Raw genomic sequence first — 47,960 nt, 5'->3', positions numbered from 1 at the left:
GGGATGGCCACCCCCTTGGGGCGGCCGGTCGAGCCCGAGGTGTAGATGACGTACGCCTGGTCGCCGCCTCGGGCCCGTCCTGGTCCGATCTCACCGGTAGCGACCGCGTCGCGGCACGCTCATGGCCACAGGTTGTCGCGATCCACCGAGGAAGGCCGGCCGGCCGGTTCCAGCTCGACCGTGGCTGTCCGCACAGCGGCGGGACGAGCAGGGGGAATTCCTTTGAGCGCTACTTGTCGTGAGCGCGGCGGATGAACCACGACACCAAAAGCCTGCGTAAGGAGCTTGCAGCGGTCCGCCCGGCGATCTCGGGATAAACGGCGCGCGATTGTGGATCAAGCCCGGAGCTGGCGGGTGATGGAGGGGTCGGTGATGGCGGTGTCGTTCGCCAGCAGGAAAGCCTTGCTGAGGATGAGCGCCAACCGGCCGTCCTCCTCGAATGGCAGGAACAGTCCGGGGTGGGGGTCGCGTGCGGAGACGATGCACAGGTAGGCGTCGTTGGGTTCCATCAGGATGTTCGCCGACCCCAGGTGGATCTTGTAGGTGCGTAGATCGCCTCGAACCACCAGGAAGCGGTCGGTCATGACGCACCGGTCCGCGATAGTCGTACGCCCGATCAACCGGGACAGCGCGTCGCGCCGGACCTGGGCGCTCTCGGCCAGGTCGCCGAAGCTGTAGGACTGCCAGTAGTCCCCGTGGCCGTTGGGGTCCAGGCCGGTGGAGGTGACGCCGACGGCCAGGTCGGCGTCTCGCAGTGCCTCCGACAGGATGAGCGGAGGAACCTCGGCCAGCGGGACCGGCGAGATGCCGGCGAGGAAACGGATGTCGCCGCTGACGCAGATGGAGACGGTGGTGCCGTAGCCGTCGCGTTCGTAGGAGTGCTCGTCCAGGTGGAAGTCCCAGGTGGCGGTCAGGCCGCCGGGCAGCTTTTTGGCGGTGGTGCACTCGCCGGACCCTCCGGCCGCGTCCCAGTGGCCCAGCGACATGCCGGTCCAGCCGCGATCGGTGAGCAGTGCCTTGGCCTGGCCGTACCGGAGCAGGTGGTTGGAGAACCGGCGTGAGTGGTCGCGCGTCTCCTCTTCGGCGGGGGTGAGCAGGTAGACCTCGCGGAAGGCCTGCTTGTACGGCTGGCGCAGCTCCTTGCCCTGCACCACCTCCCGCCAGGCCCGCACCTCCTCCACGGACGCGCGGGCCGGATGCCACAGCCGCACCGGCACGTCCGGCACGGTCAACCCCAGCTCGGCGCGCCACACACCGGGCGAGACCTCGAACTCCCAGATCAGCCGATCGGTGACCGGGTGACCCTCCAACTGCCGATACGGCGGAGCCGCCTCACCGGCGCATCCGGCTTCCAGCGCCCTGCTCAGGGTGGCCTGCTGCTGCGCGGTCTGCTTGGCCAGCTCGCGCAGCCGCTTGACCTCCTCGGGGTGCTCCCGTTTGACCGCCGCCGGGACCGCCTTCAGCTTCTTGTCCCCGTGCCACCACGACAGCTCGACCTTGCCGTCGGTTGAGATCACCGCCGTGTGCTCGCCGATGGCCTGCCGCACCCGCCCATCGGGTATCCGGAACGCCACCTCCAGCCGGTTGGCCAGGGCGGCCTCGATGCGCTTGAACATGCGGTCCAGCTGCTTGGGCACCCCGGCGTGCCGGGTGGCCTGGCGGGCGGCGCGCAGCGCGGAGATCGCCTCGGGCGTCGGGTGCTCCTGCACCGCGCGGGCGATCTCGAACAGCAGTCCCTGGGAGGGCAGGGTCTTGGCCTGGGTGGGCGCCACCGCGATCCCGCGCAGCAGCCTGTCCAGCAACTCGGGCAGCCAGGGCTCGTCCCGGAAGAGCGCCAGTCGTACGGCCCGGCCGAGGATCTCCTTCTCGCCGTCCTCGAACGCCTTCTCCGCCCGGTAGGGAATCTCGCCGGCGTGGATCGCCGCGACGCGGGCCTCGGCCGCCTCCAACGCCGTCCGGGCGAAGTCCAGGTAGCCGGGTTGGCCGCTGAGCCATTCGATCACGCCGGGCAGCGGGGCGGCATGGTCTGACCGTTCCCGCATCGCCTCGGCGAGCAGCGCCCGCCGCTCCACGTCCCAGCCGAGTAGCACTTCCATCTCGGCGACCGCGATCGGCCCGCGCTCCTCGGTGAGCCGGGCGCCCACTTCGGCGCCCATGCCCGCCAGCCCCGCCGCCACCAGCACGGAGAAGGGTTCGTACGGCCGTTTTCCGTCCGGCATCAGGAATCCGACCAGCTCGCGGGCCGCCACGGCCAGCCGCTGCTCGTCGACCACGTACCGTGCCGATATCGAACTGCCATCGCCGGCCCGGACCGACGCGCCCAGCCCGGTGCTCAGCTGGGAGACGTCAGGCCAGTATGTGGGGTCATTCGCGGTCCCGTTGATCAGATTGAGCAGGCGCTGCGCGAGGGGGGAGAGGTGCATGCCGATAGTTCCTGTCAGAGGTGGATCTGGCGGGTGATGGATGGGTCGGTGATGGTGGCGCAATCTATAGCAGCAGCGAATGACAAAACGTCGGTGGCGGCGGGCATACTGCACTCCACTCCGGCCGCACCGCCTCAGATCTTCGCACTGCCCATCCGCCCCGAACCGTGGCCGACGTGCGCTTGGCTCATTGGATCGGGGGCGGCGTGCCGGGTGCGCCGGCTGCGGCGTTGGCGTAGCGGCGGGCCAGGTGCGCGAAGGCGTCCTTGAGCTCGGCCGGGCCGACGACCTCGATGTCGGCGTCGAACCTGCCGATGGTGGCGGCCAGGCCAGGCCATGACCACGAGCCCAGGACGAGCCGGCAGCGGTCCGGGCCGAGTTCCTCGACGACTCCGTCGCGGGTGTAGCGGGACACGGCAGCGGCGGGCAGGTCGAGGATCACCTCGCCGCGGCAGGGCCAGTTGCCAGAGCCGTCGGAGCCTCGGAACCTGCCGGCCACGAAGGCGGCCACCTCACCTCCGGGCAGCTCGCGCGGGGTGAAGCGGGGTCCTGTGGGGATGCGCGGGGTGATCCGATCGGCACGGAAGGTGCGCCAGTCCTCACGGTCGAGGTCCCAGGCGACGAGGTACCAGCGCCCGCCCCAGGTGACGAGGTGATGGGGCTGCACCCGGCGCGGCGGGGTCTGCACGCCGTTGTCGTCTATCCCCGGTGGGGATGCGGAGGTGTAGTCGAAGCGCAGCACCTCGCGGGCGTGGACGGCGGCGCTGAGTGCCGCGAGCACGCTGCTGTCGACCTGTGGGGCCGGTTGGATCGCGGGCCGCTCGACGGCGGTGACCTGGAAGGTGTCGATCCGACGGCGCAGCCGTGCGGGCATGACCTGCCGGACGGTGTTCAGCGCACGCGCCGCGGCTTCCTCGATGCCGGCACCAGTGGTGGTGGCGATCTGGAGTGCGATGGCCAGAGCGACGGCCTGCTCATCGTCGAACAGCAACGGGGGCAACTCCGTGCCGGCGTCGAGCCGGTACCCACCGTCGGGCCCCTTGAAGGCCACTATGGGATAGCCGAGCTCGCGCAGGCGGTCGACATCACGGCGCACGGTGCGCGGGCTGATGTCCAGCCGCTCGGCCAGCAGCGCCCCCGGCCAGTCCCGGCGCGTCTGGAGCAACGAGAGCAACGACAGTAGTCGCGCTGAAGTCTTCGGCATGATCCCCATATTGCCCGGAGAAGCGGACACTCCCTGGCCGCTTCGCCTGTGACTGTTGTCGCGTGCCAGTCAACGACAACAACCCGAAGGACCCGAACGCCGTGACCGCCACCACCACGCCCCCCTCAACCCTCGACGCCGAGCGGGGCGACCTGCTCGCCGCGCTCGCGACCGCGCGATCCGCCCTGACCAACACCGTCCGCGGGCTCAGCGACGAGCAACTCGGCGAGCGCCCGACGGTCAGCGCGCTGTGCCTGGGCGGGCTGATCAAGCACGTCGCGTCCATCGAGGAAGGGTGGATGCGCTTCGTGGTCGAGGGTCCGTCGGCGATGCGCCACGACCTGCCCGACGGTGTCACCTGGGCCGACCTCGCGGCCGGTACCGCGCGCGAGGTCCCGCAGTGGGCGATCGACCACCAGAACGACTTCCGGATGCTGCCCGGCGAGACGTCGGCCGGGATCCTCGCGCGTTACGAGCAGGTCGCCGCCCGCAGCGAGGAGATCGTCGCCGCCGTCCCCGACCTGTCGGCGACGCACCCGATGCCGGAGGCACCCTGGAACGAGCCGGGAGCGGTGCGCAGCATGCGCCGGGTGCTGATGCACCTCATCGCCGAGACCGCCCAGCACGCCGGGCACGCCGACATCCTGCGCGAGACGCTCGACGGGCAGAGATCAACCTGATCGGTGACGGGGCCCCGCCGGATCGGGCATCGTCCTGACCGGTGTCATCCACCGGACCCAGTGGACCCCGGGCCGGGATTCACCACCCACTCGGGTCCTGCCTGAAATCGAAGGGAACGGCGTCACCGTGAAGATGCGCGAGCCGGGGCGGACCGGTATTCAGGTCAGCCCCTACCACCTGGGCACCATGATGTTCGGCCGGGTGGCCGACATCGACCAGACCGACCTGGTGCGCAGCGGCAAGATATGCATGATCGGCTTCTTTGACGCCCCGGTCTCGGAGATCGTCGAGGCACGGTGGGTCGCCGACCGGCGCAATCTGCAGCGCTTCCGCACCGGGCAGTCCCCGTACTCGATCGTCAACCGCGGCATCGAGTGCGAGGTCCTGCCCACCTGTGAGCGCTATGGCAGGCCCATCGCCGGTGTGGAGTCCGCCGGCGATGGGCCTGCTCACCGGCCGCTACCGCAAAGGTCGGCCCGAGGCGCGGAACGCGCGGATGAACCGGGTGCCCCGGCACCTGACCGACGAGCGCGCTGCGGCATGAGCCGATGACCGTTCTCGACACCCGGGCGCTCAACCGCGCGACGCTCGCCCGACAGTTGCTGCTCGATCACGCAGACGTGCCGGTCCTCGACGCCGTCGCGCACCTGTGCGGCCTGCAGGCGCAGGAACCGCAGGAACCGTTCGTCGGGCTCTGGGCGCGGCTGCGCGCGTTCGACCCGGCGGTGCTCTCGGATCTGCTGATCCGGCGGAGCGTGGTGCGGACCCACCTCATGCGCCGCACCGTCCACCTCCTCGCCGCCGGCGACGCCCTGGCCTGGCGGGCCCGCCACGACATCATGCTGCGCCAACGGGTACTCGGGAACTACCGCCGCGAGCTCGCCGGGGTAAACCTCGACGAGCTCGCGGCGGCAGGCCGGGCGGTGATGGCCGACGACGAACCCCGTTCGATGACCGAGCTCGCGCGGGCGCTGGCTGAGCGCTGGCCGGCGCCGGGACCGCGGGCGCTGGGCGAAATGCTGATCGCCGCCCTCGTCCCGGTGGCGCAGCTGCCGCCGCGCGGGGTGTGGCGCACGAGGGCGGGAGTGCGCAACGTCCTGCTCTCCTCCTGGCTGGGGCGCGAGATCGACCCGCCGGCCCCGAAGGGCTCCGATCCGGTCGGCGAAGCGCTGGTACGGCGCTATCTAGCCGCGTTCGGCCCCGCCGCCGCGGCCGACCTGCGCGCCTGGTGCGGCCTCGCCGGACTGCCGGCCGCGGTGGCCGCGATACGCGAGGAGCTGGTCACCTTCCGCGACGAGCGAGGCCGGGAGCTGCTGGACCTCCCCGACGCGCCGCGCCCCGACCCCGACACACCCGCCCCGGTGCGATTCCTGCCGGCGTTCGACAACGCGCTCCTCGGTTACCACGACCGCAGCCGGATCATCGACAACGCCCACCGCGGCCTGTCGGTCGCCGGCGCTCGCGTTGTCCTGGTCGACGGCCGGGTCGCCGCGACCTGGAGCGTCAAGGTCGGCACCGTGATCGTCACCCCGCTGCGCCGCTTCTCCCGAGCCGACCGCACCACCGTAGCCGAGCAGGGGCGGGCGCTGGCGTCGTTCCTCTCCGACAACGACAGCCAGCGCGTACAGATCGCCGCGTCTCCCCGCTGAGCGACACACCCGCGAGTTGCCTCCCCTGAGCACGGGTTCGGGTGGCGCGCTCCGGTTCACGCTGCCGAAGGGCCTGCACGGTCAGGCGCCTGTCCACGGCGGTAGGGGACCCACGCCGCCCCGCGCCTCAAGGTTCTCGTCGATCCCGGACCTGATCTGCCCCGGCCACGCCGACAGCGGCGGCGACGGCACCAAACGGCGATCAGGCCGGGCGCTCACCTCAGGCCGGCTCTGACCAGGGCGGATGCTCGACCACGGCCCCTGAATGCGGCGGATGAACCACGACGCCGAAAGTCGGCGATGTCCCGGTAGAGCACATCCGGACATCGCCGACCGCTCTGTGGCTTACAGCCGGTCGAGAAGCTCCTGCATCTGCTCGATCTCAGCCTGCTGGGCGCTCTCGATGGTTCTGGCGAGTTCCTTGGCCTTGGGATCGGCCCCGTCGCTCTGCTCGGTCTTGGCCATCGTGATCGCCCCCTTGTGATGGGCGATCATGAGTTCCGCGAACATCCGGTCGAACCGGGCGCCCTTTGCCTTCTGGAGCTTGACCATGTCCTCCTCGGTCATCATGCCGGGCATGACATGCCCGCCGTGACCCTCCTCCGGGGCGGGAGCCTTCCAGAGGGACAACCAGTCGGTCATGGTGGCGATCTCCGGTCCCTGCGCGGCCTCGATCTTCGCCGCCAATTCCTTCACCTCCGGGTCGGAGGCGCGCGTCTCGGCCAGCTTGGCCATCTCCACGGCCTGCTCGTGATGCGGGATCATCATCTGTGCGAAGGCGACGTCAACGTCGTTGAAGGAGGCTTCCGACTTCTGGCTCGCGGTGGTGGCGGGAGCGTGAGCACTGCTGGTCGTGCCGGTGTGGACGGTCATCGCGTCGTCCCCGCCTCCGCAGGCGGTGAGCAGCGCGAGGGCGCCGGCTCCCGCTGTGGCGGTCAGTGCGAACCTGCGAAGGGCGGAATGGTCGGCGAACATTTCCATGGTCTCTTTTCGGTCGGTCGTATCTGCATGTCGATCGTCGGCGGCCGGATTTTCGATGCCGTCCGCGGTGGAGATCGGCCTATAGCCGCAAAACCGAGAGACACGCCAGGCGTAGGGCCGTCCTGCGCGGGGGCGGGCGGGCGACGAGCGGCATCGGCGAGGCATCGGCCGTTCGGGCCTGCGAGATTCGCCGCGTCCACATGGACGCCATACCGATGAGGAGAAGGAGGAAGGAGGTGAGTACGGCCAGGCAGACGGAGCTCGGATCAGGGGTGAGGGGAGTGTCATCAAGCCTTGAGATCAGTTGCCCGGCCTGGGGCATCAGAGCGGGAAGGAGCATGGAGCGCGCCTCCGGCACTCCGTGCTCAGCGGTAGAGGCATGCTCGAAGGCGGCAGGCGTACCGCCGTGTCCCCGCTGATGGTCCAGATGCCCCAGCGTGTGCATCCCGGCGACGCCCAAAACCAGAGCGATCAGAAGAAGCCGGTGCGACATCCGCAACGCGAACCGGCGAGTTGAGCCGCCCATCGTCTTCCCCTCGCAGTCACGGTCTGGCCGGCCTTTCCGGGCATCCTACTATCTATGATAGTAGGATGATCCGGCGTAGGCATGCGGCAGGACGCCCTTACGGGGGGCGAACAACGGAGAGGTATGCGCATGCCCCGCATGCCCATGACGGGATCCGACACCGACGTCCGGCCTCGCCGTGCGCGCCGCCATGTACCCCGGGCGACGCCGACGTACCCTCGGGGAAGCCTGACCGGGACTCCGGCGGTGGAACCAGTGGGCCATTCCCTCCGATTGAAGATCTCTCGGATCCGGGCATGGTGTTGCCAAGGAGAACGACGTGATGTGCGGCCCGGAAGCGCCGCCGTGAGCCGAGCCTGCCGCTCGTCGGGCCTGGATACCGACGGTGCCCTTCACCCGGGATCGCGTTTCGCGGGGGAATTCACGATTGGCGATAGGAGGGGTTCGATCTCGGCGCCCTCCGAGATGAAGGAGAAAGGCCCATGACAGATCACATGGACACCCGGCACGGCGCCGGCAAGGAGCGCAGCACTGCGGTCCTCGATGTCAGCGGACTGCGGTGGGCCACGGAGCAGAACGTCGTCGCGGCCCGGCTCGGCCGCCGTCCGGGAGTGCTGGAGGTGGAGGTCAACCCGGTCGCCCAGACGGCGACCGTGGTGTTCGACCCGACCCGCACCTGTCTGGCCGAGCTGCGCACCTGGGTGATCGAATGCGGCTACCACTGCGCCGGTCAGTCAGTGCCCTCTCACATCTGTGATCCGATGACCGAGCCGGACCCGCCACCCTTCGACCACAAAGATCACCCTCCTACCTCCCACGGCACCACCACAGCGAAACAGCACGCACCCGGTCGCGACACCCGTGTGGACGACACAGCGCGGGCCGGGGCCGCCGGGCACGTGGATCATGGTGGGGTTGCGAGCGTGGCCGCTCCGCACGAGATGATGGGTCACGGCGGGATGTCGATGGCCGCGATGGTCGCCGACATGCGCAACCGGTTCCTGGTGGCGCTGCTGTTCTCCATTCCGATCGTGGTGTGGTCGCCGATCGGCACCGAAGTGCTCGGCCTGAACCTGCCGGTCCCGTTCGGGCTGCGCCAGGACGTGTGGGCGCTGCTGCTCAGCCTGCCGGTGATCTTCTACTCGTGCTGGATCTTCTTCACCGGGGCGGTGCGGGCGCTGCGCGCCGGCACCCTGGACATGATGGTGCTGGTCGCGGTGGCGGTCGGCGCGGGCTGGCTGTACTCGGTGATCGTTACCCTCACCGGCGGTGGTGAGGTGTTCTACGAGGCCGCCACCGTGCTGGCCGCCTTCGTGCTGCTGGGGCACTGGTTCGAGATGCGCGCCCGCGGCGGTGCCAACGACGCCGTCCGCGCCCTGCTCGACCTGGCCCCGCCCAAGGCGGTCGTCGTCCGCGACGGCGAACCGGTCGAGGTGCCCACCGCCGAGGTTCTCGAAGGCGACCTGCTGCTGGTCCGCCCCGGGGCGAAGATTCCGGTCGACGGGGTGGTCGAGGACGGCGAGAGCGAGGTGGACGAGTCCATGGTCACCGGCGAGAGCCTGCCGGTGCACAAGCAGCCGGGCTCCACGGTCATCGGCGCGACCATCAACCGCAACGGCACGCTGCGGATGCGCGCCACCAGGGTGGGCGCGGACACCGCCCTGGCGCAGATCGTCAAACTGGTGCAGCAGGCCCAGAACTCCAAGGCTCCTGGGCAACGGCTGGCCGACCGGGCGGCCTTCTGGCTGGTGCTGATGGCGCTGATCGGCGGTGCGCTGACCTTCGCCGCCTGGTTCCTGCTGGCCGGCCGGCCGTTCGGTGTGGCGATCCTGTTCGCCATCACCGTCGTGGTCATCACCTGCCCCGACGCGCTCGGCCTGGCCACCCCTACGGCGATCATGGTGGGTACGGGGCTCGGTGCCAAGCGGGGCGTGCTGTTCAAGAACGCGATCGCGCTGGAGACCTCCGCCCGCATCCAGGTGGTGGTGATGGACAAGACCGGCACCCTGACCAAGGGCGAACCAGAGGTCACCGACGTCATCACCGAGGGAATCGCCGCCGACGAGCTGCTGCGGTTGGTGGCCGCGGTGGAGCGGGAGTCCGAGCACCCGCTGGCCGAGGCGATCGTCGGCCACGCCGACGCGCGCGGCCTGGAGGCGTTGCGGGCCGGGCGGTTCGAGAACGTGCCCGGGCACGGTGCCGTCGCCGAGGTGGCCGGGCACCGGGTGGCGGTGGGTAACCGGCGCCTGCTGGAGCGCGAGGGCGTGGATCTCGGCAAGCTGGCGGCTCACCGGGAGCAGGTGGCCGCCGGCGGCCGTACCGCGGTCATGGTCGCGGTCGACGGCACGGCCGCCGCGGTGATCGGCATCGCCGACGCCCCCAGGGAGACTTCGGCGGCGGCGGTGGCCGCCCTGCACGAGCTCGGCGTCGAGGTGGTCATGCTCACCGGCGACAACACCGCCACCGCCGAGCGAATCGCACGGCAACTGGGGATCGACACCGTGATCGCCGAGGTGCTGCCCGGCGACAAGGCGGCCAAGGTGACCGAGCTACAGGCCGGTGGCCGTAAGGTCGCCATGGTCGGTGACGGTGTCAACGACGCCCCCGCGCTGGCCCAGGCCGACCTGGGTATCGCCATCGGTGCCGGCACCGACGTCGCCATCGAGACCGCCGACGTCGTGCTCATGCGCTCCGACCCCCTCGACGTGCCCGCCGCGCTGCTCATCGGCCGGGGCACGCTGCGTAAGATGCGGCAGAACCTCGGGTGGGCGATCGGCTACAACGCGATCGCCCTGCCCATCGCCGCGGGCGTGTTCGAGCCCGCCTTCGGCCTGATGCTGCGCCCCGAGATCGCCGCGCTGTCCATGTCCGGTTCCAGCGTCATCGTCGCCGTCAACGCCCTCGCCCTCAAGCGGCTGCGGCTGCCCTCACCCTCGGGCACGCGCCAGGGCGCGGAAGAACCTCAGACGGCCGAGCACATGTAGTGACCCCATCTGGGCCTGGCCGGTCGTCGGGCACGGGTGAAGGCCGAAGGCGCGCCGTGGTCAGGTTCGGGAGTCCGCCGTCGAGACGCGGGAGGACGATTGTGATCAGCGGGTCAGCGTGAGAAGCGGCCGAGCAGCAGCGCCAGGCGCCGCTCGTGGCCCTCGTGCCGGAGCCTGCCGCCACGCATGAGCGTCATCAGTCCGTGCAGGCCTCCCCAGAGGGTCTCGGTGAGCAGGCCCAGGTCGTCCTCCCCGGCCAGTGGTCGTATGGCCTCGCGTAGCTCGTCGAAGGCCGCGTGCAGGGCGGCCGGTGCTTCGGGGCTGGCGAACGGCAGGTCGACGGCATGCGTGAACATCGCGTCGTACAACGCGGGTCGCTGCTCGGCGAACGCGGCGTACGCGGCGCCGACGTCGGCGAGGGCCCGGCGAGGGTCGGTCGCCGACGTACGGGCCGCGCGCAGCTCGATGGCCAGGTCGGCGAAGCCTTCCACCGCGACCGCCGCCATGATGGCGTCCTTGCCCTTGAAGTGGCTGTAGAGCACCGGCTGGCTGTACTCGACCCGTTCGGCGAGGCGACGGGTCGTCACCGCCTCCCAGCCCTCGGCCTCGACCAGTTCCCGGGCCGCTGCGATGATCAACCGCTCCCGCTCTGCCCGCTCACGCTCCCGGCGCGTTTGAATCGACATGAGATGATTCTAGCATCACTAGCACTCCTATCAACGCTATGCTAGCGTCGATCGTGTTCCTAGCGCTGATAGCAGTCGGAGAAGATCATGCTTGCCCCCCTCGCCTATGGCCTGGCCGTCGTACTCAACCTCTTCGTCATCTTCATCGGTGTCCGGTTCCTCCTGGCGCCCCGGGCCGCGGCCGCCGGCTATGGCGTCCCCGCCAAGCACGACGGCGACGCCGCCTACCTGACCATCAAGGGACTGCGCGACGCCGGCTACGGCATCCTCGGCCTAGCCCTGCTCGCCTTCGCCGGTGCCCACGCCGAGGCCTGGTACATGCTGGTTGTCGCCCTCCTCCCGCTCGGTGACACCGTCATCGTCCTGCGCCACGGCGGTACCAAGGCCGCCGCCTTCGGTATCCACTTCGCCACCGCCGTGGTGGTGCTCATCAACGCCGCCTTGCTCTTCGCTCTCTGAAGATCAGAAACTGTCTTCGAACGGAAACGCTCGCCCCAGGCAAGGAGTCACACAGATGTCGCTGATCACGCCGGACTTCGACGAGTCCGTGATCGTCCGCTCCGCCAAGGCCGAAGTGATCGGCCAGGCCCCGACCACCATCCGGCTACTGGCCGACAGCAGCTCCACCGGTGGCGCGCTGTCCACCCAGCGGGTGACCCTGACCGACGGCGCCGACGGCGCCAAGCCGCACCACCACTCCAACTCGGCCGAGCTGTTCTACATGCTGGACGGCACCGCCCAACTGCTGTCCGGCGAGCAGGTCGTGACCGCCCAGCGCGGTGATCTGGTCATCGTGCCGCCCGGTGTCGCACACGCCTTCGCCGCCGCACCGGGACAGGACGCCGACATCCTCATCGTCATCACCCCCGGCGTCGAACGGTTCGAATACTTCCGCCATCTGGAGCGCATCGCCTACGGGAAGGTGCCGCCCGAAAGCCTGCTGGAGGTCCAGGAGCTCTACGACACCTACTTCCTCAACAGCACGACCTGGAACCAGGCCAGAGCCTGAAACCGCCGGTGAGCAACTGACGAGCTCAGGAAACGAGGGGCGACACGTCTTGGAACCGGCTTGCCGGTCACTGGGGGAGCCGGGGCACGCGTCTCCACCGCTGCGAACTTCTTCGAACGGGTCGCTGATGATGGGACCGGCCTCGCGAAGGCGGTTTCCGGCGTACTGGTGCTCATCGCGGTGAGCGGCATAGGCGGGCAGGACGTCGGCCTGCTCCATGGCGAGGATGCTGTGGGGGAACCCTCGAATCCAAGTGTCGAAAGAAGATCGGCGGTTGTGTCGATCCACGACATTCCCGTTCGACCTAGAAGTGAGAGGGTTCGAGAGAGGGGCCCGGACAACCCAGGGAGACAGAACAATGAAGTACATGCTGATTATGCGCGCCACCGACGAGGGCTTCGCGGGGATGGCGGACATCGACTTCGGCAAGATGCTCGAGACCATCGGCAGGTACAACGACGAGATGATCCGGGCCGGTGTGCTGGTCGCCGCGGAGGGACTCGACGACGCCGCCGAAGGAGTGGTCGTCGACTACTCCGCCGAGCCGCCCGTGGTCACCGACGGCCCGTACGGCGAGACCAAGGAGCTGTTCGGCGGGTTCTACATCCTCAATGTGGCGTCGAAGGAGGAGGCCGTCGAGTGGGCCAAGCGGTCACCGATGACCGGCCCGGGCTTCAAGACCGAGATCCGCCGGGTCACCACGATCGACGAGTTCCCACAGGACAACGAGTGGATCCAGAAGGAGCGGGCGTGGCGCGAAGCCACCGGTCAGCTCTGAGCGGATCGACAGGAGATGGCCGATCCCACCGGCCGTGAGGCCGTTGCCGCCGTCTGGCGGATCGAGTCCGCACGGATCGTCGGTGCGCTCGCGCGGTACACCGGCGACTTCGCGCTGGCCGAGGACCTCGCCCAGGAGGCGCTGGCCGAGGCACTCGTGACCTGGCCACGCGACGGCGTACCCCGCAACCCCGCGGGGTGGTTGCTCACCGTCGGCCGGCGCCGCGCGATCGACGCGTTCCGCCGGCGCGCCGCTCTTGACGAGAGGTACGCCGCCCTCGCCCACAACCTGAGCGAGGGTGATGCCGTCTCGGGGAGCGCGCCCGCCGATTCGGCCCGGGACGCCGAGGACGTGCTGTGGGATCCGGACCAGATCGATGACGACGTGCTCGCGTTGATGTTCATCTCCTGCCACCCCGTGCTGTCGCGGGAGGCGAGGGTAGCGCTCGCCCTGCGGGTGGTCGGCGGCCTGACGAGCGACGAGATCGCCAAGGCGTTTCTCGTTCCGGCCGCCACCGTGCAGGCCCGGATCACTCGGGCGAAGAAGACCCTCGGGGCGGCCCGGGTGCCGTTTAAGGTGCCGTCGGCCGAGGAGCGGACCGAGCGGCTCGGCTCGGTGCTCAGCGTGGTCTACCTGATCTTCACCGAAGGGTCCTCGGCCAGCTCCGGTGACGATCTGATCCGACTCGACCTCGCGAGCGAGGCACAGCGCCTCGCTCGGGTGCTGAGCCGCCTGGTGCCGGACGAGTCCGAGGTCCACGGCCTGCTGGCGCTGCTCGAGCTGACCGCGGCGCGCTTCCCCTCCCGCACCGGGCCGGACGGCGAGCCGGTGCTGCTGGAGCACCAGGACCGCCGCCGCTGGGACCGCGCCGCGATCCGCCGGGGGCGAGCCGCCCTGGCCCGCGCGGAGCGGGTCGGCCGGGGCCTGGGCGCCTACGGCTTGCAGGCGGCGATCGCCGAATGCCATGCCGTCGCTCCGTCGGTCGACGCGACGAACTGGGAGCGCATCGTGCTCATCTACGAGGCGCTTGGCCGGCTCGCGCCGTCACCGGTGGTCGACCTCAACCGGGCGGTGGCGGTCTCTATGGCCCAGGGACCGGCTGCAGCGCTGGCGATCGTGGACGAGCTGGTGGCCGCCGAGACGCTGTCGAACTCGCACCTGCTGCCGAGCGTTCGCGGGGAACTGCTCATCCGCCTGGGCCGCACCGGCGAGGCGCGCACCGAACTGGAGCTCGCCGTACGGCTGTGCGGCAACGAGCGCGAGCGGGCGGTGCTGGAGCGTAAACTCGCCGACCTCGGCTGACCGGCCCGGAAGCCCTTGGCACGGTCGCGAAACAGGCGGTGGAAGGCGTCGTGATGGCTCGCGGGGGGAAGCCTTCCAGACTGACCCACCGCGGCCGGCCGCGCGCTCGGGCGCCTGGCCGACCCCCTGCGGCCCCGGTGGACGAACCCGTTACCGTACCTGGTGGGGGCTGACTCCCGCTACGGTCAGGCCGAGTAGTCGGCCTGCCTCGGCGGCGGGATCCGGGTGGTGTTCCGTGGCCAGGGCGATGCCCTGGCGCATCAGGGTCGCGCAAAGGGTGCATGCCCCGGCCGGGATGTTGACGACTGCCGGCACCGGCCGGCTCCTCGGCCGGGCCCAACCTCCCGCCGGGGGTGTCGGGCTGTGATTTGATCTTGGCCGGCATCTCGGCTGGACCCGGATCCGAGCCGGTTTACTCCCCGGCAGGGCCGATCGGCGTCGCGGGCTTGCGGGGCAGGCGGGCACGTACCCAGTCGAAGATCGACGGGCCGCCCGCGAAGCACCACAGCGCCACAACCGGGTCGCAGACGGCGCAGCCGAAGGAGGAATGCTCGGCGAAGGGGAGGATGGGGTTCCCCTTGAGGTGGTGCAGGACGTCCCAGGCGGTGTGGAGCAGCCAGCCGATGCCGATCCAGGTCCAGCTCCTGAGCCCTCGGTAGGCGACATAGGTCATGACGACCGGCAGGACGAACTCCCAGTACCCGAGTCCGCCCCCGCTGAGGTAGGCGGCGCCCGCACCGCCGACCAGCACGGCGTTGACCTGGCGTCGATGCGGCTCGGGGATCAGGGATATGAGGGAAACGCAGATCAGCCCGATGACGATCGGCATGACGATGGACATGGGGTGTGGCAATCCGTTCTGAGGTAGGGGTGCTTCAGTTGACGCGGACCTGCCTGGTCCGCTCCGCCGCCTTGTCGAGGCGCCGCAGGGCCGGCAGTCCGCCGATCCCCGGCAGCCAGGTCAGGGCGGCGGCCATAGGGGCGAAACCGTCATACAGAACGACCTGTGCATGCATCAGCACTGCTCCTTCTTCGCCTGCGCGGATCTCGCAGCGCAAGGCTAGACCGGCCGTCCTCGGCTCCCCATGGGCTGAATCGACAATTTCCAACGGGTTCTCGCCATCCGGCCCCAGCTGTGAAGATGACCGCGTCAGAGGCTTCACCTGGCTGTTTGTGGTTGGCGGGTTCTCGCTTACGGTGTCCTCATGCACACGGTGGCGGTCCTGGCTCTGGACCATGTGGTGGCGGCCGACATGGCGACGCCGATCGAGGTGTTCGGACGTGCCCGGCTGGCGGACGGGCGCCGGCCGTACCGGGTCCTGGTCTGTGCCGCGACGCCGCAGGTGGCCGGCGACGCCTTCACGCTCATCGCCCCGCACGGCCTGGAGGCGCTGCGGGAGGCGGACACGATCGTCGTGCCGGGATGCTCCGAGCAGGCCACCCCGCCCGCTCGGGAGGTGCTCGACGCCATGCGCGCGGCCGCGGCCGCCGGCACCCGGATCGCCTCCATCTGCGCGGGGGCGTTCACCCTTGCCGCGGCTGGGCTGCTGGACGGACTGAGCGCGACCACGCACTGGGTGGCGGCTCGTCGGCTGGCCCAGATGTTCCCGCGGGTGGATGTGCAACCGGATGTTCTGTACGTTGACAACGGCCAGATCCTGACCTCGGCCGGGGCCGCCGCCGGCCTGGATCTGTGCCTGCACATCATCCGGCGGGATTTCGGCTCGGCGGTCGCCGCGGACTCGGCCCGGCTGTCGGTGATGCCCTTGGAACGGGAGGGCGGGCAGGCGCAGTTCATCATTCACGCCCAGCCGCCGGTTCCCCAGGGTTCGCTGCTGGAGCCGGTGCTGTCGTGGATCGAGGACAACCTCGCCCAGGAGGTGACGTTGGCGGAGATGTCCATGCGCAGCGGGATGAGCGAGAGGACCTTCAGCCGCCGCTTCCGCGAGCAGACGGGCACCACCCCGCTGCAGTGGCTGCTGCGAGCACGCGTACGGCGTGCGCAGTTCCTGCTGGAGACCACCGGCCACGGCGTCGAACGCATCGCCGCGCAGGCCGGTTTCGGCTCGGCCACCGCGTTCCGGGAGCGGTTCAAGCGCGTCGTCGGCGTCACGCCGCGGTCCTACCGCTCCTCTTTCCGGACGAACGCCTCCTGAGCTTCCGCCTCTGCGCCATAACCGGTGCAGGCGCCTGGTGTACGAGCAGGCCGGCGTGAGATGCCACGGCGAGGTCCTCACCGTGGCGCCTCACTGTCAGCGCAGGCGGGACTCGATGGCCTCGATGATCCGTGGACGCAGTTCCGCGGCGCGGATGACGGCGTCGACGGAGCCGACCTCGACCGCGCGCTGGATGTTGTGCACGCGGTCGAACTCCGCGGCCACCTCGCCGAGCTTCTCCGCACGGACCGACGAGCGGAACTCGTCGAGCTCCGCGGTCAGCGCGGCGCGGTCGGCGCCGGAGGCGGCCGTGACGCGGGCCTCCAGGTCCCGCACGCGCGGGTCGGCCGCGGTGCGGGCGTTGACGTCGCCGGAGAACACCACCGCGGCGGCGGGGGCGCCGCCGAGCACCGAGGCGAACGAGCCCTCCAGCGCGAGCACGGTCATGTTCGGGTTCAGCGCCTTCGAGAACACCACGAACGCGCCGCCGTGGTACCGCGAGATCACGCAGAACACGATGGGCCCGCGGAAGTTCACGATCGCGCGGCCGATCTCGGCGCCGTACTCCAGTTGCAGTTTCCGCATCGACTCCGGCGAGCCGTCGAAGCCCGACAGGTTCGCCAGCACCACCAGCGGCCGGTTGCCGCTGGCCGCGTTGATCGCCCGCGCGGCCTTCTTCGACGACTGCGGGAACAGTGTGCCCGCGGTGTAGGTGTCCGGGCCGTCGGTGGGCGGGAAGCCGCGCCGGGGCACCGCCCGTGACTCGATGCCGAGCAGGCACACCGGCATGCCGCCGAGATGCACGTCCTGCACCGCTGCGGTCTCCGCGTCGGCCATGCCCGCCCAGCGTTCCAGCACCGGGTGGTCCTGGTCGGAGAGCGCCCGCATCACGGTCCGGATGTCGAACGGCTTCTTGCGGTCCGGGTTGGCCTCGGCGGAGAAGATCTCGCCAACGGTGGTGAAGTCGCTGTCGACCAGGACATGCGGGAAGTCGGAGATGTCGCGGTCGACGGGGTCGGTCGTCTTCGCCCGCCGCGGCGCCTCCTCGCCGGGGGCGATGTACGTGTGGTCGTAGTGCGACATCAGCATGTCCCGCGCGGCGGCCAGGTTCGGCGCCCAGTAGTGCGCCTGCCCGTTCGGGCCCATCACCCGGTCGTAGCCGCCGATGCCGAAGTTGTCCTCGGCCGACACGCCACCGGAGAAGTCGAGCGACTGCTTGCCGGTGAGCACCATCGCCGAGTCCGGCGTCATCACCAGGATGCCCTTGGTGTGCATGAGCATCGTCGCCTCGGCGTTCCAGTACGGCTGCGCGCCGACGTTGATGCCCGCGACCACGATGTTGATCTCGCCGTCGTTCTGGGTGAACTCGACGATCCGCTTGAGCGCCGCGGCCACCCAGTCCATGTTCTCCGTGCCCGACTCCATGGAGATCCGGGCGCCGGCGGACAGCGCGTACCACTCCAGCGGCACCCGCATCCGCTCGGCCAGGTCCAGCGCGGCGACCACGCGGCGGCACTCCGGCTCCGACAGCGCGCCGAGCGACTTGGTCGGGTCGCCGAGCAGCACGACCCTGGTGAGGCCCTGCGGGTGCCGCCGGGTCGGCGTGCTGACCACGCCCGCGACGATCGCCGCGGTGTTGCGCCCCTTCGGCCGGTCGACCGGCACCAGCGCGTGGTCGTCACCGAGGTCGTGCTCGACGAAGTCGCCGAGCAGGCCGGTCAGCTCGTACGGGTACACCGTGTTGCGGCTGCTCGCGCGCAGCACCTTCTGCCGGTAGTCGTCGAGCGGCTCGACCAGCTCGTCCGACGGCTCGCCGATGGTCAGCTCGGTGCCGCCGGTGGCGTCGAAGGAGATGCGCACGGCGGTCTTGGCCAGCTCGCCGGTCTTCCGGTCGCGCTGCCGCGCGATGAACAGGATCTCCTCCAGCCCGGCGCCCGCGGTCGTCGGCAGCACGCGTCCGACGATCATCTCCAGCTCCGCGCGGGTGAGGTCGCTCGGCGGCCAGATGTAGACCACGATCCGGTTGGTGTTGAAGCGTTTCTTCGACGGTCGCCGCGACTGCGCGCGGCGGATCGAGTCGAGGCAGGTGGCGATGGTGTCCTCGGCCGTCGGCAGCGCGACCAGCCTGCCGTCGTGCTCGCGCAGCTCGGTCAGGTCACGTACCTGTGCGAACGCGACGAGGCGGTCGTCCGACGGGTTCTCCCGCGCCACGCACTGGAAGAGGTAGACCTCCTCGTCCGACGACGACAGCCGGGTGAGGTCGAACTTGCTCAGCCGCTCCAGCTGCATCCGCTGCGCGATGTACGGGTGCAGGCCGCGGATCAGCCGCTCCTCGGCCATCCCGGTGGTCGACGGGCGGAACGTGAAGTGGTGGTGCATCACCGCGCCGCCGCTGCCCGCGACGGTGGTGGTGAGTCTGCGGACCTGGTCCGGCAGCGGGTGCGCGCTGACGACCTTGTGTAGCGCGACCGCCATCGTCTCGGAGTCCTCCGGCTGATTCTCCCAGGCGAGATAGATGTCGGCGTCGATGGCGTCCTCGTCGCCCGCCAGCTCCGCGAGCCCGCGCAGCGCGTTGCCCAGCGCCTCGAAGCTCACCGCGGAGGAGACCACGCACGAGCCCGCGCGCTCGGCGACCACGAACGTGCAGCCCGCGACCTCGCTGGTGCGGACGCCGGTGAGACCCTTGTTGCCGTAGTACCGCCGGGTCAGCACTTCCAGCATGATCGCGTTGTCCAGGTCGTCGCGGACAAGCCGCTGGCCGAGCAGCCGCACCAGCGGCTCGGTGCTGCGCACCATCTCGGCGATGCGCTCGGCGCGGTCCGGCGCGTCCGGGTGCGTGTCCAGGTGGCGCAGGTGCTTGCGGACGTCGGCGTAGACGCGGGCGCGGTTGCGGCGCAGCAGCGGCTGGGCGAACCAGGCGAACACCACGCCGCGCGCGAGGTCGGAGACCGCGGGGAAGCGGACCTGTGTCGCGGAGACCAGCCGCTCCAGCGCGAGACCGGCGGGCTCGCGCAGCGTCTCGTCCGGCGGCGGCTCGCGCAGCCACGCGCGCAGCAGCGTCGCGACGACCGTGGCGTCGGCGGACACGCGTTGCTGGGCGAGGAAGATCCGGAACACCGCGGCTTCGAGCTCGGGGGAGCGCTCCAGCTCGGTGACACCGTAGTGCCCGAGCGCCTTGGCGAGCTTGGCCTGGAACGCCTCCGGCAGCCTGGCCCGCTCGACGTCGAGGCTCTGCAGGTAGGTGTGGAAGTACTCGCGGGCGCTGTACACGTGGCCGTCACCGCCGCCGTCCTCGCCCGCCGGCCGGTTGCGGCTCAGCTCGGCGAGGTCGGCGAACACGTCGATGAGTTCGAGCTCCTCGGCCAGCGGCCGGTGGCCGTTCTCGGTGGCCGCCCGGCGCGCGGCGAGGTAGTCGTCGAGCACCCGGCGTTCGTCGTGCGGGTCGACGTCGAAGCCCAGCAGCAGGCTGCGCAGGTCCTCCTGGCCGCGCGTGGTGCGCTCCCACACCGGAATCTTCCCGGGCGTGGCGGGCAGGTCCAGCTCGACGGACTCGGTGGCCGAGGTGTCCTCGGCTGCGGTGTCGTCGTCGGCGAGCGGCTCCAGCCACAGTAGCGGTGCACCGGTCTCCACCTGGCTGCCCACGGACACGACGCATTCCTTCAGCCGCGCCTTGAACGGCGCCCGCAGCACCGTCTCCATCTTCATGCTCTCCAGCACCAGCACCGGCGCGCCCGCCTCGACCTCGGCGCCGACCTTCAGCGGCGTGGCGACGACCAGCGCGGGCGCGGGCGAGCGGACGACGCCGCCCTCGTCGCGGCTGACCCGGTGCGTCACGCCCTCCACCTCGACCAGGTGGATCGGCCCGTGCGTGTCGGTGAGCAGGCGGTACCGGGTGCCGTTGACGACGATCCGCCCGGTGTGCCGGTCGAAGCGGTCGAGCTCGACGTCGGCGGTGCGGACGTCGCCACCTGCTTCGACGCCGACGCGGAACCGATGCGCACCGACCCGCGCGACGCGCACGCGGTAGCCGACGCCACGAAGTTTGAGGTCCAGTGGCCGGCCGCTCTCGTGCTGCACCTGCGGGCGTCCGCCGAACGCCGTCGACAGCAGCCGCTGCCGCTCGACGCGTTCCTCCTCCTCGTACGCCTCGATGGCGGCGGCCGCCAGCGCGATGGCGGAGTGTCGGTGCGAGACGAGCCTGCCCTCGCCGCGGACGCGGTCGATCCAGCCGGTGTCCGCGCTGGCGTCGATCACCTCGGGCTGGTCGAGCAGGTCGAGCACGAAGCTCTTGTTCGTCGCGCCGCCCTCGATGATCACCGTGGTCTGCGCCATCGCCCGGCGCAGCCTGCCGAGCGCCTCGTCGCGGTCGCGGCCGTAGGCGATGATCTTCGCGATCATCGAGTCGAAGTCGGCGGGGATGGTGTCGCCCTCGCTGACGCCGGTGTCCACGCGGATGCCCGGCCCGGCGGGCAGGTCCAGCCGCGCGATGCGGCCCGGGGAGGGCGCGAAGTCGCGGTCGGGGTCTTCGGCGTTCAGCCGGGCCTCGATGGCGTGCCCGCGCTCCACCGGCGGCTCGCCTTCGAGCCTGCCGCCGGATGCCACCCGCAGTTGCGCCTTGACCAGGTCGAACCCGGTGGTGGACTCGGTGATCGGATGCTCGACCTGCAGGCGGGTGTTGACCTCGAGGAACGCGAACATCTTGTCGCCGGGGTGGTAGAGGAACTCGACGGTCGCCGCGCCGCGGTAACCGACCGCGACGGCCAGCCGTTCGGCCGACGCCTTGAGCTCGGCTGTCTGCACAGGGCTGAGCACCGGCGATGCCGACTCCTCGATGACCTTCTGGTTGCGCCGCTGCACCGAGCAGTCGCGGACGCCGAGCGCCCACGCGGTGCCCTCGCCGTCAGCGATCACCTGGACCTCGACGTGCCGGGCACCGGTGACCAGGCGTTCCAGGAACACGATGCCGCTGCCGAACGCCCGCGCGGCCTCCTGGCTGGTGCGCTCGTAGGCGTCGGCGAGCTCGGCCTCGTTCGTGATCACGCGGATGCCGCGCCCGCCGCCGCCCGCGGTCGCCTTCAGCATCAGCGGGTAGCCGATCTCGGCCGCCGCCGCCAGGGCGGCGTCCAGGGTCTCGACCGCACCGCGACTCCACGGTGCGACCGGCACGCCGACCTCCTCGGCGATCAGCTTCGCGCCGATCTTGTCGCCGAGCTTGCGCATGGCCTCGGCGCTCGGTCCGACGAAGGTGACTCCAACCTTCTCGCACAGCTCCGCGAACGCCGGGTCCTCTGCGACGAAGCCCCAGCCCACCCATGCGGCGTCGGCCCCGGTCTCCACCAACGCACGCTCCAGCACCTTCAGGTCGAGGTACGGGCGCGCGGACGCGGGACCGAGATCGTAGGACAGGTCCGCTTCGCGGACGAAGGTGGCCGTGCGGTCGACGTCGGTGTGCAGGGCGACGGTCTCGACCCGTGTCCCGCTCTCCGCGGCGATGTCCCGTACGGCGTGGATGAGCCGCATAGCGGCCTCACCACGATTGACGATGGCGACACGACTGAACACCCGACCGAGCCTTCCTGTAGACCAACGATGTGCGCGCCGTGACACGGCGGCCCCCCGGCAGTGTTCACCTTTCCGTCTACCAGCTGGTAATGCCATGTCGCAGACAGCGCACGCTACACGGCTCCAGTTGTAGAAACCGATCAAAAGCCGTGGGCCGCCCGAGCCTGACCGGGCATGCGCGAGCGGAGTGGCGGCACGCTTCGCCGCACTTCGACTGTGACACGAAACAGGACCGGTACATGCCGGCCGGGGTCGCTGGGGACGCGGCTGAGCAGTGAGTCGTTTTCCGCCACCAGCTCGGATCCGTCTTCTCCCAGGCTCACCCGCTCAGTGGACTCATCTGCTATGCCCTTTGTCGGTGGTGGGCTCACCTTTCTTGTGCGGCAAGGCGGGAGAAAGTGCATTTTCGCGGTTTCGACAGACACCAAGTCTACCCAAAATTGTGACAAAACCCCCTGTAGTCTCTCGCCGTGACCACAGAGATCGCCGCCAAGCTGGGTGGACGTTCGTGGACGGCTCTGATCGTGCTCGGCTTCGCCGGGCAGGTGGCATGGACCGTCGAGAACATGTACCTGAACGTGTTCCTCTACGACACCGTCAGCGACGACCCCGGCGCCATCGCCACCATGGTCGCCGCCAGCGCGGCGACCGCGACGGTGGCCACCCTGCTGGTCGGCGCGCTCTCCGACCGGGCGGGACGCCGCCGCTCCTTCATCGCCGCCGGATACGTGCTGTGGGGGCTGGCCACGGCGGCCTTCGGCTTCGTCACCGTCGACGCGGTCGCGGCCGTCGCCCCGGCGGCCGGAGCCGTCACGGCCACGGTGGTCGCGGTCATCGCGCTGGACTGCGTGATGTCGTTCCTCGGCGCCGGGGCGAACGACGCGGCCTTCCAGGCGTGGGTGACCGACGTGACCCGCCCGGCGAACCGGGGCCGGGTGGAGTCGGTGCTGGCGATCATGCCGCTGGTGTCGATGCTGGCCGTCTTCGGCGGGTTCGACTCGCTGACCCGCGCGGGGGAGTGGCGGCTGTTCTTCGTGCTCATCGGGGCGATCATCGTCGTGGTCGGAGCCGTCTCCTGGGTGCTCGTGCGCGACCGCCCGGACCCGGTACGCCAGGAGGGCGCCTACCTGGCCTCACTCGTGCACGGGCTGCGGCCGAGCGCGGTACGGGCCAACCCCGTCCTCTACCTGGCCCTGGCCGCGTGGACGATCTGGGGGATCTCCACCCAGGTCTTCCTGCCCTACCTGATCATCTACCTGCAGCGATACCTGAACATCGAGGGGTACGCGATCGTCCTGGCCGTGGTGCTGACCGGCTCCTCGGCGGTCAGCGTCGCCTGCGGGCCGCTCATCGACCGGGTGGGCAAGGTGCGCTTCCTGCCGCCCGCGATCGCCGTGTACGGCACGGGTCTGCTGCTGATGTCCGTCGCGACCGGGATGATCCCGGTGATCGCCGCCGGGCTCGTCATGATGTCCGGGTTCATGCTGGTGCTCGCGCCCATCGCGGCGATCGTCCGCGACCACTCGCCGCCGGACCGCGCCGGTCACGTCCAGGGACTGCGGATGGTCTTCGCGATTCTCATCCCCATGATCGTGGGTCCCTTCCTGGGCGCCGCCGTGATCAAGGGGGCCGACGCCTACTACGAGGAGCTCGGGGTGCTCAAACAAGTCCCCTCACCGGCCATCTTCCTGGCCGCCACGGTCGTGGTGGCGTTCATGGCCGTGCCGGTGCGGGCGCTGCGCCGCAGGGGGACCGCATGACCCTGCTGACCCGCTGGGGCGCGGCCCTCGACCCCGAGGCCGTGCTGCCGGAGTACCCCAGGCCGCAGCTCGTCCGCGACAGCTACCTCAACCTCAACGGCCGCTGGCGGTACGCCGTCTCCCCGGTCGAGCCCGAGGCCCTCGACGGCTACGACGGCTACGACGGCGACATCGTCGTGCCGTTCTCCCCCGAGGCTCCGCTGTCCGGCGTCGGGCGGCAACTCCTGCCAGGGCAGACGCTGTGGTACCGGCGCGCGCTCACCCTGCCCGACGGGTTCGCCGTCCCGGGCGGGCGGGTGCTGCTGCACTTCGGCGCGGTCGACCAGACCTGCCGGGTGCTGCTCAACGGGGTCGAGGTGGGCACGCACACCGGCGGCTACCTGCCGTTCGCCTGCGACATCACCGACACCCTGCGCGAGGGCCCTAACACGCTGGTCGTGGCCGTGCGGGACGACTCCGACACCGGGCACCACTCGCGCGGCAAGCAAAAGCTGCGCCGGGGCGGCATCTGGTACACCGCCCAGTCGGGCATCTGGCAGACCGTGTGGGCCGAGTGCGTGCCCGCCGTACACGTGGAGCGGCTCACGCTCGTCCCGCACCTGGACGCCTCGTGCGTCGAGGTGACGGTGCACGCCGCCTCGGGGCGGGCCGCCGTCGATATCCTCGCCGACGGCGAGGTGGTCGCGTCCGCCGAGGCGGACGCGGGCGTGCCGGTGCGGATCTCGATCCCGGACGTCCGCCCGTGGAGTCCCGAGGACCCGTATCTGTACGACGTGTCGGTGCGTCTCGGGGCCGACGGCGTACGCGGCTACGTCGGCATGCGCTCCTTCGGTGTCGGGCGCGACGCGGACGGCGTGCCCAGGCTGCTGCTCAACGGACGCCCCTACTTCCACGCCGGGGTCCTGGACCAGGGCTACTGGCCCGACGGCCTGTACACGCCGCCCTCCGACGAGGCCATGGTCCACGACATCGAGACCATGAAGCGGCTCGGCTTCAACATGCTGCGCAAGCACATCAAGATCGAGCCGATGCGCTGGTACCACCACTGCGACCGGCTCGGCATGCTCGTCTGGCAGGACATGGTGAACGGCGGCGGCCGCTATCACCCGCTGGTGATCACCGCGCCGGTGCTGACACCGCTGCGCCTCGACGACCGCCACCACCGGTGGTTCGGGCGCGGCGACGCCGAGGGCCGTGAGCGGTTCGCAGCCGAGCTGCGGGAGACCGTCGAGCTGCTGCGCAACGTGGTGGGCCTGGCCGTGTGGGTGCCGTTCAACGAGGGCTGGGGCCAGTTCGACGCGGCGGGCGCCGCCGGGGAGCTCGCCGCGCTCGACCCCACCCGGACGGTCGACCACGCGAGCGGGTGGCACGACCAGGGCGCGGGCGACCTGCGGAGCCTGCACGTGTACTTCCGCCGTTTCCGCCCGCCCGCCGGGCGCGACGGGCGGGCGCTGGTCCTGTCGGAGTACGGCGGCTACTCGCTGCGCGTCGAGGGCCACACCTTCAACGACCGCGAGTTCGGCTACCGCAGATGCCGTACGCCGGCGCAGCTCGGCGGCGCGTTCGCCCGGCTGCACTACCGGCAGATCGTGCCCGCCGTGCCGCGCGGCCTGAGCGCGACCGTCTACACCCAGCTCTCCGACGTCGAGGACGAGCTGAACGGCCTGCTCACCTACGACCGCGAGGTGCTCAAACTCCCCGCCGAACTGGTGCGGACCGTCAACGGGCGGCTCCGGCTGGGCTGAACCCCGCCGGCGCCGGACGGCCGTCCCGGCCGGTCCCATCGGGCGGGCGGCATGGCCGGGCCGGTCCTCACCAGCGCTGGCGGGCCTCCTCGGCCCAGCCGACCAGACCGTCGAGGTCGACCCATTCGCCCTCGTCGGTCCGGGTGCGGCCGGAGAAGTGGCCGAAGCACTGGTGGGTCTCGCTGCCCACCACGCCCAGCTCGGTGCGCGAGATCTTCTCGTGGAACGGGTGGAAGACCACCTCCACCCCGGGACCGGTCATCCGCCAGGGCCGCATCCAGTCGCGCCGGTCGTACACCCAGGCCAGCTCATCGCCGATCTTGTGCATCCGCCCGTCGACGAACAGCGCGTTCTCCGTCGAGCGGGTGCCGTCGGTCCACTTGCCGCCGAGCTGGATCGCCCGCCCCGGCGCGCTGCCCGCCGCCCAGTTCCAGGTGATCGAGTACGGCCAGCGGCCCCGTCCGTGGTCGAGCACCGCGAAGGAGGTCGCCTCGTCGAGGACGTGCCGGGTCCCCCCGACGGTCAGCGTGCCGCGCACCGGTCTGCCGACGTCCTTGACCGTGTACTGGAACCTCCGGGCGCTCCACGGGACGACCACGCCGAGCGACTCGTGCCCCTCCGGCAGCGGTACCTCCACGTCGAGCCGCACCCCGGGCACGGCGGCCCGCAGCGAGGTGCCCTCGGGGCGCTGGTCGATGTCGATGCGCAGGCCCGGGCCGCGTACCGACGCCCGGCCCGCGCCGCTGCGGTCCGGTAGCACCGCGCCGCGCGCCAGCGGCACGACCACGTCCTTGACGATCTCCGCGCCGGTCGCGCGGTCGAGCACGTAGACGCCGTGCACGCCCGCGTAGTCGAGCGACGAGGCCACCAGCCCGACGATGTGGCCGGGGGTGACGATGCCCCAGTACTCCCAGCGTTTGGTCCTGCCCCAGCCGCGCAGGTTCGCGCGGTGCAGCGGGCGCCTGCTCCAGCCGACCGCGTCGGGGTTGAGGCGTCCGTCGGGCAGGCACAGATCGACGGGGGCGGTGATCTCCCGCTCGTGGGTCGGCATAGCCAGAGGGTAGTGGCGCACGGCCGGAGCTCCCATCCCGGGGCGGGCGTACGCCGCTCCGGAGCGGGGGCGCGGGGCACGCGGCGCGCGGGCACCACCGGTGCGGCCTCCCCGTCGGACCGGCCGTGGCCGGTCGTCCGCCGAAGGGCCGCCGTGAGGCTCGGTGCACAACCGGGGTCGGCGGCGTTGCTGTCCCGGCGGACCTTGATCACGGGTTCCTCGGCGTAGGTCCTGATGGGGTGGATCTCTCGGGACGGCTGGGCGGCCTGGGCCAGCAGCCAGGCGGGGGAGTAGCCGCCGCCTCGGTGGGCGACAGGGGAGAGCTGTGGTCTGGGGAACCCCTCCTGGCCCGCATCGATGCCTACCCGATGCGGTGGTCGTGCAACGAGTACAAGCGGCTACGGAGCCGAAAGAAGGCCCGGCCCGGCGGAAGAGGGTCGAGCACGGCCGCGACTCCGGTCAGCCGGTCCTGGTGGCGAATGGGCCGCCGGCGCCGAACGCGAGCCGCGCGAAGTTCTCGCCGATGCGGCGGTGTCCTGCGGGGTCAGGGTGGACCTCGTCGGGCAGCGGCAGTTCGGCGTAGTCCGTCTCGCCGTAAAGGTCGCGGCCGTCGAGGTAGTGCAGGTTCGGGTCGTCAGCCGCCCGCTGTTCGACGATCCGGGCGAGTTCGTCGCGGATGACGTTGAGCGTCAGACGCCCGGTGGCGCGTTCGGCCGGGTCGCCCGTGGCCTTGAACCGCAAGGTCCCGCCGTCGAAGTCGGGCGCGAGGGGGCCGGGGGTGTCCTCCTGGACCGGGCACAGGATGGAGGACACGACCAGCAGCGGCGTGGTCGGATGTCCCTCGCGGATGGTGTCGAGGAAGCCATGGGCCGCAGGGGTGAAGGCGCGCAGGCGCATCACGTCGGTGTTGACGACATTGATGCCGATCTTGATGCTGATCAGGTCCGCAGGGGTGTCCCGCATCGCGCGGGCGGTGAACGGGTCGAGCAGCGCGCTGCCGCCGAATCCCAGATTGACCAGTTCCACTCCGCCCCGGGCGGCGGCCAGGGCCGCCCAGATGGCGGTCGGGTTGGTGGCGTTCGAGCCGTGGCTGATGGAACTGCCGTGGTGCAGCCACACCCTGCGCCCGCTGTCCGGCGCCGGCTCGACCGGGGCGTCGGTGCGCAGGGCGATCAGCTCGGTGATCTCGGTATGAGGAAGCCAGATCTCGACGTCCTTGTCACGCGCGGGCAGACCGGTGAACCGGGCGGTGCCGTGAGGCCCTTCACGCAGTTCGACGGACTGGGTGGCCATGTCGATCGTGCGGACCTTGCCGCCGGTCACCGTGGCCTGGGCAGTGAGACGGCCGTCGACCAGCAGGTCGTATACGCCGTCCGGGGTCGGGAGACCTCGGTAGGCCCTCTTGGTGGGCAGCGTGTCCAGTTCGATGATGGTGGCCCGGGTGCGGAAGGCCAACCGCACGCCGGACGACTGGGCCTCGGCCACGGCCAGTTGGTCGTCAGGGATCTGCCGACGAGCCCGAGCGGGCAGCCGGTGCGGCAGCAGGCCGTGCGCCGTGCGTTCCACGTCGAGGACGCCGCGCAGGATGTCCGCGGTGACGGGTGTGGTGATCCAGTCGTGCTCGGTGTTCATTGCCTCAGCCTGTTGATCAAGATTTTCGGATTGTTCGGATGCGCCGGTGCGCGGCGCGGCCCCCTGATGGTCAGGGTGCGGTCCAGTTCCGCAGCAGGGCGTCCAGGGAATCCACGATCCAGGACCAGGATTCCTGTGGATCGACTGCGGTATGGCTGAAGCCTCCGCCCATCTCCAGGCTGACGTAGCCATGGAAGACGCTGCCCAGCATCCGGACCGCGTGCGTCTGGTCCGGCTCCGTCAGGTCGTAGCCGCGCAGGATCGCCCGTGTCATCTGCGCATGCCTGACACCGGCGCTGGCGGCCGCCGCCTTGGGGTCGAGCCTGAGCTGGGCGGCGGCGTAGCGGCCGGGGTGCTCCCGGGCGTAGTCGCGGTAGACGTTCGCGAAGGCGGCCAGGGCGTCCTTGCCGGCGCGCCCGGCCAGGGCGGCGGCGACCCGGTCGGCGAGTTCCTCCAGGGCGAACAGGGCGATCCTGGTCTTGAGGTCCTGGGAGTTCTTCAGGTGCGAGTACAGACTCGCGACCTTGACGTCGAACCGCCGGGCGAGCGCCGAGACGGTCACCTGGTCGAAGCCGACCTCGTCGGCCAGCTCCGCCCCCGCCCGGGTCAGGCGTTCCGCGGTCAGCCCTGCTCGAACCATAACCTTCCTCCTATCTGGCGACACTCATTATGCATTTGCCTAATTGCTTTAGGCAAATTAGCCTGCCGTTCACGAAGCCGCCGACTGAGCAGGAGATCCGTACCGCGTTCGTGAACCGCACCAAGGGCGGAGCGAAGCGCCTGAGTGACCTTCTGAAGCCGGTCGCCAAGTTCCCCCGCGATCCCGCACCGCGATCGTTCCACCAGCCTGTGCTCACGCTCACCCACGACGTCAAGCCGGGCGAGGAGCCGGACTACATCCCCCGCCTCACGCGGGTGCTCCGGCTCAGCACGGCGACGGGCTACCGGCTCACCGTCCCCGGCGCGGCACACCTCACCTTCACCGAGGCCCCGCTCTACCTGCCGCCCCTGCCCGCGCTCGTCGGCTCCCTAGGCCGAACCGCCGGCCGCGGCTCACCGCGGCGGCCACCGCCGCCTTCCTGGACGCCACACTCCGCGGCAAGCCTGGCGACCTGGCCGCGGCCCTATCCAGGTACGGCCACCTGACCGTCCAGTAGGAGCGGCGCCGTCGGCTGAGGCGGCTCGGGGACACCGATGGTCCAGAACTCCCGAAGCCCCGGCGAGGGGCAAGGCGGGGGATCGTTGCGGTCAGCCAGTGGGCAGTCCGACGCGAGCGGTCTGAGCGCCGGCCTCGAGTTGTGGGCGCGGGCGTGGCGGATCTGCTCGGCAGGGGTTTCCCCCCCGGTCCACGAGCACCCCGCGGGTCGAGCGGCACGAGGACCGCTCGATGGTGACGCTGACTCGACGCGCCATGGTCGAGGCGCTCCTCAGTTATTAATCTACATTGTAAAGGCGTCCGCTCGGTTTCACGATAAAAGTCCACAACGACATACCGCCGAGGTGGCGACAGGCCTTTCCGGAGTACCGCAGGCCGATGCTTTCGCCTTTGACCCTCCCGGCAGCGGCTGGAGCACCTGCAGCGCACTACTGGCCGCGCCGCCACAGCGTGACCAGAACCTGTATCGCGTGTGAGATGGAACGAGTGAGGTCTCCGGTAGGTGGTCCCAGTGGTAACGACGCGGGAAACAACGGACACGCAGGTCAGCGGCCCACCTTCCAAGCTGTGCCCGAAGCTCCTTAAGGGAGCTCTGACCTGCGTGTCCGTTGAAAATCTCGCCGATACCACCGGGACCTCTCCCCGGTCCACCCGTACGGGGCAAGCGCCCTCGGTCCCCGCGGGCCTCTGCTACACGTTCCTGCGCACCCCCTTGGCGAGCTCGGTCGTGAGCGTCCGGACCGCCGCGAGCCCGGCCGTCTCGTCGGGTGCGTCGAGCATCGCCTTGACGAAGGCGGAACCGACGATCACACCGTCCGCGAAGCCCGCGACCTCGGCGGCCTGCTCGGCGTTGGAGACGCCGATGCCGACGCAGACCGGGAGTTCGGTGGTCGCCCTGGTGCGTCGCACCAGGGCGACCGCGGCCTCTCCGACGGAGGCGCGGGTGCCGGTGACCCCCATCAGCGAGGCGGCGTACACGAATCCCGAACCGGCCGCGGTGATCTCCTTCAGCCGCTCGTCCTTGCTGCTCGGCGCGACGACGAAGACGGTGGCCAGGCCTTGCTTCTCGGCGTGCTCGCGCCAGGTCGCGGATTCCTGGACGGGCAGGTCGGACAGGATGCAGCCCGCGCCGCCGGCCTCGGCGAGTTCGGTGGTGAAGCGTTCGATGCCGTAGCGGTCGATCGGGTTCCAGTACGTCATCACCAGGACGGGCTTGCCCGTGGCGGCGTGTGCCTCGCGGACGGTGCGCATCACGTCGGCGATCTTGAGGCCGCCGCGCAGGGCGATGTCGTCGGCGGTCTGGACGACCGGTCCGTCGAGCACCGGGTCGCTGTGCGGCAGGCCGACCTCGACGACGTCCGCGCCGGATTCGAGGACCGCCTTGACCGCCTCGATGCCACCGTCGACGGTCGGGAAGCCGGCCGGGAAGTAGGCGATGAGCGCGGCGCGGCCCTCGGACCTGGCCTGGACGAGGGTGTCGCTCAACAGCTGGATGTTGCCACTCACTTCGACTCTCCTTCGGCGGCGTCGTACAGCCCGAAGTAACGGGCGGCCGTGTCCATGTCCTTGTCGCCGCGCCCGGACAGGTTGACGATGATCAGCCCGTCCTTACCGAGCTCCTTGCCGACTTCGAGGGCCCCGGCGAGCGCATGCGCGCTCTCGATCGCCGGGATGATGCCCTCGGTCCGCGAAAGCAGCCGAAACGCCTGCATCGCCTCATCGTCGGTGACCGGGCGGTACTCGGCGCGGCCGATGTCCCTCAGATACGCGTGCTCGGGCCCGATGCCCGGATAGTCCAGACCGGCCGAGATCGAGCAGGGCTCGGTGATCTGGCCCTCCTCGTCCTGCAGGACATACGACCGCGAACCGTGCAGGATGCCCGGCTCGCCCGCGGACAGCGAGGCCGCGTGCTCACCGCTCTCCACGCCGTGCCCGGCGGCCTCGCAGCCGATGAGACGTACGCCGCTGTCGGGAAGGAAGCCGTGGAAGAGACCGAGTGCGTTCGACCCGCCGCCGACGCAGGCGATGGCCGCGTCCGGCATCCGCCCGGCCCGCTCCAGGATCTGGCGGCGGGCCTCTATGCCAATGACGCGGTGAAAGTCGCGCACCATGCCCGGGAAGGGATGCGGCCCCGCAGCCGTGCCGAAGACGTAGTGCGTCCGGTCGACGCTCGCGACCCAGTCCCTGAACGCCTCATTGATGGCGTCCTTGAGCGTGCGGGAACCGGACTTGACCGGGATGACCTCGGCACCGAGCATCCGCATCCGGGCGACGTTGAGCGCCTGCCGCTCGGTGTCGATCTCGCCCATGTAGACGGTGCATTCGAGACCGAACAGCGCACAGGCCGTCGCGGTGGCGACGCCGTGCGAGCCGGCGCCGGTCTCCGCGATGACCCGGGGCTTGCCCATCCGTTTGGTGAGCAGGGTCTGCCCGAGCACGTTGTTGATCTTGTGTGAGCCGGTGTGGTTCAGGTCCTCCCGCTTGAGGAAGACCCGCCCACCGCCGGCGTGCTCGGCGAATCGCGGTACCTCGGTGAGCGCACTCGGGCGCCCGGTGTAGTTGACGAGCAGATCCTCGAACTCCGCGACGAACGCGGGGTCGGCCTTGGCCTTCTGGTACTCGACGGCGACTTCGTCCACGGCGGCGACCAGGGCCTCCGGGATGAACTTGCCGCCGAACGCACCGAAATACCCTTCGGCGCTGGGGACTTGACCCTCCGGGGCCGGGATAAAGAATTCACTGGACATGCGACATGCTCCTACGCCGAGGCATACGCCCTGGATGTCTGGCTTGTGATGGTCACGGAACACGTATCCGCGCGGCGGGGTGGACAGGCCTTTTCCCCACCCCGCCCCTTCCTGAAAGGCGTGAGCCCACAAGCAGCCCGGCCGGCGTCTGAGGCCACTGCCGAAGGGCGTGCCTGGAGATCTGGGACAGCGCCCCCAGTTTCGGGAAGGGCAGGGTGGGGGAGAAGAAATCCCCTCAGACACCCCGCGCAATGCGCGGCGCGCAAGGCCATCGCATCCCGTTGACCTGACCAGGATCGGAGCCAATCACATATCGCACCCGGCGGCCGTGCACGCGCCGCGCAGGCGCCCGGCAGCCGCGAGGGCGGCAGCCAGCGGCAAGGCGGGCGGCAATGGGCACGACTGAAGCCTAACAGCACTCGTACAGGCCGTCCTCGTCCTGCAACTCAGCGAAGAGGGCCGCTACTCAGGATGAGAAGAGCCTGGCGACCTGCTTGTTTCAGTCGACCTCGCCATCCTGCTGACTGCCGGGATTCGACTGCGTTGCCTGGTGCGGGCCGTGGATTTTGCGCGCCGTACGGTGGGCCCCGGTGGAGATGCCCGGTGGCCTGCTCCGGTCCGGGTGGACGCCGAGCCGGGCTGTTGTGCCTGCTCATGGCCTTCTGGTGGGCGCGGCCTCCGCAGCCAGGGAGTAGTGGCCCATCGGCACTCTTGTATCGAACATGTGATCTAAAAATTCTAGGACCAGGGCCTCGGCCAAGGTTACGATCTTGCTGTTCGCCGGCCGTGTCGATCGGCCGGCTCTCCACGCTGACGGGGCGCGAAGGCGCCCCATGACTGGACGGGAGATCGCCCTTGAGGCGTGCACTGATCGCGTTGGGTATCGGCTTGAGCGTGTTGGGTTCCACTGTCGTCACCGGGCCGGCACAGGCCGCGAGTGTGCTGGTGGTCCCGTTGGCTCCCACGGTGACGACGGCTCAGCAGGTCGCGAGGTTCTGGCTCGCCGACGGGGCCGCCAACCTGAAGAACGCCACACCATACGCCGTGCGGACCGCGGTCGCCGGGGAACGCCTGTCCACGGACATCGTCCCGGACGGCCCCCCGGCTTCCATCCCACCACTGGAGGGACCTGCCTCGCCGGAGGGGGGAATGCCCACGACCTCGGGCAAGGTGTTCTTCATCGGCAGCGACCTCCAGCCGCACTGGTGCACCGGCACGGCCATGCACTCGAAATACCGGAACCTCGTCGCGACGGCAGGTCACTGCCTGCTGGACGTCGAGGCCCCGGCCGGCCCGCTCGCCAAGTGGGTCTTCGTCCCCGGCTACTCCGAGGGCACGACCCCTTTCGGCCTGTACGTCGGGAAGCAGGGCCTCGTTCACTATGACTTCGGCGACATCCGGGACTACGACCGCGACCTCGCCTTCGTCAACGTGTACAACGGCGTCGTCCTCTCTTCTCCGGACGTGCTGACCGATACCGGGAGGCTGGCCGACAACGTCGGCGGCCAGGGGGTCGCGTTCAACCAGCCGCTCGCGCCCACGGTCGACGTCTTCGGCTACCCCGCCGGCCCCAACCCCGACGGCAGCCGGCCCTACCCGGGTGAGAGCCTCGAACGGTCGACCGGATCGACGTTCGCGATGAAGGCCACGGGCCTCCCCGCGGACCGGCCCGTCGGGGTGGACTCCCCGTTCACCGGTGAAGGCTCTCTCGGTTCCTCGTGGCTGACCCAGTACACGGACGACACCCGCACCGGCTATCTCAACGGCATCACGATCAGCGTTTCCGACACCGATGGCGACAACCGGTACGACACCGGCGTCTCACCGTACTTCGACGGTGAGTTGTACACGGTCTACCAGAAGGCCGTCAACCTCTGGACCGGCTCCATCCGCTCCATCGCTTAGACGGTCCCGCCCCCGCCGCGTCCGCCCAGAGGGCGGGCGCGGCGTCATGGTCTATCCGCGGTGTTCCGGCTCATTGTGAATTCAGGGCGGCCCTCAGCACTCCGGGAGCCTGGAGCAGGGACGGTCCGTACCAGGTCAGGTGCCGGCCGCTGACCAGCGCGGCCGGTATCGAGGGGAAGAAGCCGGGACCGTCGCGTTCGGTGAAACGGTAGGGCTCGTCGGGCAGGACGACGAGGTCGGCGCCCGCCGTCAGCAGTTCGGCCAGAGCGACCTTCGGGTAGCGCTCGGGATGGTCGACGTAGAGGTTGTGAATGCCCAGCTTGAGCAGCACATCGCCCGCGAAGGTGTCGCGGCCGAGGACCATCCAGGGTTTACGCCAGATGGGGATCACCGCCCTCCGCACCTCGCCGACCGGCGGAGCCGACCACGCTCGCTCCGCGGCGGTGAGCCAGTCCGGCTCGGGCAGGGCACAGGCGATCGTGAGCATCCGCCGCAGGGAGACGAAGGCCTCCTCCAGGGTGCGGATCCTGGTCACCCAGACCGACACCCCGGCCGAGCGCAGCGCCTCCAGGTCTGCGGCGCGGTTCTCCTCCTCGTTGGCCAGTACAAGGTCCGGCCGCAGCCCGGCGACCGCGGCCAGGTCGGGGTTCTTGGTACCCCCGATCCGCCGCACCGTCAGGCCTGCCGGGTGGGTGCACCAATCCGTCGCGCCGACCAGCAGTTCGGGGGCGGTCTCGGCAAGTGACTCGGTGAGCGAGGGCACGAGCGACACCACGCGGCATACGTCGCCGCGCGGCGCGAGAGGAGCGCCGAGATCGTCGAACATCACCGATGTCCTCCGTTCACGAAAGCGGAACCGACCCGACCTCCAGCGAGCGCCTGAAAGGAGTCACTTTACCGCGCCATATCCGGATGGGTGATGGACTCACGGACGAACCCCGGCCACGCGACGCTGCGCCATCACAACGCGGCAATCGGCTGCCTGCGAGCGGGCGGCTTCTCGATCGCCGGCGCGGCACACGCGTTCTCGGTGCTGGACAGCTACATCTACGGGTTCACGCTCCAGGAGCTCAGCCTGCCCTTCACATCATCCGTTGGCCTCGAGGACGTGGCGGGCTCGATCCTGAAGCGGCTGCCCCGCGACGAGTTCCCGCACCTCGCCGAGATGATCGCCGACCGCGCCCTGAAACCTGGTTATGCGTACACCGAGGAGTTCGACGTCGGACTCGACCTGATCCTCGACGGACTGCGGCGACAGCGCGAAAGCTGGCGGTAACCCGTCAGCCCGGTCCCGCATCGAGCCGGCCCAGATGCGGGGCGGTGGACTGCCCGCCTCGGTCGACGGCCTGCGCTTCGTCGTCCCCGTCAAGAGCGTCAACACCGGCCCCTCACCCAAGTACTACGGCTACAAACACGGTGTGACCTGGCTCAACGCCGTCAACGACCAGGTCGCGGGAATCGGCGCGATGGTCGTACGCGGCACCCCGCGCGACCTCAAGCGGATCGCCACCCACTGGCCAGGTCCGCGCCTACGACCTGCTGTGCATGTTTGGACAGCGGTGGTCACTTTCCGGGATGCGCAGCGTGCGCAATCGCCTCCCCCCGATCGGGGCGTTCACTAAAACGAACACTAGGTTCACTATCTTGATAGTTCGGTATAGTGAACGTATGGTTCATTCAATCGAGACTCTTCAGGTAGGCGCACAGGTCAGCGCCTATCTCGATGACACCTACCTGGAGCAGGTCGACACGCGGGTGATCGCGGTCGGCGAGAGGGACGGAACGCCATGGGCGGCCGTCAAGCACTGCCTGTTCCACCCACAGGGCGGGGGCCAGCCCGCCGACCGAGGGTGGCTGGAGGACACAGAGATCATCCCGGTCCGGGACCGCGAGTCGGGACTGGTCGTGGCGATGGCGCCCGAGGGCGGCGGCCTTCTGCCCCTCGCCGAGAGGCAGAAGGTGCGAGCCCGGATCGACCTTCAGACCCGGACAGCTCACGCTGCGCTGCACACGGCCGGACACCTCGTCGAAGCGGTCGGGCGGATGCAGGGGTGGGAGATGGTCGGCAGCAACCATTTCCCCGGTCAGGCACGCATCGAGTTCCAGGCGCCCCAGACGGACACGCGACTGGCCGACCCGGAAGGGCGGGAGGAGGTGACCGCCGCGCTGCGCGCCGCGGCGGCGGCCGCGGTCGCTGACGATCTGCCGGTCTTCGCACGGTGCCTCGCCGACGGGCGGCGCGTGGTGCACCTGGACGCGCTGCACGCCGCGCCGTGCGGGGGCACGCACGTGCGCAGCCTCGGCAACCTGGCCGAAGTGGTGCTGCCGACGCTGAAGGCCAAGAAGGGCCGAATCCGCGTGTCCTACACCGCAACGCACAGGAGCCGCTGATGACGCCCCTGCCGTCCGGCCGCCAGCCGGTGAGCAGTACCGCAGCCGCGGTCGGCGCGAAGATCCGCTTGCGCCGCCAGCAGCGCGGCATGAGCGCCGCGGAGATGGCCCGGCGCGCCGGGCTGAGCAAGGCCACGCTGTCGCAGCTGGAGGCCGGCAACGGCAATCCGACGATCGACACCCTGGATGCGATCGCGATCGCCCTGCGCATCCCGATCGCCGACCTGCTGGCGCGTGACGCCGACACCGGGCCGGTCTTCCGGCCCGGCACGGACATCGAGCCCGGCGAGGTCTCCCGGGAACTGCTGCGCCGCATCAGCAGCGGCAACAGCCTGGAGATCTGGCGGCTGCGCATTCCGCCCGAGACCGAGCTGCCCGGCGTCCCGCACGCCACCGGCACGATCGAGCACCTGCTCATCGCCACCGGGCACGTCACCGCCGGCCCCGTCGACGCCCCGCAGGATCTGGGCCCCGGCGACATGCTCGCCTTCGCCGGGGACGCCCCGCACTTCTACCGCACCGGCGCCGAGGAGGTGGACATCACCGTCGTCTTCGCCTCCCCCATCAGCAGCTGAGACCAAGGAAGAGCACTCATGAGCACCACCATCGCCATCACCCCCTCCAGCCGTGCCTTCATCAGCGACAACATGGCCGGGGCATCCCCGCAGATAGCCCAGGCCGTCGCCGACGCGGCCGCCGGGCAGGTCCTGCCGTACGGCAAAGACCCCTTCACCGACAGCGCCCGCCGCAGGCTCAGCGAGATCTTCGAGCGGGACGTCGATGTCTTCCCGGTCTCCACCGGGTCCGCCGCCAACGGCCTGAGCCTGGCCGCTCTCACCCCGCCGTGGGGCAGCGTGCTCTCTCAGCCCGACAGCCACATCAACCACGACGAATGCGGCGCTCCGGAGTTCTTCACCAACGGCGCCAAGCTCGTCGGTGTCCCAGGCCCCGACAGCAAGATCGACCCCGAAGCGCTGCAGGCGGCGGTGCGCCGCCGGGCCGGTGACGTGCACAGCGTGCAGCCGTCCGCGGTGAGCATCAGCCAGGCCACCGAGAGCGGCAGCGTCTACACCCTGGAGGAGATCCGCCGCCTGTCCGCCATCGCCAAGGACGCAGGACTGCGCGTCCACATGGACGGCGCGCGCTTTGCCAACGCCCTGGACCATCTCGGCGCCACCCCGGCCGAGATGACCTGGAAGGCCGGCATCGACGTCCTGTCCTTCGGCGCCACCAAGAACGGCGCGATGACCGCCGACGCCATCGTCTCCTTCGACCCCGCACTCGCCACCGAGCTCGCCTTCCGCGCCAAGCGCGCCGGCCAGCTCGCCGCCAAGATGCGCTTTCACGCGGCCCAGATCGACGCGTACCTCACCGACGGCCTGTGGCTGCGCAACGCCCGCCAGGCCAACGCGATGGCCACCCGGCTCGGCGACGGCCTCAAGGCCATCCCCGGCAACGGCCTTCTGGCCACGCCGCAGGCCAACATCCTCTTCTGCCGCCTGCCCCAGCAGGTCACCGAAGGGCTCCTCGCCGAGGGCTACGCCTTCTACCACGACCGCTGGGAACCGGGGATCGTCCGGTTCGTCACCGCCTTCTCCCACAGCGCCGATGACATCGACCAGCTCCTCGACGCGGTCCGCCGCCACACCCGCGCACCTCGGACATGCGGGTGAGCCCGGGGTCGGTGGCCCCGGCGATCAGCACCGCGAGGATGTTGCGCTTGAGCTCCACCGACCAGGTCGACTTGCGCCCACCGGCGTGGGGGAAGCAGGTCAGAAAGTTCGTGCGCGCGTCCAGCTCGATCGGGGGCGAACATGATCGACCCATGGCCGGTTTCTTCCTGTACCTCGGCTGAACCCGCTATCGGCCGCGGCCGCCCCTCCCGCGTAAGGGGTCGCGTCGAGGCCTCATCGGGGCTCGGGCTCGGGCCTCCTCGTCGGCTGAGTGCGCCGATCGGCCGGTTCAGCGGACTCGGTCGTAGACCATGGCGATCTCGCCCAGCTCGCCGGTCTCCTGGTGTGTGAGCGTCCACTTCGACGCCGGCAGGCCGTCGTCGAACAGTCGCTGCCCACCCCCGGCGATCTCGGGGAAGATCATGAGGTACAGCCGGTCGAGCAGGTCTGCCGAGAGAAGCGCCTTGATGACGCTCGCGCTGCTGTTGACGAGGATGTCGCCCTCACCGGTGGCCTTGAGCTCGGCGACGACGTCCACGGCGGGGGCGTTCACCACGCGGGTGCGTTCCCACGGCGCTTCGGTCAAGGTGGTCGACAAGACCACCTTTTCCGTGTCGACCAGCCACTTCGCGTATCCGCGGTCACGCGGATCGGCGTTCTCGTCTTCGGCGACCGACGGCCAGTACCCCATGAATCCCTCGGCATTGAGCCGGCCGAGCAGCGCCGTCGTCGCGCCCTCCCAGATGCGGGTCATGTGGTCTCGCGCGACCTCGGTGGTCACATACGGAGCGAACGCCCCGAAATCGCTGGGCCCGCCGGGACCGTTGTAACGCCCGTCGAGGGTGAGGCTCAGGTTCGCGGTCACCCTGCGGCCGGTCGAGTTGGTCATTGCGTGCTCCTTGTGTCGGTGTCGTGCCCGGTGTCGTCGGTGCTGTCGGTGCTGTCGGAATCCGCGGCGAGAGTCGCCGCGAGCTTGTCGAGGCTCTGGCCGAAGCCGATCTCGATGCCTGCGATGAAGTCCGCGGAGTCGACTGTGCTGTCGGTGATCCGGAAGTGGACGTCGAGGTCTGTGCCGGTATCGGTGGGCCGGAGGCCCAGGTCGAGGTGGGCGGTGAAGGCAAGGCCGCCGTCGGGAAGCAGCGGGGAGAGCCGGTAGGCGAGGCGCTCACCGGGGCGTACGTCGTCGACGACCCCCTGCGCGCGCCCGGCGAGCAGGTCGGAGCCGTCGGCGTCCTCGGCATCGCGGTACTCATGGACGATCCGCCCACCCGGCCGCGCCTCGAAGACGAGCTCGGAGACGCGCAGGTCATCGGGCGTCCACCAGCGGGCGAGCAGGGAGGCCTCGGTCAGATGGCGCCAGACCAGCTCGGGGCGCCCCGTCAGCGACCGGAGGAACCTGAACGAGCGGTCGTCGGCCCATCCCGGCTCCTTCGCGGCGAGCCGCTCTGTGTGGAGGCTGAGCCCGTAGCGGTCGTAGGTCTCGCGCGAGCCACCGGCCTGGTCCGCGGTGTCGGCGAGCCGGCTGAGCGCAGCCGCCAACTCCCGCAGAGGACCGGGTCGGAGCGCGTAGATGCGGCGCTGGCCGGTGCGCTGGGAGGTGACGACGCCGGCGCGCTCAAGGGCCTGCAGGTGCTTGGTCGTCTGCGGCTGGCGCGCCTCGGCGAGCCGGGCGAGGACACCGACCGGGCGGGGCCGCTCGGCCAGCAGGCTCACGAGCCGCCAGCGGGCCGGGTCGGCCAGTGCGGTGAGGAGTGCGTCCATGGAAAAAAGTATTCACCATAGAGAATATTCGTGTCAAGGAATATCTATTGCCGAGGTCGAACGGTGCGAGCGGGCCCGGTCGGCCGCGGCGGTGATCGTGTCGCATGGGACTGGACACTTGACCGGCTTCCAATACATAGGTATAGCATGCCGGACATGCGACCAATATCTGAAGGGGATCTGACGGCGCGCGCCCGCATCCGCGATGTCGCGATGGCCTTGTTCGCCGAGCAGGGAGTCAAGGCCACCACGATCCGCGGGATCGCCGAAGCGGCCGGCGTCTCGCCCGGCCTGGTGCAGCACCATTTCGGCACCAAGGAGGAGCTGAGACAGGCTTGCGACGCCTATGTCCTCAGTTATGTTCGCGAGCAGGTCGGCGTGGGCGTCACCGGAGGCAACCTGGAAAGGCCGGAATTCATCGAGACCGTCCATCGGACCGCGCCGCCGCTGATGAAATACCTCGGCCGGGCGCTCGTGGACGGCTCGCCCGGAGCCGCCGCCATGTTCGACGAGCTCGTGAGCGTGACAGAGGACAATCTGGCCCGCGGCGACCACTCCGAGGCCGACCACCGCGCCCGCGCGACCGTGCTGACGGCGATGAAGCTGGGCATCACCGTGCTGCACGAGCATGTCTCCCGTGCGCTCGGCACGGACCTTTACGCCCCGCAGGGCGCGCTGCGCGTCGGCAAGGCCCAGCTCGACCTGATCAGACCGGAATTCCTCGGCCGCGAACTGTTCGAGCAGGCGCGGACGGGCCTGGAGAAGTTCGAGGGACAACAGTGAACGCCGCAGTGCGCACGGACGGCCTGATCAAGACCTTCGGCCAGACCAGGGCCCTGGCCGGGCTCGACCTCACCGTCAAGACGGGCGAGGTGCACGGCTTCCTCGGCCCCAACGGCGCGGGCAAAACCACCACGATCCGTATCCTGCTGGGCCAGATGCGCGCCGACGGCGGCCGGGTCGAGTTACTCGGCGGCGATCCCTGGCAGGACGCCACAGAACTGCACCGAAGACTTGCCTACGTGCCCGGCGACGTCACGCTGTGGCCGTCGCTGACCGGCGGCGAGGTCATCGACCTGCTGGGCAGGGTACGCGGCGGCCTCGACCCCGGGCGACGCGCCGAGCTGCTAGAGCACTTCGAGCTCGACCCGCGCAAGAAATGCCGCACCTACTCCAAAGGCAACCGGCAGAAGGTGGCGCTGGTGGCCGCTTTCGCCTCCGACGTGGAGCTGCTGGTGCTCGACGAGCCGACCTCAGGCCTTGACCCGCTGATGGAGACGCTCTTCAACGAGTGCGTCCTGCAAGAGAAGCGCAGCGGCCGCACCGTACTGCTGTCCAGCCACATCTTGTCGGAGGTGGAGGCGTTGTGCGACCGCGTGAGCATCATCCGCGCCGGCCGTACCGTCGAATCCGGCAGCCTGGCCGACCTGCGTCATCTCACCCGTACCTCGGTGAGAGCCGAGCTGATCGGGCCCGCGCCCGGCCTGGCCACGCTGCCCGGCGTGCACGACCTCGCCGTGGACGGCACCCGGTTGCGCTGCCAGGTGGACGGCGACGCGCTCACGCCGGTGCTCGCCGAACTGGCCCGGGCCGGCGTGCGCACGCTTACCACCCACCCGCCGACGCTGGAGGAGCTGTTCCTGCGCCACTACGAGGGAGCCACGAGATGACCGGCACCTGGACACTGATCCGGCTCATCGTGCGCAGGGATCGCGTGCCGCTCCTGGTGTGGATCGCGATCAGCGCGGTGCTGCCGGCCGGCATCGCCTCCTCCACCACGGCCCTGTACACCGACCAGGCCGCCCGCGACTCCTTCGCGGCGGCCTCAATGAGCAATCCCGCGCAGTTGGCCACCCGCGGCCCCATCTACGACGCGAGCGTCGGTGGCCTGACCGCCTGGACGCTCGGCTCGTCCCTCGCGCTGATCGGCGGGCTGATCAGCATCCTGGTGATGATCAGGCACACCAGGGGCGAGGAGGAGACCGGCCGGCGGGAGCTGCTTTCCTCGGGCGTCGTCGGCCGCCACGCCCCGCTGGCCGCCGCACTCGCGGTCGTGCTCACCGCCAACCTGCTGCTGGGCCTGCTGGCGGTACCCGCCCTGGTCGGCAACGGTCTGCCCGCGGGCTCCTCCCTGCTGTTCGGGCTCTCCATCGCCGCGGGCGGCTGGGCGTTCGCGGCCGTGGCCGCCGTCACCGCGCAGCTCACCGCCGCATCCGGTACAGCACGCGGCATCGCGATCGCCGCCGGCGGCCTGCTGTTCGCGCTGCGTTCGCTGGCCGACGCCGGCGGCATTGCATGGCTGGCGTGGCTGTCGCCGTTCGGCTGGGTCCGGCTGACCAAGCCCTACGCCGGCGATCAGTGGTGGGTGCTGGGGCTGATCGCGGTGTTCGTCGCCGCTCTGGCCGCGGCCGCGTTCGCGTTGTCCACGCGGCGTGACGTGGCCGGCGGCCTGGTTCCCGCTCGCCCCGGACCCGCCGCCGGGGCGCTGTCGGGCTCGTTCGGCCTGGCCGCTCGCCTGCACCGGGGCACGCTCGCGGGCTTCGCGATCGGTTTCGGCCTGATGGGCGCGCTGCTCGGCGTGGCGGCGCGCGGGCTGGACACCCAGTTGGACACGCCGCAGTTCCGGGAGCTGGCCGCGACCGTCGGCGGCGCCGACGCCCGCATCTCGGATGTGTTCTTCACCTTCGTGATGTACGTGCTCAGCCAGCTCGTCGCCGCAGCGGCGCTGGTGTCGGCGCTGCGGGCCCGTGGGGAGGAGGCGGCGGGCCGGGCGGAACTGTTGCTGTCCACCCCGGTCGACCGGCTGCGTTGGGGGTTGAGCCACCTGACGTTCGCCATCGCGGGCCCCGCGCTGCTGCTGGCCGTGCTGGGTGCGGCGGCGGGTCTCAGCTACGACGGCGACATGGCCCGCGTCACCGCGGCCACGCTGGCCTACCTCCCCGCTGTCTGGACCGTGGTCGGGATCACGACGCTGCTGTTCGGCGTGCTGCCCCGGCTGGCGACCGCCGTGAGCTGGACCGTGCTCGGCCTCTTCCTGCTCGTGGACCTGCTGGCGGAGTTCAAGCTGGCCGGCGGATTCGTCCTGGAGCTGTCGCCGTTCGTGCATGTACCGGCGATGCTGCTGGGCGGCGCCTCGTCACCGGTGGTGCCGCTGCTTGGACTGACTGTGGTGGCGGGAGCCTTGACGGCGGCGGGGCTGGCGTTCCTGCGCCGCCGAGACCTGGCGCCCTCCACCTGAAGCCGTTCCTGGCGCACCGGGCAGGCCGAACGCATGACCAAAGATGCCGGAACTCCTGGCCGGCGCAGCTAAATCCAGAAATCCGCCGGCAGCGATGGTCTTCTCATCGTGCTCGCGCGGCATCCGCAGGGACTCCGAACACACCATCGCCCGCATCTGGTGCGAAACGGTCGGCTCGGCATTCGTAGCGGGATAGTCAAAAGTGACTGCTCATGCCGTCGTCAAGGGCGTTTACCTGCCCTGGCCCAGTCCACTTCTCCGGTGCCGTTGAGCGGAGCCCGAGATCAGCACCTTCACGAAAAGGGCTTCCGCCGCGACGATCAGAGGTTGAGGCAAACTCATCCGGAGAAGGAGGCGTGATGTCGCATCTCTGGCGCGGCTGGTGTTTACTCCGCCCTGGCGTCCTGCTGTACGGCGGAACCATCGGTACGACCCAGCTGCACGCACACCATGCGGTCCACCTGATCGTCTCCGCAGAGCCCTTCACCGTGGCCGATGCCCATGGCCGGCGGCTGACCACCCGGACCGCGGTCATTCCCCCCGACACCGGCCACGCCATACTCACGGGAGCTCGCGGGGCCCTGCTGGCTCAACTCGAACCCGGCAGTTCGCCAGGCCGTTCCCTTCTCACCCATTCGGGTGCGGGGGTCAACGCCTCGACCTGGGGTCCACCCTTCCCCCACCTCACACAGGCCGGCCCAAGCCCGAGACACCGCCAGGTGGCGGCGCCGCTCACGTTCACGAAACCCTCGAACGGCCACGAACACTCCGTCGAGGCCGCGGCCGCCCTGAAGATCGTCGAAGACTGGACGGGCCAACGTAGTGCCGAAGAAATCCCGATTCACCCGGCGGTGGAGATGGCGATCGCCGTGATCCCCACTCTCCTGATCGAGGGGCCGGTGCGTCTTGGCGTGGTTGCGGCCGCGGTGCACCTGTCTCCAAGCCGGTTGGCGCATCTGTTCAGCGCACACGTAGGGATTCCACTGCGACCCTATGTGCGCTGGCAGCGCATTCAGCATGCGATCAGGCTGGTAGCCGCAGGAGAGACGTTGACGATGGCCGCCCACAGCGCCGGATTCACCGACGGGTCACATTTCACCCGGGTCTTCAGGCACAACTTCGGGACCGCACCCTCCACGCTGGCCGCCGCCATCGACTGGCTGCCCTGAATCGACACGTTCGTACAAGCCCTGACCGCATCGGCGCCGCATCCTTGGGACGTACGAACGTCTCCCGAGACGCAGCCAGGGCAGGTATTCGAACCCCCGAGGAAAAGGTCGCGATGCTCAATCTGTCGATCATTCTGGAAGACAGCGCCCGCAATGCTCCAGACCGCACCGCCCTGGTCTTCGGCGACCTGCGTCTGCCGTACTCCATGGTGAACTCCATCGCGAACCAGGTGGCCAACCTCCTGATGGCCAGGGGGATCGGCAAGGGCGACAAGGTCGCACTGCTCTGCCCGAACCTGCCCTACTTCCCCTTCGTCTACTTCGGCATCCTCAAGGCCGGGGCGACCGTGGTCCCGCTCAATGTGCTGCTGCAGCCGCGCGAGATCGCCTACCACCTGACCGACAGCGACGCCAAGGCGCTCTTCTGCTTCGAGGGCTCCGAGCTGCCCATGGGCGCGCGCGGGCGGGAGGCCTTCGACGCCGCCGAGGGCTGCGAGCTCTTCTTCGTCCTGCCCGCCACGCCGCTGGCCACCGAGTCGGAGCACGGCGAATCGTTCTGGGCGGCGCTGGGCGGCATGTCCGGGGAGTTCGAGACGGTGCAGACCGAGCCGGACGACACCGCGGCCATCCTCTACACCTCCGGCACCACCGGTCAGCCCAAGGGCGCCGTGCTGACCCACATGAACATGCTGACCAACACCGTCGTCAGCGACGAGATGTTCCCCACCGATCCCGAGGGCGACGTCTCATTCGCCGTGCTGCCGCTCTTCCACTCCTTCGGCCAGACCGCAGTCATGAATGTGAGCGTGCGCCGCCGCGCTACCCTCGTGCTCCAGCCGCGCTTCGAGCCCGGCGAGGCGCTGGAGCTCATGCGCAGGGAGAAGGTGACGATGTTCGCCGGGGTGCCGACGATGTTCTGGGCGCTGCTGTCGAAGATCCACGCCGATGGGGCCGAGGCGCCCTCGACGCTGCGGGTGGCGGTGGCGGGTGGGGCCTCCTGCCCGATCGAGGTGCTCAAGGACTTCGAGGGCACCTTCGGCATCCCGATCCTGGAGGGCTACGGCCTTTCGGAGACCTCCCCGGTGGCCAGCTTCAACCAGCTCGGGCGGCCCACCAAGCCCGGCACCATCGGCTTCCCCATCTGGGGCGTGCAGATGCGGCTGGTGGACGACGGCTGGAACACCATCGAGGGCGAGGGCCCCGGCGAGATCGCCATCCGCGGGCACAACGTCATGAAGGGCTACTACGGGCGGCCCGAGGCCACCGAGGAGGTCATGCGGGACGGCTGGTTCCGCACCGGCGACATCGCCACTCGTGACGAAGACGGCTACTACGCCATCATCGACCGCACGAAGGACATGATCATCCGGGGCGGCTTCAATGTCTACCCGCGCGAGCTGGAGGAGGTGCTGATGACGCACCCGGCGGTCTCGCTGGTGGCGGTGGTCGGCGTGCCCCACGACTCGCACGGCGAGGAGGTCAAGGCTTACGTCATCCCGGCGCCGGGCGCGACGGTGAGCGAGGACGAGCTCGTCGCCTGGTGCAAGGAGAACATGGCGGCCTACAAGTACCCGCGGATCATCGAGTTCCGCGAGAGCCTGCCGATGACGGCGACCGGCAAGATCCTCAAGCGCGAGCTGCGCTAGGTGTACTCAGCCATCAGGTCGGTGACACACCGTAGCCGGCAGTTGATCAATACGAAGACCTCCGGATGTGGTGAAGACGCCTGTCTTCACCACATCCGGAGGTCTGCATGTCCCACGCCAACGCCCGGCTGACCGGTGGGCGATATCTCACATGCCGGGCCTGCGCGTGCTGGTCACCGATCCTGCGGGTCTTGGGGCGGCGCGGCGGGGAAGACGCAGGTCAGGGCGCGGCGCAGGGTGGTGGCGAAGGATTCGGGGTTGCCGGGCTCGAGCCAGTGCCGCCCCGCCACGCGGATGGCGCCGGCGATCGCGGCGGCCGTGACGGCGGGGAACAGGTCGCGTCCGGGGTCGGTGCCGGTGCGCGCCGCGATCGCCTCGGCCAGCGGGCCCTCCGCCATGGTGAACGCCTTCAGCGCCTCGCCCTCCAGCTCGGGCGTCGACATGATCATGCGTAGGCCGGCCCTGTCGGGCTCGGGGTTGGTGTAGAGCTCGATCACGGCCGCGATGACGGCCTGGTCCAGCGGTTCGTCGGCGGGCCGGGAGCGCAGCGCCTGCCCCGCGCGCGTGGACTGGTCGGCCTGGAAGGCGCAGATCGCCTCCGCCCTGCTGGAGAAGTAGTTGTTGTAGGTACGGGGTGAGACGCCTGCGGCCGTGGCGATGTCATGGACGCGCACCAGGGCCAGCCCGTGGGGGCCCTGCTCGATGGCCAGGCGCAGCGCGGCGTGGCTGATCGCCTCCCGGGTGGCCTGCCTGTTGCGCGCCCGAAGGTCCGGCGCGTCGTCGTTCATGGGTCAACCCTATCCGATACTGCGCGCTGCGCACTAGGTGCGTGACACGCAAGTTGTGGGTAGAGTGCGGCGGGACGCCTGGCACTCACACCTGGAGAGTGCCAATCACAAGGGCGTGTGCCGGGACGACGAGGTCCGCCGGGCAGGTCGTCCACCTGCCCTGCAGGCCGTCCGTCGCGGGCGCCGTCCCGGCAAGCCCCCATCAAGAGCAGGAGAGAGAATGGCTTCGAAGATGATTGCGTTCGACGAGAACGCCCGGCGCGCTCTCGAGCGCGGCATGAACCAGCTCGCCGACGCCGTCAAGGTGACCCTGGGGCCCAAGGGCCGCAACGTCGTGCTGGAGAAGAAGTGGGGCGCCCCCACCATCACCAACGATGGTGTCTCCATCGCCAAGGAGATCGAGCTCGAGGACCCGTGGGAGAAGATCGGGGCCGAGCTCGTCAAGGAGGTCGCCAAGAAGACCGACGACGTCGCGGGCGACGGCACCACCACCGCCACCGTCCTCGCCCAGGCTCTCGTACGCGAGGGTCTCCGCAACGTCGCCGCCGGCGCCAACCCGATGTCCCTGAAGAAGGGCATCGAGGCCGCCGTCGAGCGCGTCAGCGAGGAGCTGTCCAAGCTGGCCAAGGACGTGGAGACGAAGGCGCAGATCGCCTCCACCGCTTCCATCTCCGCGGGTGACCCGCAGATCGGCGAGATGATCGCCGAGGCGATGGACAAGGTCGGCAAGGAAGGTGTCATCACCGTCGAGGAGAGCAACACCTTCGGCCTGGAACTCGAGCTCACCGAGGGCATGCGCTTCGACAAGGGCTACATCGCCCCGCTCTTCATCACCGACTCCGACCGGCTCGAAGCGGTCCTGGACGACCCGTACGTCCTGATCGTGAGCGGCAGGCTCTCCGCCAACAGGGACCTGCTCCCGGTTCTCGACAAGGTCGTGCAGACCGGCAAGCCGCTGCTGGTCATCGCCGAGGACGTCGAGGGCGAGGCCCTGGCCACCCTGATCGTCAACAAGATGAAAGGCGTCTTCCGGTCGGTCGCGGTCAAGGCTCCGGGCTTCGGTGACCGCCGCAAGGCCATGCTGGGCGACATCGGCATCCTGACCGGTGCCCAGGTCATCAGCGAGGACCTCGGCCTCAAGCTGGAGTCCACCACGCTGGATCAGCTCGGCCGTGCCCGTCAGGTCATCGTCACCAAGGACGAGACCACCATCGTCGACGGTGCCGGTGACGCCGAGCAGATCGCCGGTCGGGTCAACCAGCTCCGCGCCGAGATCGACAACACCGACTCCGACTACGACCGCGAGAAGCTCCAGGAGCGTCTCGCCAAGCTGGCCGGCGGCGTGGCCGTCATCAAG

The 47,960-nt window shown here is 69.9% G+C and carries 42 protein-coding genes and 1 pseudogene; 24 read left to right on the top strand and 19 right to left on the bottom strand.

Features of this window, described 5'->3' with window-relative positions:
* From ACWD3H_RS40565 to ACWD3H_RS40555, 3 genes are all read right to left on the bottom strand, one after another.
* Positions 1–89, bottom strand: an 89-nt coding sequence (locus tag ACWD3H_RS40565; protein WP_451958810.1) for an AMP-binding protein, incomplete at its 3' end; no start/stop codon positions are given.
* A 246-nt stretch (positions 90–335) separates the two neighbouring features.
* Positions 336–2,423 carry a DUF4132 domain-containing protein gene (locus tag ACWD3H_RS40560; RefSeq protein WP_451958809.1) on the bottom strand — a complete coding sequence of 696 codons (2,088 nt, stop codon included), beginning with the start codon at positions 2,421–2,423 and terminating at the stop codon, positions 336–338.
* Positions 2,424–2,610: 187 nt separating this feature from the next.
* Positions 2,611–3,627 carry a helix-turn-helix transcriptional regulator gene (locus ACWD3H_RS40555; RefSeq protein ID WP_451958808.1) on the bottom strand — a complete coding sequence of 339 codons (1,017 nt, stop codon included), beginning with the start codon at positions 3,625–3,627 and terminating at the stop codon, positions 2,611–2,613.
* Between the two features lie 62 nt (positions 3,628–3,689).
* Between ACWD3H_RS40555 and ACWD3H_RS40550 the strand changes: the two genes are divergently transcribed.
* The 3 genes from ACWD3H_RS40550 to ACWD3H_RS40540 all read left to right on the top strand — a co-directional run bounded on the left by ACWD3H_RS40550 (position 3,690) and on the right by ACWD3H_RS40540 (position 5,957).
* Positions 3,690–4,307 (top strand): DinB family protein, encoded by a 618-nt coding sequence (locus ACWD3H_RS40550; protein ID WP_355562099.1) that lies wholly within the window; start codon positions 3,690–3,692, stop codon positions 4,305–4,307.
* A 127-nt stretch (positions 4,308–4,434) separates the two neighbouring features.
* The gene (locus tag ACWD3H_RS40545) at positions 4,435–4,860 is read left to right on the top strand and encodes an aldo-keto reductase family protein (protein WP_355562102.1); all 426 of its coding nucleotides are present in this window, start codon (positions 4,435–4,437) and stop codon (positions 4,858–4,860) included.
* The gene (locus ACWD3H_RS40540) at positions 4,857–5,957 is read left to right on the top strand and encodes a winged helix DNA-binding domain-containing protein (protein ID WP_451958807.1); all 1,101 of its coding nucleotides are present in this window, start codon (positions 4,857–4,859) and stop codon (positions 5,955–5,957) included. The genes ACWD3H_RS40545 and ACWD3H_RS40540 overlap by 4 nt, the downstream gene beginning before the upstream one ends.
* Before the next feature lie 345 nt (positions 5,958–6,302).
* Here the strand turns inward: ACWD3H_RS40540 and ACWD3H_RS40535 are convergent, their stop codons facing one another.
* Positions 6,303–6,932 (bottom strand): DUF305 domain-containing protein, encoded by a 630-nt coding sequence (locus ACWD3H_RS40535; protein ID WP_451958806.1) that lies wholly within the window; start codon positions 6,930–6,932, stop codon positions 6,303–6,305.
* 1,014 nt (positions 6,933–7,946) lie between these two features.
* On the opposite strand from ACWD3H_RS40535, the gene ACWD3H_RS40530 reads away from it, so the two are divergent.
* The gene (locus ACWD3H_RS40530) at positions 7,947–10,448 is read left to right on the top strand and encodes a heavy metal translocating P-type ATPase (RefSeq protein ID WP_451958805.1); all 2,502 of its coding nucleotides are present in this window, start codon (positions 7,947–7,949) and stop codon (positions 10,446–10,448) included.
* Between the two features lie 113 nt (positions 10,449–10,561).
* Here ACWD3H_RS40530 and ACWD3H_RS40525 read toward each other — a convergent pair whose 3' ends face one another.
* Positions 10,562–11,134: a TetR/AcrR family transcriptional regulator gene (locus tag ACWD3H_RS40525; protein WP_355562114.1), complete on the bottom strand. Its 573-nt coding sequence runs from the start codon at positions 11,132–11,134 to the stop codon at positions 10,562–10,564.
* Positions 11,135–11,221: 87 nt separating this feature from the next.
* On the opposite strand from ACWD3H_RS40525, the gene ACWD3H_RS40520 reads away from it, so the two are divergent.
* The 4 genes from ACWD3H_RS40520 (at position 11,222) to ACWD3H_RS40505 (ending at position 14,223) form a co-directional block, all read left to right on the top strand.
* Positions 11,222–11,593: a DUF4267 domain-containing protein gene (locus ACWD3H_RS40520; protein WP_350926889.1), complete on the top strand. Its 372-nt coding sequence runs from the start codon at positions 11,222–11,224 to the stop codon at positions 11,591–11,593.
* A 55-nt stretch (positions 11,594–11,648) separates the two neighbouring features.
* Positions 11,649–12,143, top strand: coding sequence for a cupin domain-containing protein (locus tag ACWD3H_RS40515; protein WP_451958804.1), 495 nt, complete (start codon positions 11,649–11,651; stop codon positions 12,141–12,143).
* A gap of 358 nt (positions 12,144–12,501) precedes the next feature.
* Positions 12,502–12,921: a YciI family protein gene (locus ACWD3H_RS40510; protein ID WP_451958803.1), complete on the top strand. Its 420-nt coding sequence runs from the start codon at positions 12,502–12,504 to the stop codon at positions 12,919–12,921.
* 15 nt (positions 12,922–12,936) lie between these two features.
* On the top strand, positions 12,937–14,223 hold the full coding sequence (locus ACWD3H_RS40505) for an RNA polymerase sigma factor (RefSeq protein ID WP_451958802.1): 1,287 nt from the start codon (positions 12,937–12,939) through the stop codon (positions 14,221–14,223).
* A 150-nt stretch (positions 14,224–14,373) separates the two neighbouring features.
* On the opposite strand, the gene ACWD3H_RS40500 is transcribed toward ACWD3H_RS40505, so the two are convergent.
* The 3 genes from ACWD3H_RS40500 to ACWD3H_RS40490 form a co-directional block, all read right to left on the bottom strand.
* Positions 14,374–14,538 carry a hypothetical protein gene (locus ACWD3H_RS40500; RefSeq protein ID WP_451958801.1) on the bottom strand — a complete coding sequence of 55 codons (165 nt, stop codon included), beginning with the start codon at positions 14,536–14,538 and terminating at the stop codon, positions 14,374–14,376.
* A 97-nt stretch (positions 14,539–14,635) separates the two neighbouring features.
* On the bottom strand, positions 14,636–15,064 hold the full coding sequence (locus tag ACWD3H_RS40495; RefSeq protein WP_355562143.1) for a DUF6010 family protein: 429 nt from the start codon (positions 15,062–15,064) through the stop codon (positions 14,636–14,638).
* A 34-nt stretch (positions 15,065–15,098) separates the two neighbouring features.
* Positions 15,099–15,239, bottom strand: coding sequence for a hypothetical protein (locus tag ACWD3H_RS40490; protein WP_451958800.1), 141 nt, complete (start codon positions 15,237–15,239; stop codon positions 15,099–15,101).
* A 189-nt stretch (positions 15,240–15,428) separates the two neighbouring features.
* Between ACWD3H_RS40490 and ACWD3H_RS40485 the strand changes: the two genes are divergently transcribed.
* The gene (locus ACWD3H_RS40485; RefSeq protein ID WP_451958799.1) at positions 15,429–16,379 is read left to right on the top strand and encodes a GlxA family transcriptional regulator; all 951 of its coding nucleotides are present in this window, start codon (positions 15,429–15,431) and stop codon (positions 16,377–16,379) included.
* Positions 16,380–16,475: 96 nt separating this feature from the next.
* On the opposite strand, the gene ACWD3H_RS40480 is transcribed toward ACWD3H_RS40485, so the two are convergent.
* Entirely contained in the window at positions 16,476–21,941 is a 5,466-nt protein-coding gene (locus ACWD3H_RS40480) for an ATP-binding protein (RefSeq protein ID WP_451958798.1), read from the bottom strand.
* 470 nt (positions 21,942–22,411) lie between these two features.
* Between ACWD3H_RS40480 and ACWD3H_RS40475 the strand changes: the two genes are divergently transcribed.
* Both ACWD3H_RS40475 and ACWD3H_RS40470 read left to right on the top strand, forming a co-directional pair.
* On the top strand, positions 22,412–23,701 hold the full coding sequence (locus tag ACWD3H_RS40475; RefSeq protein ID WP_451958797.1) for an MFS transporter: 1,290 nt from the start codon (positions 22,412–22,414) through the stop codon (positions 23,699–23,701).
* Complete coding sequence (locus tag ACWD3H_RS40470) at positions 23,698–25,446, top strand: glycoside hydrolase family 2 protein (protein WP_451958796.1); 1,749 nt, start codon at positions 23,698–23,700, stop codon at positions 25,444–25,446. Before ACWD3H_RS40475 ends, ACWD3H_RS40470 begins: the two co-directional genes overlap by 4 nt.
* A gap of 67 nt (positions 25,447–25,513) precedes the next feature.
* Here ACWD3H_RS40470 and ACWD3H_RS40465 read toward each other — a convergent pair whose 3' ends face one another.
* From ACWD3H_RS40465 to ACWD3H_RS40455, 3 genes are all read right to left on the bottom strand, one after another.
* Positions 25,514–26,497: a DUF2804 domain-containing protein gene (locus ACWD3H_RS40465; RefSeq protein ID WP_451958795.1), complete on the bottom strand. Its 984-nt coding sequence runs from the start codon at positions 26,495–26,497 to the stop codon at positions 25,514–25,516.
* Between the two features lie 459 nt (positions 26,498–26,956).
* A complete protein-coding gene (locus ACWD3H_RS40460; RefSeq protein WP_451958794.1) occupies positions 26,957–28,129 on the bottom strand; it encodes a GDSL-type esterase/lipase family protein in 1,173 nt (390 codons plus the stop codon).
* A 70-nt stretch (positions 28,130–28,199) separates the two neighbouring features.
* Complete coding sequence (locus ACWD3H_RS40455) at positions 28,200–28,769, bottom strand: TetR/AcrR family transcriptional regulator (RefSeq protein WP_451958793.1); 570 nt, start codon at positions 28,767–28,769, stop codon at positions 28,200–28,202.
* A gap of 110 nt (positions 28,770–28,879) precedes the next feature.
* Here ACWD3H_RS40455 and ACWD3H_RS40450 point away from each other — a divergent pair, with 110 nt between their 5' ends.
* On the top strand, positions 28,880–29,275 hold the full coding sequence (locus ACWD3H_RS40450) for a hypothetical protein (RefSeq protein ID WP_451958792.1): 396 nt from the start codon (positions 28,880–28,882) through the stop codon (positions 29,273–29,275).
* 700 nt (positions 29,276–29,975) lie between these two features.
* On the opposite strand, the gene trpA is transcribed toward ACWD3H_RS40450, so the two are convergent.
* From trpA to trpM, 3 genes are all read right to left on the bottom strand, one after another.
* A complete protein-coding gene (gene trpA / locus ACWD3H_RS40445) occupies positions 29,976–30,791 on the bottom strand; it encodes a tryptophan synthase subunit alpha (protein ID WP_451958791.1) in 816 nt (271 codons plus the stop codon).
* A complete protein-coding gene (trpB, locus tag ACWD3H_RS40440) occupies positions 30,788–32,032 on the bottom strand; it encodes a tryptophan synthase subunit beta (protein WP_451958790.1) in 1,245 nt (414 codons plus the stop codon). The genes trpA and trpB overlap by 4 nt, the downstream gene beginning before the upstream one ends.
* Before the next feature lie 235 nt (positions 32,033–32,267).
* On the bottom strand, positions 32,268–32,432 hold the full coding sequence (trpM, locus tag ACWD3H_RS40435; RefSeq protein ID WP_451958789.1) for a tryptophan biosynthesis modulator TrpM: 165 nt from the start codon (positions 32,430–32,432) through the stop codon (positions 32,268–32,270).
* 494 nt (positions 32,433–32,926) lie between these two features.
* Between trpM and ACWD3H_RS40430 the strand changes: the two genes are divergently transcribed.
* Positions 32,927–33,937 carry a trypsin-like serine peptidase gene (locus ACWD3H_RS40430; protein ID WP_451958788.1) on the top strand — a complete coding sequence of 337 codons (1,011 nt, stop codon included), beginning with the start codon at positions 32,927–32,929 and terminating at the stop codon, positions 33,935–33,937.
* Positions 33,938–34,007: 70 nt separating this feature from the next.
* Here the strand turns inward: ACWD3H_RS40430 and ACWD3H_RS40425 are convergent, their stop codons facing one another.
* Positions 34,008–34,763, bottom strand: a complete 756-nt coding sequence (locus tag ACWD3H_RS40425) for a helical backbone metal receptor (RefSeq protein WP_451958787.1) — start codon at positions 34,761–34,763, stop codon at positions 34,008–34,010.
* Between the two features lie 93 nt (positions 34,764–34,856).
* Between ACWD3H_RS40425 and ACWD3H_RS40420 the strand changes: the two genes are divergently transcribed.
* From ACWD3H_RS40420 to ACWD3H_RS40400, 5 genes and pseudogenes are all read left to right on the top strand, one after another.
* Positions 34,857–35,213 (top strand): TetR/AcrR family transcriptional regulator C-terminal domain-containing protein, encoded by a 357-nt coding sequence (locus tag ACWD3H_RS40420; protein ID WP_451958786.1) that lies wholly within the window; start codon positions 34,857–34,859, stop codon positions 35,211–35,213.
* Positions 35,214–35,238: 25 nt separating this feature from the next.
* A pseudogene (locus ACWD3H_RS40415) lies at positions 35,239–35,430 on the top strand (Tn3 family transposase); the annotation flags it as partial.
* A gap of 175 nt (positions 35,431–35,605) precedes the next feature.
* Complete coding sequence (locus ACWD3H_RS40410) at positions 35,606–36,328, top strand: hypothetical protein (protein WP_451958785.1); 723 nt, start codon at positions 35,606–35,608, stop codon at positions 36,326–36,328.
* A complete protein-coding gene (locus tag ACWD3H_RS40405; RefSeq protein WP_350965962.1) occupies positions 36,328–36,903 on the top strand; it encodes a helix-turn-helix domain-containing protein in 576 nt (191 codons plus the stop codon). Before ACWD3H_RS40410 ends, ACWD3H_RS40405 begins: the two co-directional genes overlap by 1 nt.
* Positions 36,904–36,921: 18 nt before the next feature.
* Positions 36,922–38,001, top strand: coding sequence for a threonine aldolase family protein (locus tag ACWD3H_RS40400; RefSeq protein ID WP_451958784.1), 1,080 nt, complete (start codon positions 36,922–36,924; stop codon positions 37,999–38,001).
* 289 nt (positions 38,002–38,290) lie between these two features.
* On the opposite strand, the gene ACWD3H_RS40395 is transcribed toward ACWD3H_RS40400, so the two are convergent.
* Both ACWD3H_RS40395 and ACWD3H_RS40390 read right to left on the bottom strand, forming a co-directional pair.
* Complete coding sequence (locus tag ACWD3H_RS40395) at positions 38,291–38,890, bottom strand: dihydrofolate reductase family protein (RefSeq protein ID WP_451958783.1); 600 nt, start codon at positions 38,888–38,890, stop codon at positions 38,291–38,293.
* Positions 38,887–39,762, bottom strand: coding sequence for a metalloregulator ArsR/SmtB family transcription factor (locus tag ACWD3H_RS40390; protein WP_451958782.1), 876 nt, complete (start codon positions 39,760–39,762; stop codon positions 38,887–38,889). The genes ACWD3H_RS40395 and ACWD3H_RS40390 overlap by 4 nt, the downstream gene beginning before the upstream one ends.
* A gap of 147 nt (positions 39,763–39,909) precedes the next feature.
* Between ACWD3H_RS40390 and ACWD3H_RS40385 the strand changes: the two genes are divergently transcribed.
* The 5 genes from ACWD3H_RS40385 to ACWD3H_RS40365 all read left to right on the top strand — a co-directional run bounded on the left by ACWD3H_RS40385 (position 39,910) and on the right by ACWD3H_RS40365 (position 45,815).
* Positions 39,910–40,545 carry a TetR/AcrR family transcriptional regulator gene (locus tag ACWD3H_RS40385; RefSeq protein WP_355567400.1) on the top strand — a complete coding sequence of 212 codons (636 nt, stop codon included), beginning with the start codon at positions 39,910–39,912 and terminating at the stop codon, positions 40,543–40,545.
* Entirely contained in the window at positions 40,542–41,432 is an 891-nt protein-coding gene (locus ACWD3H_RS40380; RefSeq protein ID WP_451958781.1) for an ABC transporter ATP-binding protein, read from the top strand. The genes ACWD3H_RS40385 and ACWD3H_RS40380 overlap by 4 nt, the downstream gene beginning before the upstream one ends.
* Positions 41,429–43,000, top strand: a complete 1,572-nt coding sequence (locus ACWD3H_RS40375) for an ABC transporter permease (protein ID WP_451958780.1) — start codon at positions 41,429–41,431, stop codon at positions 42,998–43,000. Before ACWD3H_RS40380 ends, ACWD3H_RS40375 begins: the two co-directional genes overlap by 4 nt.
* Positions 43,001–43,359: 359 nt before the next feature.
* Complete coding sequence (locus ACWD3H_RS40370; protein ID WP_451958779.1) at positions 43,360–44,169, top strand: helix-turn-helix transcriptional regulator; 810 nt, start codon at positions 43,360–43,362, stop codon at positions 44,167–44,169.
* Positions 44,170–44,282: 113 nt separating this feature from the next.
* The gene (locus tag ACWD3H_RS40365; protein WP_451958778.1) at positions 44,283–45,815 is read left to right on the top strand and encodes a long-chain-fatty-acid--CoA ligase; all 1,533 of its coding nucleotides are present in this window, start codon (positions 44,283–44,285) and stop codon (positions 45,813–45,815) included.
* Positions 45,816–45,988: 173 nt separating this feature from the next.
* Here ACWD3H_RS40365 and ACWD3H_RS40360 read toward each other — a convergent pair whose 3' ends face one another.
* Positions 45,989–46,603 carry a TetR/AcrR family transcriptional regulator gene (locus tag ACWD3H_RS40360; protein ID WP_451958777.1) on the bottom strand — a complete coding sequence of 205 codons (615 nt, stop codon included), beginning with the start codon at positions 46,601–46,603 and terminating at the stop codon, positions 45,989–45,991.
* Positions 46,604–46,823: 220 nt separating this feature from the next.
* Between ACWD3H_RS40360 and groL the strand changes: the two genes are divergently transcribed.
* Positions 46,824–47,960, top strand: a 1,137-nt coding sequence (groL, locus tag ACWD3H_RS40355; protein WP_451958776.1) for a chaperonin GroEL, incomplete at its 3' end; no start/stop codon positions are given.

The organism is Streptosporangium sp. NPDC002607 (assembly GCF_053592655.1).
This window is presented reverse-complemented; position numbering and strand designations above follow the sequence as displayed.

What these genes read in the sequence shown, in the direction of transcription:
- ACWD3H_RS40560 (WP_451958809.1), bottom strand. Translation starts at nt 2,423, where the DNA reads ATGCACCTCTCCCCCCTCGCGCAGCGCCTGCTCAATCTGATCAACGGG.
- ACWD3H_RS40555 (WP_451958808.1), bottom strand. Translation starts at nt 3,627, where the DNA reads ATGCCGAAGACTTCAGCGCGACTACTGTCGTTGCTCTCGTTGCTCCAG.
- ACWD3H_RS40540 (WP_451958807.1), top strand. Translation starts at nt 4,857, where the DNA reads ATGACCGTTCTCGACACCCGGGCGCTCAACCGCGCGACGCTCGCCCGA.
- ACWD3H_RS40535 (WP_451958806.1), bottom strand. Translation starts at nt 6,932, where the DNA reads ATGTTCGCCGACCATTCCGCCCTTCGCAGGTTCGCACTGACCGCCACA.
- ACWD3H_RS40530 (WP_451958805.1), top strand. Translation starts at nt 7,947, where the DNA reads ATGACAGATCACATGGACACCCGGCACGGCGCCGGCAAGGAGCGCAGC.
- ACWD3H_RS40525 (WP_355562114.1), bottom strand. Translation starts at nt 11,134, where the DNA reads ATGTCGATTCAAACGCGCCGGGAGCGTGAGCGGGCAGAGCGGGAGCGG.
- ACWD3H_RS40520 (WP_350926889.1), top strand. Translation starts at nt 11,222, where the DNA reads ATGCTTGCCCCCCTCGCCTATGGCCTGGCCGTCGTACTCAACCTCTTC.
- ACWD3H_RS40515 (WP_451958804.1), top strand. Translation starts at nt 11,649, where the DNA reads ATGTCGCTGATCACGCCGGACTTCGACGAGTCCGTGATCGTCCGCTCC.
- ACWD3H_RS40510 (WP_451958803.1), top strand. Translation starts at nt 12,502, where the DNA reads ATGAAGTACATGCTGATTATGCGCGCCACCGACGAGGGCTTCGCGGGG.
- ACWD3H_RS40505 (WP_451958802.1), top strand. Translation starts at nt 12,937, where the DNA reads ATGGCCGATCCCACCGGCCGTGAGGCCGTTGCCGCCGTCTGGCGGATC.
- ACWD3H_RS40495 (WP_355562143.1), bottom strand. Translation starts at nt 15,064, where the DNA reads ATGTCCATCGTCATGCCGATCGTCATCGGGCTGATCTGCGTTTCCCTC.
- ACWD3H_RS40490 (WP_451958800.1), bottom strand. Translation starts at nt 15,239, where the DNA reads ATGCATGCACAGGTCGTTCTGTATGACGGTTTCGCCCCTATGGCCGCC.
- ACWD3H_RS40485 (WP_451958799.1), top strand. Translation starts at nt 15,429, where the DNA reads ATGCACACGGTGGCGGTCCTGGCTCTGGACCATGTGGTGGCGGCCGAC.
- ACWD3H_RS40470 (WP_451958796.1), top strand. Translation starts at nt 23,698, where the DNA reads ATGACCCTGCTGACCCGCTGGGGCGCGGCCCTCGACCCCGAGGCCGTG.
- ACWD3H_RS40465 (WP_451958795.1), bottom strand. Translation starts at nt 26,497, where the DNA reads ATGCCGACCCACGAGCGGGAGATCACCGCCCCCGTCGATCTGTGCCTG.
- ACWD3H_RS40460 (WP_451958794.1), bottom strand. Translation starts at nt 28,129, where the DNA reads ATGAACACCGAGCACGACTGGATCACCACACCCGTCACCGCGGACATC.
- ACWD3H_RS40455 (WP_451958793.1), bottom strand. Translation starts at nt 28,769, where the DNA reads ATGGTTCGAGCAGGGCTGACCGCGGAACGCCTGACCCGGGCGGGGGCG.
- trpB (WP_451958790.1), bottom strand. Translation starts at nt 32,032, where the DNA reads ATGTCCAGTGAATTCTTTATCCCGGCCCCGGAGGGTCAAGTCCCCAGC.
- ACWD3H_RS40425 (WP_451958787.1), bottom strand. Translation starts at nt 34,763, where the DNA reads ATGTTCGACGATCTCGGCGCTCCTCTCGCGCCGCGCGGCGACGTATGC.
- ACWD3H_RS40420 (WP_451958786.1), top strand. Translation starts at nt 34,857, where the DNA reads ATGGACTCACGGACGAACCCCGGCCACGCGACGCTGCGCCATCACAAC.
- ACWD3H_RS40410 (WP_451958785.1), top strand. Translation starts at nt 35,606, where the DNA reads ATGGTTCATTCAATCGAGACTCTTCAGGTAGGCGCACAGGTCAGCGCC.
- ACWD3H_RS40405 (WP_350965962.1), top strand. Translation starts at nt 36,328, where the DNA reads ATGACGCCCCTGCCGTCCGGCCGCCAGCCGGTGAGCAGTACCGCAGCC.
- ACWD3H_RS40400 (WP_451958784.1), top strand. Translation starts at nt 36,922, where the DNA reads ATGAGCACCACCATCGCCATCACCCCCTCCAGCCGTGCCTTCATCAGC.
- ACWD3H_RS40395 (WP_451958783.1), bottom strand. Translation starts at nt 38,890, where the DNA reads ATGACCAACTCGACCGGCCGCAGGGTGACCGCGAACCTGAGCCTCACC.
- ACWD3H_RS40390 (WP_451958782.1), bottom strand. Translation starts at nt 39,762, where the DNA reads ATGGACGCACTCCTCACCGCACTGGCCGACCCGGCCCGCTGGCGGCTC.
- ACWD3H_RS40385 (WP_355567400.1), top strand. Translation starts at nt 39,910, where the DNA reads ATGCCGGACATGCGACCAATATCTGAAGGGGATCTGACGGCGCGCGCC.
- ACWD3H_RS40375 (WP_451958780.1), top strand. Translation starts at nt 41,429, where the DNA reads ATGACCGGCACCTGGACACTGATCCGGCTCATCGTGCGCAGGGATCGC.
- ACWD3H_RS40370 (WP_451958779.1), top strand. Translation starts at nt 43,360, where the DNA reads ATGTCGCATCTCTGGCGCGGCTGGTGTTTACTCCGCCCTGGCGTCCTG.
- ACWD3H_RS40365 (WP_451958778.1), top strand. Translation starts at nt 44,283, where the DNA reads ATGCTCAATCTGTCGATCATTCTGGAAGACAGCGCCCGCAATGCTCCA.
- ACWD3H_RS40360 (WP_451958777.1), bottom strand. Translation starts at nt 46,603, where the DNA reads ATGAACGACGACGCGCCGGACCTTCGGGCGCGCAACAGGCAGGCCACC.